43 protein-coding genes and 1 other RNA gene (1 of these 44 running past the window's edge) are annotated in these 57,671 nt (G+C 71.2%); 29 read left to right on the top strand and 15 right to left on the bottom strand.

The genetic code is table 11. The annotated features are described in order from the left end of the window. On the top strand, window positions 1–758 hold the 3' portion of the coding sequence (gene prfB / locus ABT053_RS28700) for a peptide chain release factor 2 (protein ID WP_350973005.1). The gene continues 361 nt to the left of window position 1, outside the view; only the last 758 of its 1,119 coding nucleotides appear in the window; the start codon falls outside the window, past its left edge; it ends in the stop codon at window positions 756–758. 232 nt (window positions 759–990) lie between these two features. Here prfB and ABT053_RS28695 read toward each other — a convergent pair whose 3' ends face one another. After that, window positions 991–1,182 (bottom strand): hypothetical protein, encoded by a 192-nt coding sequence (locus ABT053_RS28695; protein ID WP_350973002.1) that lies wholly within the window; start codon window positions 1,180–1,182, stop codon window positions 991–993. Between the two features lie 236 nt (window positions 1,183–1,418). Here ABT053_RS28695 and ftsE point away from each other — a divergent pair, with 236 nt between their 5' ends. From ftsE to ssrA, 5 genes are all read left to right on the top strand, one after another. After that, window positions 1,419–2,108, top strand: coding sequence for a cell division ATP-binding protein FtsE (ftsE, locus tag ABT053_RS28690; RefSeq protein ID WP_012888192.1), 690 nt, complete (start codon window positions 1,419–1,421; stop codon window positions 2,106–2,108). A gap of 31 nt (window positions 2,109–2,139) precedes the next feature. Then, window positions 2,140–3,048: a permease-like cell division protein FtsX gene (gene ftsX / locus ABT053_RS28685; protein ID WP_350972999.1), complete on the top strand. Its 909-nt coding sequence runs from the start codon at window positions 2,140–2,142 to the stop codon at window positions 3,046–3,048. A gap of 121 nt (window positions 3,049–3,169) precedes the next feature. Continuing rightward, window positions 3,170–3,637: an SsrA-binding protein SmpB gene (gene smpB / locus ABT053_RS28680; protein ID WP_344745240.1), complete on the top strand. Its 468-nt coding sequence runs from the start codon at window positions 3,170–3,172 to the stop codon at window positions 3,635–3,637. A 2-nt stretch (window positions 3,638–3,639) separates the two neighbouring features. Continuing rightward, window positions 3,640–5,526: a penicillin-binding transpeptidase domain-containing protein gene (locus tag ABT053_RS28675; protein ID WP_350972997.1), complete on the top strand. Its 1,887-nt coding sequence runs from the start codon at window positions 3,640–3,642 to the stop codon at window positions 5,524–5,526. A gap of 372 nt (window positions 5,527–5,898) precedes the next feature. Then, window positions 5,899–6,283, top strand: a transfer-messenger RNA (tmRNA) gene (gene ssrA / locus ABT053_RS28670). A 432-nt stretch (window positions 6,284–6,715) separates the two neighbouring features. On the opposite strand, the gene ABT053_RS28665 is transcribed toward ssrA, so the two are convergent. Then, the gene (locus ABT053_RS28665) at window positions 6,716–7,081 is read right to left on the bottom strand and encodes a hypothetical protein (protein WP_350972995.1); all 366 of its coding nucleotides are present in this window, start codon (window positions 7,079–7,081) and stop codon (window positions 6,716–6,718) included. 312 nt (window positions 7,082–7,393) lie between these two features. Here ABT053_RS28665 and ABT053_RS28660 point away from each other — a divergent pair, with 312 nt between their 5' ends. Next, window positions 7,394–8,308: a hypothetical protein gene (locus ABT053_RS28660; RefSeq protein WP_350972993.1), complete on the top strand. Its 915-nt coding sequence runs from the start codon at window positions 7,394–7,396 to the stop codon at window positions 8,306–8,308. Window positions 8,309–8,383: 75 nt separating this feature from the next. Next, entirely contained in the window at window positions 8,384–8,752 is a 369-nt protein-coding gene (locus tag ABT053_RS28655) for a roadblock/LC7 domain-containing protein (protein ID WP_344745246.1), read from the top strand. A gap of 297 nt (window positions 8,753–9,049) precedes the next feature. Here ABT053_RS28655 and glpK read toward each other — a convergent pair whose 3' ends face one another. Continuing rightward, the gene (gene glpK, locus ABT053_RS28650) at window positions 9,050–10,567 is read right to left on the bottom strand and encodes a glycerol kinase GlpK (protein ID WP_350972991.1); all 1,518 of its coding nucleotides are present in this window, start codon (window positions 10,565–10,567) and stop codon (window positions 9,050–9,052) included. 81 nt (window positions 10,568–10,648) lie between these two features. Then, the gene (locus tag ABT053_RS28645; protein ID WP_350972990.1) at window positions 10,649–11,476 is read right to left on the bottom strand and encodes an MIP/aquaporin family protein; all 828 of its coding nucleotides are present in this window, start codon (window positions 11,474–11,476) and stop codon (window positions 10,649–10,651) included. 337 nt (window positions 11,477–11,813) lie between these two features. Here ABT053_RS28645 and ABT053_RS28640 point away from each other — a divergent pair, with 337 nt between their 5' ends. Next, window positions 11,814–12,893, top strand: coding sequence for a polysaccharide deacetylase family protein (locus tag ABT053_RS28640; RefSeq protein WP_350972988.1), 1,080 nt, complete (start codon window positions 11,814–11,816; stop codon window positions 12,891–12,893). 165 nt (window positions 12,894–13,058) lie between these two features. Here ABT053_RS28640 and ABT053_RS28635 read toward each other — a convergent pair whose 3' ends face one another. Both ABT053_RS28635 and ABT053_RS28630 read right to left on the bottom strand, forming a co-directional pair. Further along, window positions 13,059–14,195, bottom strand: a complete 1,137-nt coding sequence (locus ABT053_RS28635) for a S1C family serine protease (protein ID WP_350972986.1) — start codon at window positions 14,193–14,195, stop codon at window positions 13,059–13,061. A 19-nt stretch (window positions 14,196–14,214) separates the two neighbouring features. Then, a complete protein-coding gene (locus tag ABT053_RS28630) occupies window positions 14,215–15,807 on the bottom strand; it encodes an AMP-binding protein (RefSeq protein ID WP_350972985.1) in 1,593 nt (530 codons plus the stop codon). Between the two features lie 134 nt (window positions 15,808–15,941). Here ABT053_RS28630 and ABT053_RS28625 point away from each other — a divergent pair, with 134 nt between their 5' ends. The 8 genes from ABT053_RS28625 to pgfA (ABT053_RS28590) all read left to right on the top strand — a co-directional run bounded on the left by ABT053_RS28625 (window position 15,942) and on the right by pgfA (ABT053_RS28590) (window position 29,656). Further along, complete coding sequence (locus ABT053_RS28625; RefSeq protein WP_350972983.1) at window positions 15,942–17,189, top strand: transporter permease; 1,248 nt, start codon at window positions 15,942–15,944, stop codon at window positions 17,187–17,189. A gap of 198 nt (window positions 17,190–17,387) precedes the next feature. Further along, complete coding sequence (locus tag ABT053_RS28620) at window positions 17,388–19,625, top strand: acyl-CoA dehydrogenase family protein (RefSeq protein ID WP_350972982.1); 2,238 nt, start codon at window positions 17,388–17,390, stop codon at window positions 19,623–19,625. Between the two features lie 237 nt (window positions 19,626–19,862). Then, window positions 19,863–20,633, top strand: coding sequence for an FkbM family methyltransferase (locus ABT053_RS28615; protein WP_350972981.1), 771 nt, complete (start codon window positions 19,863–19,865; stop codon window positions 20,631–20,633). Between the two features lie 124 nt (window positions 20,634–20,757). Beyond that, window positions 20,758–22,302 (top strand): MmpA family trehalose lipid delivery protein, encoded by a 1,545-nt coding sequence (locus tag ABT053_RS28610; protein ID WP_350972979.1) that lies wholly within the window; start codon window positions 20,758–20,760, stop codon window positions 22,300–22,302. Between the two features lie 139 nt (window positions 22,303–22,441). Continuing rightward, window positions 22,442–22,573: a hypothetical protein gene (locus ABT053_RS28605; RefSeq protein WP_344745256.1), complete on the top strand. Its 132-nt coding sequence runs from the start codon at window positions 22,442–22,444 to the stop codon at window positions 22,571–22,573. Window positions 22,574–22,775: 202 nt separating this feature from the next. Continuing rightward, a complete protein-coding gene (locus ABT053_RS28600) occupies window positions 22,776–24,071 on the top strand; it encodes a glycosyltransferase family 4 protein (protein WP_350972977.1) in 1,296 nt (431 codons plus the stop codon). Next, window positions 24,072–28,592 carry an alpha-(1->3)-arabinofuranosyltransferase domain-containing protein gene (locus ABT053_RS28595; RefSeq protein ID WP_350972974.1) on the top strand — a complete coding sequence of 1,507 codons (4,521 nt, stop codon included), beginning with the start codon at window positions 24,072–24,074 and terminating at the stop codon, window positions 28,590–28,592. It abuts the gene before it with no gap. After that, a complete protein-coding gene (pgfA, locus tag ABT053_RS28590; RefSeq protein ID WP_350972973.1) occupies window positions 28,589–29,656 on the top strand; it encodes a cell envelope lipid trafficking protein PgfA in 1,068 nt (355 codons plus the stop codon). Before ABT053_RS28595 ends, pgfA (ABT053_RS28590) begins: the two co-directional genes overlap by 4 nt. On the opposite strand, the gene ABT053_RS28585 is transcribed toward pgfA (ABT053_RS28590), so the two are convergent. Next, on the bottom strand, window positions 29,598–30,815 hold the full coding sequence (locus ABT053_RS28585; protein WP_350972971.1) for an acyltransferase family protein: 1,218 nt from the start codon (window positions 30,813–30,815) through the stop codon (window positions 29,598–29,600). The genes pgfA (ABT053_RS28590) and ABT053_RS28585 overlap by 59 nt on opposite strands. A 162-nt stretch (window positions 30,816–30,977) precedes the next feature. On the opposite strand from ABT053_RS28585, the gene pgfA (ABT053_RS28580) reads away from it, so the two are divergent. The 4 genes from pgfA (ABT053_RS28580) to ABT053_RS28565 all read left to right on the top strand — a co-directional run bounded on the left by pgfA (ABT053_RS28580) (window position 30,978) and on the right by ABT053_RS28565 (window position 38,726). Beyond that, the gene (gene pgfA, locus ABT053_RS28580) at window positions 30,978–31,892 is read left to right on the top strand and encodes a cell envelope lipid trafficking protein PgfA (RefSeq protein WP_350972970.1); all 915 of its coding nucleotides are present in this window, start codon (window positions 30,978–30,980) and stop codon (window positions 31,890–31,892) included. A 236-nt stretch (window positions 31,893–32,128) separates the two neighbouring features. Further along, window positions 32,129–33,244, top strand: a complete 1,116-nt coding sequence (locus ABT053_RS28575) for an NAD(P)H-dependent flavin oxidoreductase (RefSeq protein WP_350972969.1) — start codon at window positions 32,129–32,131, stop codon at window positions 33,242–33,244. Between the two features lie 138 nt (window positions 33,245–33,382). Then, window positions 33,383–35,116, top strand: a complete 1,734-nt coding sequence (locus ABT053_RS28570; RefSeq protein ID WP_350972967.1) for a hypothetical protein — start codon at window positions 33,383–33,385, stop codon at window positions 35,114–35,116. Window positions 35,117–35,402: 286 nt separating this feature from the next. Further along, the gene (locus ABT053_RS28565) at window positions 35,403–38,726 is read left to right on the top strand and encodes a 3-keto-alpha-glucoside-1,2-lyase-like domain-containing protein (protein ID WP_350972965.1); all 3,324 of its coding nucleotides are present in this window, start codon (window positions 35,403–35,405) and stop codon (window positions 38,724–38,726) included. 174 nt (window positions 38,727–38,900) lie between these two features. Here ABT053_RS28565 and ABT053_RS28560 read toward each other — a convergent pair whose 3' ends face one another. The 3 genes from ABT053_RS28560 to ABT053_RS28550 form a co-directional block, all read right to left on the bottom strand. Beyond that, window positions 38,901–40,112 carry a cysteine desulfurase-like protein gene (locus tag ABT053_RS28560; RefSeq protein ID WP_350972963.1) on the bottom strand — a complete coding sequence of 404 codons (1,212 nt, stop codon included), beginning with the start codon at window positions 40,110–40,112 and terminating at the stop codon, window positions 38,901–38,903. 518 nt (window positions 40,113–40,630) lie between these two features. Further along, complete coding sequence (locus ABT053_RS28555; protein WP_350972962.1) at window positions 40,631–42,568, bottom strand: ATP-binding protein; 1,938 nt, start codon at window positions 42,566–42,568, stop codon at window positions 40,631–40,633. A 92-nt stretch (window positions 42,569–42,660) separates the two neighbouring features. Then, the gene (locus ABT053_RS28550; RefSeq protein ID WP_350972961.1) at window positions 42,661–43,476 is read right to left on the bottom strand and encodes a crotonase/enoyl-CoA hydratase family protein; all 816 of its coding nucleotides are present in this window, start codon (window positions 43,474–43,476) and stop codon (window positions 42,661–42,663) included. 356 nt (window positions 43,477–43,832) lie between these two features. Here ABT053_RS28550 and ABT053_RS28545 point away from each other — a divergent pair, with 356 nt between their 5' ends. The 6 genes from ABT053_RS28545 to ABT053_RS28520 all read left to right on the top strand — a co-directional run bounded on the left by ABT053_RS28545 (window position 43,833) and on the right by ABT053_RS28520 (window position 51,075). Further along, window positions 43,833–45,446: an acyl-CoA synthetase gene (locus tag ABT053_RS28545; protein ID WP_350972958.1), complete on the top strand. Its 1,614-nt coding sequence runs from the start codon at window positions 43,833–43,835 to the stop codon at window positions 45,444–45,446. After that, entirely contained in the window at window positions 45,436–46,353 is a 918-nt protein-coding gene (locus tag ABT053_RS28540; protein WP_350972956.1) for a Zn-ribbon domain-containing OB-fold protein, read from the top strand. The genes ABT053_RS28545 and ABT053_RS28540 overlap by 11 nt, the downstream gene beginning before the upstream one ends. Continuing rightward, window positions 46,354–47,385 (top strand): thiolase family protein, encoded by a 1,032-nt coding sequence (locus ABT053_RS28535; RefSeq protein WP_350972954.1) that lies wholly within the window; start codon window positions 46,354–46,356, stop codon window positions 47,383–47,385. 43 nt (window positions 47,386–47,428) lie between these two features. Next, complete coding sequence (locus ABT053_RS28530) at window positions 47,429–48,580, top strand: thiolase family protein (RefSeq protein WP_350973186.1); 1,152 nt, start codon at window positions 47,429–47,431, stop codon at window positions 48,578–48,580. Window positions 48,581–48,599: 19 nt separating this feature from the next. Continuing rightward, window positions 48,600–50,186, top strand: a complete 1,587-nt coding sequence (locus tag ABT053_RS28525; protein WP_350972952.1) for an acyl-CoA synthetase — start codon at window positions 48,600–48,602, stop codon at window positions 50,184–50,186. A 145-nt stretch (window positions 50,187–50,331) separates the two neighbouring features. Beyond that, entirely contained in the window at window positions 50,332–51,075 is a 744-nt protein-coding gene (locus ABT053_RS28520; protein ID WP_350972951.1) for a hypothetical protein, read from the top strand. Window positions 51,076–51,161: 86 nt separating this feature from the next. Here ABT053_RS28520 and ABT053_RS28515 read toward each other — a convergent pair whose 3' ends face one another. From ABT053_RS28515 to ABT053_RS28505, 3 genes are all read right to left on the bottom strand, one after another. Continuing rightward, window positions 51,162–51,560: a hypothetical protein gene (locus tag ABT053_RS28515; protein ID WP_350972949.1), complete on the bottom strand. Its 399-nt coding sequence runs from the start codon at window positions 51,558–51,560 to the stop codon at window positions 51,162–51,164. 67 nt (window positions 51,561–51,627) lie between these two features. Continuing rightward, a complete protein-coding gene (locus ABT053_RS28510; RefSeq protein WP_350972947.1) occupies window positions 51,628–51,960 on the bottom strand; it encodes a hypothetical protein in 333 nt (110 codons plus the stop codon). A gap of 16 nt (window positions 51,961–51,976) precedes the next feature. Further along, the gene (locus ABT053_RS28505; protein WP_350972946.1) at window positions 51,977–52,411 is read right to left on the bottom strand and encodes a hypothetical protein; all 435 of its coding nucleotides are present in this window, start codon (window positions 52,409–52,411) and stop codon (window positions 51,977–51,979) included. Between the two features lie 172 nt (window positions 52,412–52,583). Between ABT053_RS28505 and ABT053_RS28500 the strand changes: the two genes are divergently transcribed. Next, window positions 52,584–53,885 carry a helix-turn-helix domain-containing protein gene (locus ABT053_RS28500; RefSeq protein ID WP_350972945.1) on the top strand — a complete coding sequence of 434 codons (1,302 nt, stop codon included), beginning with the start codon at window positions 52,584–52,586 and terminating at the stop codon, window positions 53,883–53,885. 686 nt (window positions 53,886–54,571) lie between these two features. Here ABT053_RS28500 and ABT053_RS28490 read toward each other — a convergent pair. Beyond that, window positions 54,572–55,366, bottom strand: coding sequence for a sensor histidine kinase (locus tag ABT053_RS28490; protein ID WP_350972941.1), 795 nt, complete (start codon window positions 55,364–55,366; stop codon window positions 54,572–54,574). A 362-nt stretch (window positions 55,367–55,728) separates the two neighbouring features. On the opposite strand from ABT053_RS28490, the gene ABT053_RS28485 reads away from it, so the two are divergent. After that, the gene (locus ABT053_RS28485) at window positions 55,729–57,195 is read left to right on the top strand and encodes an aldehyde dehydrogenase (NADP(+)) (protein WP_350972940.1); all 1,467 of its coding nucleotides are present in this window, start codon (window positions 55,729–55,731) and stop codon (window positions 57,193–57,195) included. 101 nt (window positions 57,196–57,296) lie between these two features. Here ABT053_RS28485 and ABT053_RS28480 read toward each other — a convergent pair. After that, the coding region (locus ABT053_RS28480) for a hypothetical protein (RefSeq protein ID WP_350972939.1) at window positions 57,297–57,671 on the bottom strand (375 nt) is incomplete at its 5' end.

Below are 57,671 nucleotides of genomic sequence, written 5' to 3'. Positions count from 1 at the left end.
AGTACGACGCCCGCGAGGCGGTCGTCACGATCCAGTCACAGGCGGGCGGCGTGGACGCCGCCGACTGGGCCCAGATGCTCCAGCGGATGTATCTGCGGTGGGCCGAGCGCAAGGGCTACCCGACCGACGTCTACGAGACCTCCTACGCGGAGGAGGCCGGGATCAAGTCGACGACCTTCACGGTCAAGGCCCCCTACGCCTACGGCACGCTGCGCGGCGAGCACGGCACCCACCGCCTGGTCCGCATCAGCCCGTTCGACAACCAGGGGCGCCGCCAGACCTCCTTCGCGGGCGTCGACGTGGTGCCGGTCGTGGAGACGACCGACCACATCGACATCAACGAGGACGACCTGCGCGTCGACGTCTACCGCTCCTCGGGCCCCGGCGGCCAGGGCGTCAACACGACCGACTCCGCGGTCCGCCTCACCCACCTGCCCACCGGCATCGTGGTCTCCTGCCAGAACGAGCGCTCGCAGCTGCAGAACAAGGCGACCGCGATGGCGGTCCTGCAGGCCAAGCTGCTGGAGCGCAAGCGCCAGGAGGAGAAGGCGGCGCTGAACGAGATCCGGGGCGAGTCGACCACGTCGTGGGGCACCCAGATCCGTAACTACGTGCTCCACCCGTACCAGATCGTCAAGGACCTGCGGACGGGCGCCGAGGAGGGCAACCCGAGCGGGGTGCTCGACGGCGACCTGGACAGCTTCATCGAGGCCGAGATCCGCTGGACCCGCCGCCAGGAGTCGGGCGCCGACGACTAGGACGACTGGAGGGTCCTCACCCGGCCTCGGGCATACGCGGCGGAGAGCAGGGAGCCGGACGCCGCGAGTCGGACACTGGGACCCGCGCGTCGGGAGTCGGGTGTCGGTGAGGAGACCGTCCTCTCCCGTCCCGGGCTCCGCCGGGGATTTCGTTCACGGGCGCCCCTGAGCGCCCGTGAAGCCGTTCCCGTCCGGCGAGGCCGGAGAGTCCGGGGAGACCCCGGGAGAGCGGTCAGGTGCCGCTGAGGTGCTTCAGGGCCAGGGTGAGGAAGAAGAGCACGATCAGCAACAGTGACACGAGCGCCGGGGTCATGCCTCCGAAGCCGTTCTGGTGCATCCGCTCGCGGTACGCGCGGCAGCGGGGGCAGCGGCCTTCGGCCACGGGGTGAGCGCACCCCGCGCAGACCAGGTCCTCACAGCTCATGACGTCCTCCCTCTTCGAGGTCAGAACCACTTTATGCGGTCGTTACCAGGCACCGAATCGTTTTGTTTCCGTTATGGACGTTCCATGCCAGTCTTCCCCCTAGACTGGGCTCCGGCCAACCGGAACGTCGATCGAGAGCAAAAGACCGGCGCCCCCCGGCCGGCGAGAGACGGAAGTGGCCCTCTGCCACTCCTGTGACCGTCCTAACCCCTAGACTGGCATGCCGTGATGCGCCCGTGATCCATTTTGATAATGTCACCAAGGTCTACGCGAACCAGAACCGGCCCGCGCTGGACCACGTCAGCGTCGATGTCGACAAGGGCGAGTTCGTGTTCCTCGTCGGCCCCTCGGGGTCCGGGAAGTCGACCTTTCTCCGGCTGGTCCTGAAGGAGGAGCGCCCCAACTCGGGCGCGATCCACGTGGCCGGCAAGGACCTCGCCCGACTGTCCAACTTCAAGATCCCGCACCTGCGCCGCCGGATCGGATGTGTCTTCCAGGACTTCCGGCTGCTCCCGAACAAGAACGTGTACGAAAACGTCGCGTTCGCTCTGGAGGTCATCGGCAAGCCCCGGCGTTTCATCCGTAAGGTGGTCCCGGAGGTCGTCGAGCTGGTCGGCCTCGAGGGCAAGGCACACCGGATGCCCGACGAGTTGTCCGGTGGCGAGCAGCAGCGGGTCGCGATGGCCCGCGCGTTCGTCAACCGGCCGATGATCCTGCTGGCCGACGAGCCGACCGGAAACATCGACCCCGCGACGAGCATCGGCATCATGAAGGTGCTCGACCGGATCAACCGGACCGGCACCACGGTCGTCATGGCCACGCACGACGCGGCCATCGTCGACTCCATGCGCAAGCGGGTGGTGGAACTGGAGGACGGAAAGATCGTCCGTGACCAGTCGCGAGGCGTGTACGGCCAGGCGTACTGACACCAGGACCGGATAGAGCGACAGGAAGAGCATGCGGGCAAACTTCATCTTCTCCGAGGTCTGGATCGGCCTCCGCCGCAACCTCACGATGACCATCGCGGTCATCGTGACCGTGGCGATCGGCATGGCGTTGCTGGGCGTCGGTCTCATGATCAACTCCCAGATCAACAGCATGAAGGACTTCTGGGCGGACAAGGTCGAGGTCTCGGTCTTCCTGTGCAAGAAGAACGATCCCTTCCCGCAGTGCAAGGGCAGCGGCGGCGTGAACGCCCAGGAGCAGGCCGAGCTGAAGTCGACCATCGAGGGCATGTCCCAGGTCGAGTCGGTCGCCGTGGAGAACGCGGCCGAGGCCTACAAGAACTTCCGGGACCAGAACGCCAACAACACCGTGCTGCTCTCGGCCATCCAGGTCGAGGACATGCCCGAGTCGCTGCGGGTCAAGCTCAAGGACCCCGAGGCGTACGGGCCGGTGATCGAGGCGGTCAAGGGCGCCCCGGGGGTCTCCAACGTGGTCAACCAGAAGGAGCTCCTGGAGAAGTTCTTCGGGCTGCTGGAGAAGCTCCGCTGGGCGGCCCTGGTGGTGGCGATCATCCTGGTCTTCGCGGCCACGCTGCTGATCGGCAACACGGTCAGGCTCTCGGCGTACAACCGCAGGCGGGAGACCGGCATCATGCGGCTGGTGGGCGCCTCCAACCTCTACATCCAGCTCCCGTTCGTGATGGAGGGCGTCATCGCCGGCCTGATCGGCGGTGTGCTGGCCGCGATGCTGCTGATCGTCAGCAAGGTCTTCCTCTTCGACGGGGTGCAGCTCTACCTCTCTCCCAACAGCCAGCTGTCGTGGGAGACGGTCGCCTCGGTGATCAGTGTCACCATGGTCTTCGGCGTGCTCATCTGTGTGCTGGCCTCCTTCGTCACCCTGCGCCGCTACCTGCGGGTGTGACGATCCGGTGCCCCCGTCCGCCGTGACCGTCCCGCGAGCGTGGCGCGTCCGCGCGCCGATCCGGACCTCGCCCGCGCTCGCGGGCGCGGTCCGCGGCTCCGGGCACCGGTAGGCTCCAGACATGCCACGTGAGACCGGGCGTAAGGTCATCGCCCAGAACAAGCGTGCCTGGCACGACTACCACATCGAGGACACCTACGAGGCTGGTCTCGTGCTCCAGGGCACGGAGGTCAAGTCGCTGCGGCTCGGCCGCGCCTCCCTCCTCGACGGGTACGCCGTCATCAAGGACGGCGAGGCCTGGCTGATCAACGTCCACATCCCCGAATACACCATGGGGACCTGGACCAACCACGCCGCGCGCCGCACCCGCAAGCTCCTGCTGCACCGCAAGGAGATCGAGAAGCTGGTCTCCAAGACCAAGGAGGGCGGCCTGACCCTGGTGCCGCTCGCCATCTACTTCAAGGACGGCAGGGCCAAGATAGAGATCGGCCTCGCCAAGGGAAAGAAAGACTGGGACAAGCGGCAGACGCTGGCCGAGAACCAGGCCAAGCGGGAGATGGCGCGCGCGCTCAGGCACAGGAACAGGTGATCGTGAGGGGCAGGGCCCGGCGAACCGCCGCCGCCGCGCTCGCGCTGGCGGCGACGGCTCCCATGCTGACCGCCTGCTTCGAGGAGCCCTCGGCCCACGAGGCGGTGCGCGACTTCCTGATCGGCTGGCAGACGGGCGACTACGCCGCCGCGGCCAGGCGCACGGACGGCGACCAGAAGGTGGTCAGCCGGGCGCTGGAGGACGCCAAGCTCCAGCTCGACGCGGCCTCGTTCCGCTTCAACGTCACGAGCATGCGGCGCGCGGCGGACGAGGTCGAGGCCGACTTCGACGCCGAGGTCGACCTGGGGGAGAACAACCCCCTGTGGGAGTACGAGGGCAAGCTGCCGCTCCACCTGGTCGACGGCAGGTGGAGGGTGCGCTGGTCGCCCAGCGTCCTGCACCCCCAGCTGCGCGAGGGCGAGCGGTTCGCGGTGAAGGTCACCCCCGAGGGCCGCCAGCCGATCCTCGACCGCAACGGTGACCCGCTCCAGGAGAAGGCCGTCCTGCACGTGGCCAGCGTGGTGCCGTCCAACCTGAAGAGCGGCGAGGCGGACGAGCTCTGCGAGAAGCTCTCCAAGATCACCGGTTTCCCGCAGGACCGCCTGCTGAGCCGGATCCGCTCCGCGCCGCCCAACCTCCAGGTGCCGCTGGTCACCTTCGGCCGTACGAAGTTCGGGCAGCTGCGCGGCCAGCTGGAGGCGATCCCCGGCATCACCCTGTCCGCGCAGGAGCAGGCGGTGGCCCCCGCCTCGCCCACCCAGATCGTCGGCACCGTCACCGCCGTCACCCCGGAGAGCGAGCAGCAGCTCGGCGGCCCGCAGCGGGCCGGCGACACGGTCGGCAGGGCCGGTCTGCAGAAGGCGTACCAGGAGCACCTGACCGGCTCGACCGACACCCGCGTGATCACCGTCGACCTCAAGACGCTCAAGGTGACCGAGCTCAAGAAGTGGCGGCCCGACCGCGCCACCTCGCCGGTCCGGACCACGCTCGACCGCTCCCACCAGAAGGCGGCCGACAGCGCGCTGCTGGGCGGCAACCCCGGCATGCTGGTCGCGGTCCAGGCCTCGACCGGCGACATCCTGGCGGTGTCGAGCACCGAGCAGTACAACCAGGAGAGGCACGCCCTCGCCGGGAGGTTCCCGGCGGGGACCGCGTTCTCGATCATGACCGTCGAGGGCATGCTCAGGGCGAAGATCGACCCCAAGCAGAAGGTGGCCTGCCCGGCCGACAGGTCCGTCGGGGGGGCCGCGTTCCACCAGGAGGGCGTGCCCGCCGGAAGCTCGCCGACCCTCCAGGCCAGCTTCGCCACCGGCTGCGTGACCGCGCTCGCCGCGCTGGCCCGCAGGATCAACGGCTCGGAGCTGGCGGCCGACGCCGCGAAGTTCGGCATCGGGGTGCCCTGGACCCTCCCGCTGAGGTCGTTCGGCGGCTCCATGAAGGAGCTGAAGAACGACGCGGCCACGGCCAGGGCCATCACCGGCCAGAACGTCCTGGTCAGCCCGCTGTCCATGGCGCTGGTCGCGGGGGCCGTCGCCTCCGGCACCTGGCGCCCGCCGGTCCTGGTCACCGAGCCCCGGACGGCCGACCCCACGACCGACGCCAAGCCCGCCAAGGCGCCCGATCCGGTCAGGCTGGACGACAGGACGGTCGAGACCCTCCGCGCCTTCATGCGCAGCGGGGTGACCACGGGCTCCGCGCGGGCCGCCGCGGCCCTCGGCGACCCGGTCCACGGGATCACCGCCTCCGCCTCGCAGAACCGCAAGCCGCTCGCCTGGTTCGTCGGGTGGCAGGGGGACGTGGCGGTCGCCGTGCTGACGCAGAGTTCCGACGCCACGGCGGGCGCGGCCGTCGCCGGGCGGTTCTTCCAGGGGCTCCACGCCGGAATGTGACTCTCTGAAATATTCTTTTCACCCTGAGCAACCATAGGGTGTTTTGTTTGCGTCCTTCTAAGTGACCGGGCTCGCTCGGGGGGTTGCGGACCCGGTCGCTGTGATGAGATCAGGGCTTCATCTCGGGGGAGGCCCTGCCGTCAGGACCGGCTCGACCCTGCCGGTCGACCCCGGGGACGCTCGCGGTTCGCGGGTGTCCCCGGGGTTTCGGCGTCCGGGGCCCCGGCCTCCCGGGCTTCCCCGGCTCCGGCCCGTACGCCGTCCGGTGCGGCCGGGCGGGGCGCGCCGGTGGGAATTCGATTCGCGTCAGCCGTGTTGCAAGAGGTATCTTCGGATAGCTCGGCCCCTCGGGGTCGCGTTGAAAACTCAACAGGGGGTGACTGGTTTCGACTTTGGCTTTGCAAGTCAGGTGAAGCGGGTCGAGGACTGCGGACATAACCTCGTTAACACTGTGACCGCGACCAACAAGTGCCAATAAGACGCACTCCGAAGTCAGCCAGGGCAACCTGGCACTCGCCGCCTAAGCAGCGAGTGACTTCTGCCGGCCCGGGAGCGCCTCCGGCCCGGATCCGGCATCGCTAGGAGGCTCAACCGATCGACCCGGCCACGGGGAAGATCGGGAAATCTTACAGTGGCTGAGCCCGTCGGCGACTTGCCTGCGTGATTGCCGGGGCTGAGAAAAGCACAGCAGGCTCCACCCGGAGAAGCCCTGTCTTGGAGTTGAAGGACGCGGGTTCGATTCCCGCCACCTCCACCCCCGTCCCGCGCCGAACCGCGCGGGACAGATCGCCGAAGGGCGGTCGGGCCGGCCTCGCGCCGCCCCGGCCGCCCTTTGTCGTTCCGTACGACCCTCTTACGGGGCTTCGACACGCGCTTCTCGGCAGGACGGGGATCGCGGGTGAATCCACCGCGGACCTGCGCTTCCAGCGCGTGGAGCCGCTCGGCGATCTCGGTCACATCGTCCGGCTCTCCCGTGGTGACGGCGATCACGGGGGCCGCGTTCGCGTCGGCGCCGCTCGGCGTCTCGCCGTCGCGCGGCCGCCGGTGGGTCTCGCCGGGAAGGCGGAGGCGAAGATCCGTACCCATGAGTGGTGTCGAAAAGTGGCGTCACTCCCGAGGTCCCCGCTCTCGGGTGAGCCCGCCCTCCGGCCGTGAGGCCGCCCCGTGGTTCTCGCGTGCCCGAGGGCGTCTAGATGGTGAGCTCGCTCTCGATGCGCCTGAGGTGGTGCCGGGCGAGGGCCAGGTTGGAGCGGTCGCGGTCGAGCACCAGATAGAGGAACGTGTGGCCGCCGCTGTCCGACAGGAGTCGGATGATGTGATACTGCCTGGCCAGCGTGATGAGGATGTCCTCGACGGCGTCGTTGATGTTCAGCGCGGACAGGGTCCGGACCTTGGCCCTGACGACCTCGGTGTTGCCCGCGGCGGCCACCTCCAGATCGAGGTCGCGGCTCCCCCCGATCGTGCCGAGGCACATGCCGCTTTCGTAGTCGACCAGCGCCGCGCCGACCGCGCCGTCGATCGTCAGGGTTTCCTTGAGGGCGGTTTCGATGTTCATGAGCTTCTTTCCCCAGGGGGTCGCATACGGTCCGGCGCCTCGCCGAGTGGATCAAGGCGAACTTATCGGACGCACGGGTGAGTCCGTTTGTGGCTGCAGATACGTAAAGTACACTTATCTACTACCGTTAGTGAAGTGCAATATGGTGTAGTAGCGGATGATCGGCTCATCCGGGGACATATTTCCCGCTCTGGTCCGTGGTCGGGGTGCGAGCAGAACTAGAGGTGACCTTGTGCCGTCGTCGGCCGTGACCCAGCCGATGCCGTCCCGGGGAGCGGTGGACCGCTCCCCCTCCCGGAACGGGATGACGGCGTGACCGCCGGGGAGCCGGGGGCCCTGGGCGAGATCGGCAGATCCCTGCTCCGGCTCTCCCGCGAGGGTTTCTCCGGCGTGCTCCGCGTCGAAGGAGGCCCGGGAGGGGCGCTGTGGGTCAGGGACGGCCTCGTGGTGGCCGCCACGACCCCGGCCGCCCCCGGTCCGGAGTCGCTGCTGCTGCGGTCGGGCCGGGTGTCGGAGAAGGACTGGACCGACGCGTACGCGACCGGCGCCCCCGCGGACCGGCTCGCCGCGGAGCTCTCCGGGCGCGGGGTCATCGGCGAGGCGGCCCTGGAGGCGGTGTGCCTGGGCGCGCTCTTCGACGCGGTGTTCGCCATGGTCCTCTCCGGCGTCGAGTCGTGCGCCGCCGAGCCGGTGGGGCCCGGCGATCGCCTGCCGCTGCTGCCGGTCCTGCCGGGCATCGGGCACGAGCGGCTGGCGCGGGAGACCGCGCGCCGCATGGAGCACGCGGAACGCTGGCGGCGGCTCGGCCTGTCCATGCGCGTCAGGCCGGTGCCCCCGGTGGTTCCCGCTCCCACGCTGCTCGGCGCCGACCGCATCCGCCGCGCCGTCCTGGAGCGGGCGACCGGCCGCCGGACGCCGCGCGACATCGCCTTCGTCCTGGGCAAGGGCCTGTTCGCGGTGATGAGCGAGATCGCCAGGATGATCGACGAGAAGGTGCTCGACCTCGGGGAGGGCGCCTCCCCGGCGGGCGGGGTCCCCGTTCCCGCGCCCGGCGAGGAGGACGCGGACGGCGACGCGGGCGCCCGGCTGCCGCGCCGCCGCCCGGGGACCAGCAAGATCAACGAGGTGCTCGCCCTCACCGGGGGAGGACAGGTCCCCGCGCGGCCCCTCCTCGCCCTGCGGTCCCTGCCGCGGGAGGCGGAAGAGGCCGGTCCCGCCGGTGAATGACGGCCCAGGCGGCACCGTGCCGCGCTTTCGCCTCCCCGGGGCCGAGACCCCGGGGGCCCACGCTGGAGGTATGCGATGACCAAGCAAGCGGTGCTCGCCGAGCTGAAGATCCTGCGCGATCAGGTGACCGGCGTGCTGGAGACGGCCGTCGCGTCCGTGGACGGGCTCCTCGTCGCCGCCGACAGCGAGGGGGCGAGGCCCGAGGTGCTGGCGGCCCTGGCCGCCGCCACACTGGGCCTGGGCAAGCGTACAGGCTACGAGGTGGGCATGGGGGAGCTCCGCGAGGTGGTGACCCGCTGCCGCAGCGGGTACATCGTCGTCTACGCCGTCCGCCAGGAGGCGCTGCTCGTCGTGCTCGCGGACGAGGGACTGGACGTCTCCCGGCTGCACGTGGAGTCCCGGCCCACGGTCGAGCGGCTGGGCGCGCTGCTCGCCGGCGCCTGACCGTTTCCGCCGGTGGCCGGCGTGCGCGGCCGCCGTCCGGTGCCTGACCGTTCCACCGGTGGTCGGCTCGTGCGGTCGCCGTCCGGTGCTTGCCCGTTCCGCCGGTGGCCGGCGTGCGCGGTCGCCGTCCGGTGCCTGACCGCTCCTGCCGGTCGCCGTCCGGTCCTCGGTCGTTTCCGCCGTTTACACCGTTTCCGCCGGTGGCCGGCGCGCCCCGCGTGACCCGGGGATCCGCGGGTCACGTGAGGCGCGTCCGGTGGTGACACGGGCTCTCGGGGCACGTCGCCCCGGCCGCCCTCAGGACACGTCGACCCAGTCGAGGGTGCGTTCGACCGCCTTCTTCCAGCCCGCGTAGCCGGTGGACCGCTGCTCGTCCGACCACCGGGGCTCCCAGCGGCGCCCCTCCTGCCAGTTCTGCTTGAGCTCGTCGGTCGACTTCCAGAAGCCGACGGCGAGCCCCGCCGCGTACGCGGCACCCAGGGCGGTCGTCTCGGCCACGACGGGCCGGGAGACGGGCACGCCGAGGATGTCGGCCTGGATCTGCATGCACAGGTCGTTGGCGGTGACGCCGCCGTCGACGCGCAGCACGTCGAGGGCGACGCCGGAGTCCTGCCGCATCGCCTCGACCACGTCGCGGCTCTGGTAGCAGATGGACTCCAGGGTGGCCCGCGCGAGGTGGGCGTTGTTGTTGAAGCGCGACAGGCCGACGATGGCGCCCCGGGCGTCGGACCGCCAGTACGGGGCGAAGAGGCCGGAGAAGGCGGGGACGAAGTAGACGCCGCCGTTGTCCTCGACCTGCCGGGCGAGCGCCTCGCTCTGCGCCGCCCCCGAGATGATGCCGAGCTGGTCGCGCAGCCACTGCACCGCGGACCCGGTCACCGCGATGGAGCCCTCCAGCGCGTACACCGGCGGCTCCTCGCCGAAGCGGTAGCAGACGGTGGTGAGCAGGCCGTTCTGGGAGCGGACCAGCTCGGTGCCGGTGTTGAGCAGCAGGAAGTTGCCGGTGCCGTAGGTGTTCTTGGCCTCGCCGACGCCGAAGCAGACCTGGCCGACGGTGGCGGCCTGCTGGTCGCCGAGGTCGCCGGAGAGCGCGACCTCCCCGTTCAGCGGGCCGGTCGCCCGGGTGACGCCGTACAGGCCGGGGTGGGAGGAGGGGGCGATGGCCGGGAGCATCCGACGGGGGACGCCGAAGAACGACAGCAGCTCGTCGTCCCAGTCGAGGGTCTCCAGGTCCATCAGCATCGTGCGGCTGGCGTTGGTCGGGTCGGTGACGTGCACGCCGCCGTCGGTGCCGCCGGTCAGGTTCCACAGCAGCCACGTGTCGGTGTTGCCGAAGATCGCGTCTCCCGCCTCGGCCGCCTCGCGCACCCCGTCGACGTTCTCCAGGATCCACTGGATCTTGCCGCCGGAGAAGTACGTCGCCGGGGGCAGGCCCGCCTTGCGGCGGATGACGTCGCCCCTGCCGTCGCGGTCCAGGGCGGAGGCGATCCGGTCGGTGCGGGTGTCCTGCCAGACGATCGCGTTGTGGTACGGGCGCCCGGTCTTCCGGTTCCAGACCACCGCGGTCTCGCGCTGGTTGGTGACGCCGAGCGCGGCCAGGTCGGAGGCGGCGAGGCCCGCCCTGTTCATCGCGGTCTCGATCACCGCCCGCGTGCGCTCCCAGATCTCCGTCGGGTTGTGCTCGACCCATCCGGCCCGGGGCAGGATCTGCTCGTGTTCGAGCTGGTGGCGGCCTATCTCGTTGCCGCCGTGATCGAAGATCATGAATCGGGTGCTCGTCGTTCCCTGGTCGATCGCTCCGACGAAGTCAGGCATGGATGGTGCCTCCTCTGTGAGACTCTCCGGGAGATCTGCCGCTCTCCCCGTGACGGTTCCCGATCGTGGTCACGATCCCGCTCAGGCGGGGGCGGCCCCCTCGTCGGGCACCCGCCCCACCTCGGGCGCGGCTTCCTCCGGGGGAAGGAACCTGGCGATCAGGAGCTGGTACAGGAACGCCCCGATCAGGCCCCCGATCACGGGTGCCACGATCGGCACCCAGAAGTAGAGCTGGCCGTACTGATCCTGCCAGGCGGTCTCGTACCCGGTGAGGTACGAGGCGAGTCGCGGCCCGAAGTCGCGGGCGGGGTTGATGGCGTACCCGGCGTTGGTGCCCCAGGCCATCCCGATGGCCACCACGATCAGGCCGACCACGAAGGGGGCGAGGTTGGCCATGGGCGCCGAGTTGCGCGCGTCGGAGACGGCGAGGACGAGCAGGAGCAGGATCGCGGTGCCGATCACCTGGTCGCGGAAGGCGCCCCAGGTGCCGATGGGCAGGCTCCCGTTGCCGGGCAGGGTCGAGAAGACGCCCTGGGTCTTGATCGTGAGCCCGGGGTCGGCCTTCTGCAGCACCTCGCCGTAGTTGAAGCGGACGATGAGCGCCGCCACGAACGCGCCCGCGGTCTGCGCCAGGGAGTACGGCAGGACCTTGCGCCAGGAGAACCCCTTGAAGGCGGCGAGCGCGATGGTGACGGCGGGGTTGAGGTGGGCGCCGCTGGTGCGGGCCGCGACGTAGACGCCGAGGGTCACGCCGAGCCCCCACGCCCACGCGATGCTGTCGTGGTCGCCGATCCCGGCCGCCACGACCTGGGCCACCACCGCCACCCCGAACAGGATCAGGATCATGGTGCCCGCGAACTCCGCCGCCAGCTCGCCGACAAGCCCCCGGCCCTTCAGGCGCTCCGCCATCTTTCCCCCTCACGATGCCGCTCGGATGCCCGGACGGTAAGCGCGAATTTCATGGCAGTCAACGGTAATGTGACGGAATTATTGAATTTTGGTCAACAATCTAAGTCATCGGTAACGAGACCGAAATGCCGGGCAACGTCCGCACTTGCGGCGTCTCCGCTTGGTGAGAACCCCGTCACCGTCCGGCGTCCCCGGGTGCCGGGAGCCCCGTCGTCCCCGGGGGCCGCGCGCCGCCGCCGAGAGCCGCTCCGGCGGGAACCTTTGCCGGGTGTGGAGGTCAACCCGCAGGTCAGAGGGGGATGAGAAGCGTATCGTCAGTGCGCTTTGGAGGAATTCGATGGGCCGTCTCAGAATGGGCAGGGCCGGTGTGGTCGTCGCCACGGGAGTCGCGACGGGAGCCGTGCTGGCCGGATGCGGATCGACGGGACCGGACGCGGGCGACGAGCAGCGGGCCAGGGTGGCGGCCTCGGCCAAGGCGTCGGCCGCCGCCGCCTCGCAGGCCAACCTCCTGAAGGCCAAGGCGCAGGCCGCGGCGAAGGTCAAGGCCAACGAGCTCGGGCAGGTGCCCGTGCTCATGTACCACCGGGTGGTCGACAAGCCCTCCACCCAGGACGACCGCACCCCCAAGCAGTTCCGTACCGAGCTGGAGCGGCTGGCCAAGGAGAACTATGTCGCGATCACCGCGGCCGAGTTCGTCACCGGGCGCATCGACATCCCGGCGGGCAAGCACCCCGTCGTCCTCACCTTCGACGACTCCTCGCCCTCGCAGTTCGAGCTGGACGGGATGGGGCTGCCCAGGCCGAACACCGCCGTCGCGATCCTCCAGGACGTCGCCAAGACCCACCCGGGCTTCCGCGGCGTCGGGACGTTCTACGTCACGCGCGACATGTTCGGCAAGGCGACGCCGGAGGAGGGGGCGCAGATGCTCCTCTGGCTCACCGACAAGGGATTCGACATCGGCAACCACACCCGCGACCACCTCAGCCTGCGCGGCAAGCCGAAGAAGGCGGTCAACTCCGAGGTGGCGGCGGGCCACCGGCTCATCACCGGCCTGATCAAGGTGCCCCCGGTCACGCTCGCCCTGCCGTACGGCAACCAGCCCGACGGCAAGGAGTGGGGGCTCAAGGGCTCCTCGGGGGACGTCTCCTACGACTACGGCGGCGTGTTCCTCGCCGGTTACACTCCGGCGCTGTCCCCGTTCAACAAGAAGTTCGACCCGCTCGGCATCCCGCGCATCCGCTCGATGGACAAGAAGGGCGACTGCGCCAAGTTCTGCTCGGTGGCCTGGCTCGACTGGCTGAAGGCGAACGCCGACGAGCGCTACACCTCCGACGGCGACGTGAGGACGGTCGCCTTCCCCAAGTTCAAGGCGCCCTTCGTCGCCAAGTCCTTCACCGACCGCGTCCTGCCCTACTGACCCGGGCGTCGATCCGGCACCGACCAGGCACCGGATCCCGCACCGACCCGGCGCTGCCTGACCCGGCGCTGCCCGATCCGGTACCGACCCGGCACCGATCCCGCACCGACCCTGCGCCGCCCGGCCCGGCACCAGCCTGACCGGGCGGCGTCCGGAGTGCCGGGGTCAGCCGCCGGGGAGCTCCTCGAGAGGGACGACCACGGTGGGCGTCGAGCCGTCGGCGCGCAGGAGCTCGACCTTCGCGTCCTGGCCGGGCCTGAGCTGGGCGAGGACCGACGACAGCTCCTGGGTCGACGGGGTGGGCATGCCGTCGACCGAGACGATCAGGTCCCCGGCCGTGAGCCCCGCCCGCTCCGCGCCGCTGTTCCGCTGCACACGCACGACGCTGACGCCCGCGGGCTGCCCGTTCATGTCGATCACGGTCCGTACGACGACGCCGAGCGCGGCCCTGCGGGTGTTGGTCACCCTGCCGTCCTTGATGATCTGCGCGGCGACGTCCTTGACGGTGTTGGCCGGGATCGCGAAGCCGATGCCCGGGGCCTGGGCGTTGCCGAGCTCGGGGTTGACGGCGGTCAGGGTCGGCACGCCGACGACCTCTCCCCGGAGGTTGACCAGGGCGCCGCCGCTGTTGCCCGGGTTGATGGGCGCGGAGGTCTGGATGGCCCCGCTGATCGTCGCGCCCGGCGAGCCCTCGCCCCCGGGTTCGGTGACCGTGCGGCCCAGCGCAGAGATGATCCCCTCGGTGACGCTGCCCGACAGGCCCAGCGGGTTTCCCATGGCCATCACGATCTCGCCGACCCGCAGCCTGGCGGAGTCGCCGAAGACGGCGGGTTTCAGCCCGGCCGGGTCGTCTACCTTGATCACCGCCAGGTCGCCCAGCTCGAACGAGTCGACCAGGCGCGCCGTACGCGGGGTGCCGCCGTTGGCGAGCGTGACCTTGAAGCTCTTCGCGGCCCCGACCACGTGGGCGTTGGTGATGATGTGCCCCGCGGTGTCGTACACGATCCCGGAGCCGAGGCCGTCCCCCGTGGTGATCTGCACGATGGACGGCAGCACGCTGGCGATGGTCCGCTCGTACGCGTCCTCAAGGGCGTCCGGGACGGGGGCGGGGGCGGTGGGGGAGCCCCTCGGGGAGGCTCCGGCGGAGGAGGCCCCGGCGGAAGGGCCGGCCGATGCGCCGGGCGTGGGGGCGCCCGGCGAGCCCGCCGTCCCGGCCGTTTGCAGTTGCAGGCCCTGACCGCAGCCCGCGAGCGTCATGACGGCGGCCGCCAGCAGCGCGGCGCCTGTCGTTGATCCCCCCATGCAAGGGTATTTGCCCAGCTCAGGCAGGAAGATACGTATTGCGAAGGTTGCTGCGGCTGAGCTTGCCCGTGGGGGTGCGCGGCAGCGGGTCGCGGTATTCGATCACCCGGGGGTGCTTGAGGCGGGCCAGCCGGGTGTCGCAGTGGGCCAGCAGCTCGCGGGTGAGCCCCGCGCCGGGGACGGCGCCCGGCGCGGGCTGGACCAGCGCGACGACGCGCTGGCCCCACTCCGGGTCGGGGACGCCGATCACCGCGACGTCCGCCACCGAGGGGTGCTCCTGGAGCACGGCCTCGATCTCGGCCGGGTAGATGTTGACCCCGCCGGAGATGATCAGGTCTGTGCGCCGGTCACAGAGGAACAGGTAGCCGTCCTCGTCCAGATACCCGATGTCGCCGGGCGTGTAGAGGGCGCCGCGCATCGTGGAGGCGGTCTTGGACGGGTCGCCGTGGTACTGGAAGTGGTTGATGCCGCCGATGTAGACCATGCCGGGCTCGCCGGGCGGGAGCTCCGCGCCGTCGTCGCCGAGGATCGTGAACGCGATGCCGTCGATCGCCCGGCCGACGGTGCCCGGCCGCTCCAGCCACTCCGCCGAGGAGACCATCGTGGCCACGGCGGCCTCGGTCGAGCCGTAGTACTCCCACAGCACGGGGCCGAGCCACTCGATCATCGCCTGCTTGGTCGCGGGCGGGCAGGGCGCGGCGCCGTGGTAGAGGTGCGTCAACGACGACAGATCGTGCTTCGCCCTGACGGAGGCGGGCAGGGCGAGCAGCCGGTGGAACATGGTCGGCACCATGAACGCGTTGGTCACCCGGTGCCGCTCGACCAGCTCCAGCGTCTCCGCGGCGTCGAACCGCTCGGTCACCACGAGGGTGTGCCCGAACTGCAGGGCCATCATCGCCTGCCCGTACGGCGCCGAGTGGTAGAGCTGCGAGAGCAGCAGGTGCACCCCGTCGGGCGGCAGCCCGAAGTGCCGCCAGCCCTTGCGCATCAGGATCGGGTAGAGGTCCTCGGGGCTCAGCTCGATCAGCCGCCGCCGCACGCCCTTGGGCCTGCCGGTGGTCCCCGAGGTGTAGAGCATCATCGACCCGGCCCTGCGCCCCTCGGGCGGGGTGGTCGGCTGCCCCTCGGCGAGGTCGCCGGTCTCCGTGAAACCGCCCGGCACCGCGTGCCCGTACCGCCCGGAGCTCACCACCACCCGCGCCGCGCAGTCGGTGACGATGTAGCCGACCTCCTCGGCCGTGTAGTGCCAGTTGACCGGGACGTGATAGGCGCCGATCTGGTACGTCGCCAGCATCATCGTGATCGCGTCGACCCCGTTGGGCAGGACCGTCACGACGGTGTCCCCGGGCCGGGTGCCGCGCGCCAGGAGGCCGTGCGAGACCCGGTTGACCCGCTCGTACAGCTCGCCGTAGGTCGTGCTCACCGTCACGGCCGCGCTCGCGTCCCCGGCCGCGCTCCCGATCGTGTCCCCGGCCGTGTCCCCGGCTGCGTTCCCGGCCGTGTCCCCGGCCGTGTCCCCGGCCGCGTTCCCGGCCGCGGTCGCGTCCGCGACGACGGCGACACGATCGGGATCGGCCACCGCGATCTCGTAGAAGCCCCTCGTAGCCCTCATGGCGCGACCATACAGAACGACATTCTGTTCATGGAAGGGGATGGACGGTTACCTGGGCTGATGCACACCTCGTGGCCGAAGCGTAATAAACGACGATGCGTCGAATCTTTCCGGGGTGACATAACCTGACGCGTATGGCGGACGTCGGCGGCAACTCCTCCGGGCGCTCTCACGAGAGATACATCCCCTCATATGACGCGCCCACGGCTCCCATACCCGCCATTCCCGCCGAGGACGGTTCGATCATCAGCCCCCGGGTGCCCCGGAGGTTCCCCATCGGCGACGGCGAGGAGACCGCACTGGTCTCCAGGCCCCCTGGATCGTTCCCCCGCCCCGTCGCCGCGCCCGGCGACCGGCGGGACGAGCCGGAGGCCGACGCCGGCCAGGTGCGCGAGTCGGGCGGGCTCGGGACGATCCCGGTCAGGCAGGTAGGCGGATCCGCGGGACCCTGGCGTCCCGACAGGACCGGAATGCCCGGCCGGCCGGGCGCGGGGCCCCTGGCGGGCGCCGGTGACGGCCACGGTGACCGGCGGGGCGGCGGGCCGAACGTGGCGGCGGGCTGGCCCGGCGCGGCGCAGCGGCCCGAGATGTTCGGGGAGCCCGGCGGCGCGCAGGGCGGCCCGGAGGCGAAGGACGGGGCGAAGAAGTCCGGCGGCCTGCTGATGCGGATCGGCGACATCCCGATCCGGGTCGCCTACAGCCTGGGGGCCGCCGCGGTCACCGGTGTCATCGTGGTCCTGATCTTCGTGCTCTTCTCGGGTGACGAGCCCGGCGATCCGGCCGGGGTCGGCCGGGCCGTGGTGCCCACCGCGAAGCCCTCGCCGACCGTCTCGCCGATCACGCTGCCCGCCCTGCCGGGCGCGACCGCCCTGCGGGTGCTGCCGGGCACCCCGAGCGTGGTGCTGGGCGCGGTGACCGACACCAGGTCCGCGCTGACCTACGTCAGCCTGGGCGCTCCGTGGGTGACCAAGGCCGTGCCGTCGTTCTCCGTCGGCCAGCAGGTCGGCGCGGCCCGGTTGCCGCGCACGGTCATCGCCTCGGGCCCGCTTCCCGGCGCCACCCCGGCCAAGGCCCTCAAGAGCGACGCCGACTACCGCAGGGCGGCGCTGAACGCGGTGCGGTGGACGATCCGCAACCACCACCCCGCCGGGGGCAAGGTCGTCTGGACCGGCTCGCAGCGGCCCGCCGGCGGCAGGGGATGGACGCTCGGCTACCGGGTGACCTACGAGGTCAAGGGCGAGAAGCGCGTCTCCCAGGCCGCGCTCGCGGTGATCGACGTCGGCCGTCGCAAGCCCTCCATGCTCTTCGTGACCGTGCCCGACACGCGCAAGCGGCTCTGGGCCGACATCGCTCCCCTGATGGCGAGCGTCCGCGCCCTCTGACGCGCTCCTGGCTCCCGAACGCTCCCGGCTCCCAAATGCTCCCGGCTCCCGAACGCTCCCGGCTCCCGAAGGCCTCCGGCTCCCGAAGGCCTCCGGGCCGTCCGCGAAGGCGGCCTGGCCGGTGATGCGGCTCGCGCGTTGTGATGGAAGCACCTTCTAGAATATGGTTCTGGCATTGAATCCTGTCTGGAGGCTGTCATGGCGATCGGGTTGAGCGAGGAGCACGAGGCGCTCCGGGAGTCGGTGACCAGGTGGGCGGAGCGCAACGTCCCGTCCGAGGTCGTGCGCGCCGCCGTCGCGGCCGAGGGGCAGGAGCGCCCCGCCTTCTGGACGGCGCTGGCCGGCCAGGGGCTGCTCGGCCTGCACGTCCCCGAGGAGCACGGCGGCAGCGGCTACGGCCTGCTGGAGACCGCCGTCGCCGTCGAGGCCCTCGGCGAGCGCGTCGCCCCCGGCCCGTACGTTCCCACGGTGCTCGCCAGCGCCGCGATCCTCGCCTCCGACGGCAAGACCCACGCCGAGCTCCTGCCCGGCCTCGCGGACGGCACGCTGACCGGCGCGGTCGCGCTGGGCGCCTCGATCACCGGCAGCCGGGGCGAGGACGGCACCCTGACGATCGGCGGCACCGCCGACCTGGTCCTGGGCGGCGCGTCGGCGGACATCCTGGTGCTCCCGGTGAGCACCGACCGCGGTGAGGAGTGGGTCGCGGTGGACGCCTCCGCCGCGACCGTCACCCCGGTCAGGGCGCTCGACCTCACCCGGGGGGTGGCCAGGGTCGAGCTGGACGCGGTCGCCGTACCGGCCGGGCGGGTCCTCGACGGGCTGCAGGGGCCCGGGGTCCTCAACCTGGCCGCGATCCTGCTCGGCGCGGAGGCCGCGGGCGTCGCGTCGTGGTGCGTGAGCGCCGCCGCCGGGTACGCCAAGGTCCGCGTGCAGTTCGGCCGCCCGATCGGGCAGTTCCAGGGCGTCAAGCACAAGGCCTCCCGGATGCTCGTCGCCCTGGAGCAGGCCCGCGCGACCGTCTGGGACGCCGCCCGCGCCACGGACGGCACGGCCACCGGCACGGAGGTCGCCGAGGGCGCGGCCGACGAGCTCGCGTACGCCGCCGCGATCGCGGGGGTGGTCGCCCCCGACGCGGCCGTGCTCTGCGCCAAGGACGCGATCCAGATCTTCGGCGGCATCGGCTACACCTACGAGCACGACGCCCACCTGTACTATCGCCGCGCGCTCACCCTGCGCGCCCTGCTCGGTTCCTCGGGGGAGTGGGCCGAGACGGTCGCGGAGCTCGCCCTGAACGGCGTGAGCCGGGAGCTGGAGATCGAGCTGCCCGAGGAGGCCGCCGAGCTGCGCGAGGGCATCCGGGCCGAGATCGCCGGATTCGCCGCGCTGGAGGGCAAGGAGCAGAAGCGGGCGCTGGCGAGCGCCGGATACGTCATGCCGCACCTGGCCAGGCCCTGGGGCCGCGACGCCAGGCCGCTGGAGCAGGTCCTCATCTTCCAGGAGCTCAGGGCCGCCAAGGTCAAGCTGCCCCAGATGATCATCGGTGCCTGGGTGGTGCCCTCGCTCGTCTCGTACGGCACCCCCGAGCAGCAGGAGCGCTTCCTGCCGCCCACGCTGAGCGGCGAGATGATCTGGTGCCAGCTCTTCTCCGAGCCCGGCGCGGGCTCCGACCTGGCGAACGTGCAGATGAAGGCAGAGAAGGTCGAGGGCGGCTGGCGGCTCAACGGCCAGAAGATCTGGACCTCCGTGGCGCACTTCGCCGAGTGGGGCATCTGCATCGCCCGCAACTCCTCCGAGGGGTCCAAGCACGAGGGCATCACCTACTTCCTGGTCGACATGAAGGGCGCGGGCGTCACGGTCAGGCCGCTCACCGAGATGACGGGGGAGAACCTGTTCAACGAGGTCTTCCTCGACGACGTGTTCGTCCCGGACGACCTGGTCGTCGGCGAGGTGGGCCAGGGCTGGAAGGTCGCCAGGAACACGCTGTCCAACGAGCGGGTCTCGCTCTCCTCGGGGTCCGGCGGCACCGGCTCGTCCGTCCCCGACCTGCTCGGCCTGGCCGGGCGCCTCGGCAGGGAGCTCACCCCCGCCGAGCGCCAGGAGCTGGCGCACGTCGTCTGCGAGGGCCACTCGATCGCCGCGCTCGGGCTGCGGGTGACCCTCAAGCAGCTGACCGGCCTGGAGCCCGGTGCCGACGCCTCGGTCCGCAAGCTCCTGTCCACCTCGCACGCCCAGCACGTCTCGGAGTGCGCGGTCTCGCTGCTCGGTTCCTCGGCCGTCATCGCCGCCGACATGAAGCTCGGCGACGCGGGCTACTGGAACCGCGCGGTGCTCTCCACCCGGGCCATGACGATCTACGGCGGCACCACCGAGGTGCAGCTCAACATCATCGCCGAGCGCATGCTCGGCCTGCCCCGCGACCCCGAGCCCGGCAAGTGACCCGGCCTCCGTCGTGAGGGGGCCGGTCACGCCCGCCGGCCGGGTGACCTGGCCTCCGTCGTGAGGCGTGTCCCCGCCCGCCCGTGATCTCGCGGGCGGGCGTCGCCGGTCAGGTGCCCCTTCTCGTCGCAGGGCCCGTCCTCTCCGTGCCGTCGTGAGGAGCCGGTCCCGCCCGCCGGTCAGGACCCGTTGCGTCCGGTACGTGGCTGGTTTTGCCCCTTCGGTTAGGCTTCGCGCATGTCGATGCGGTTCCGGCCAGGTGTGGTCGTCCGGAGCGCCGTGGCCGGTGCGATCCCGTTGCGCTGGTTCGGCGCCGTGATCCGCCGGGTCTACCCCCGGCTGGACGCCGAGCTGGCCCGCGCCGGGGAGTTCGCGCCGCGCGGCGGCACCGCCGTCGACGTGGGCGTCTGGTACGGGCCGTGGACCGCGAAGCTGCGGCGGCTCGGCTGCGACGTCGTCTCGATCGAGGCCAACCCCCGCCTGGCCGCCATGCTCGGGCGGACCTTCCCCGACGTCCGGGTGATCGCCGCGGGCGCCTCCGACCGCTCGGGTACGGCGCGGCTGTGGATCCCCGGCGGCGGGCGGGGAGCGGAGGCCACGGCCTCGCTCGTCCACGGGGAGGGCGACGGTGTCCCGGTGGACGTCCCGACCGTCACCATCGACGAGCTGGAGCTGAAGGACGTCCGGTTCATCAAGGTCGACGTGGAGGGCCACGAGCTCGCCGCCCTGCGCGGCGCCGAGCGGACCGTCCACCGGGACCGGCCCGTCCTGCTCGTCGAGCTGGAGACCCGGCACCAGGACATCGGGCTGGTCGTCGACCAGCTCGCCGAGTGGGGCTACACCGGCTCCGTGCTCACCGGCGGGACCTGGGTCCCGCTGGACGGCTTCGACCTCGCCGCCCACCAGGAGGCGGCGGTGGGCGAGGTGGAACGGAGCTTCATCTCCCGCCTCCTCAAGCCCGGCGGCGAGTACGTGAACATGGTGCTGTTCCGCCCCGCAGCCCGCTAGTGCGCGCCCTTCGCGCCTCCGCCCCGCGCCCGGTCGCGGAGCCCCGTCCCGCCCGCCCGCGGAGGTCCGGGATCCCTCCCGCCCGCCGGGCCGGGGGGCGGCCGGTGTGAGCCGCCTCGACCGCGTGAGACGGTGGGCCGCGCGTCCGGCCCCCGCCCTGGTGGGACTGGTCCTCGGGGTGCTCGCGCTCTGGCCCGCGCTCGGTCCCGGTTTCGTGCTCCGCTACGACATGGTGTTCGTGCCCGACCCGCCGATCCCGGCGATCTCGCCGACCGGCGGCGGCTTCCCCCGCGCGGTGCCGAGCGACCTCGCGGTGGCCCTGCTCTCGTCGGTCCTTCCCGCCCAGATCGCGCAGAAGGCGATCCTGCTGGGGATCTTCGTGCTCGCCGCGACGGGCGCGGCGGCCCTGGTGCCGGGGGAGCGCCGGGTCGCCCGGCTCGCCGCCGCGGCGTTCTACGCCTGGAACGTCTACCTCGCCCAGCGGCTGCTGCTCGGCCAGTGGGCGCTGCTGCTCGGGTACGCGGGCCTGCCGTGGGCGGTGCGCGCGGTCACCCGCGCGGGGATCTGGAGGATCACCCTCGCCCTGCTCCCCGCGGCGGTCGGCGGCTTCCAGGCGATGCTCGTCTCGGCGATGGCCGTGCTGCCCGTGGCGGGCCGCCGGGCCCCGCGTGCCCTGCTGGTCGTCGCCGTGCTGAGCCTGCCGTGGCTGGTCCCGGCGCTGGGCAGCGCCGCCGTCACCGACCCCGCCGGGGTGCGGGCCTTCGCGCCCCGCGCGGACGGGCCGCTGGGCACCCTCGGCAGCCTGCTCACCCTCGGCGGCGTGTGGAACTCGGGAGCAGCCGTACCGGGACAGGAGACCTGGTGGTCGGCCCTGGTCCGGCTCGCGGTGGCCGTGGCGGCGGTGGCGGGGTACGCCCTGCTCGGCCGGGACCACGGTGGCGGGGGGAACGATGGCGACGGAGGAAGCGGCGGGCGGCCCGCGTACTGGGGTGGGCTGGCGGTGGCGTCGGCGGCGGGGCTCGCGGTGGGGTGCGCCGGGGCCTTCCTGCCGGGGGTGGTGGAGGCGATGGTCGGGCTGTGGCCCGGCTTCGGGCCGCTCCGCGACGGGCAGCTCTACCTCGCCCCCTTCGTCCTGCTGCAGGCGGTCGGCCTGGCCGCGGTGACCGCGCGCCTGGCCCCGGCGGTCCGTCCCGGCATGCTGGTGCTGCCCCTGCTGGTGCTGCCCACCTTCGCGCTGGGGGCGTTCGGCCGGCTGGACGCGGCCGACTACCCCCCGGACTGGTCCAGGGTGCAGAGGATCGTGGACGCGGATCCCGCGCCGGGGGCGCTGCTGACGCTGCCGTGGGGGGCCTACCGGGCGTTCGGCTGGAACGGGGGCCGGGTGGTGCTCGACCCGGCGGTCAAGCTCTTCCGGCGGAGGGTCGTCTGGAACGACGGCCTGCCGGTCGGGCTGGGAGACGGCCGCACGCTCACCCTCGCCGCCGAGGACCCGCTGGCGCGCAGGGTCGGCGCGGTCCTCGCGAGGTCCGGCCCGCTGACCGGGCCGCTCGCCGCGGAGGGGGTGAGCCACGTGCTGGTCCAGAGATCGAACGAGAACCTGTTCCGCGCCAGGCTCCCCGGCGCGAGGCTGATCTTCGCTGGTCAGGACCTGCTTCTCTTCCGTCTCTGATTCGCTGAGATGCAACTATGTTGTGATTTACCAGCTGGTAACATTATTTATCACATTTTTACCGATTGACTAGCGATGACCAGTATCAGGTTCTACTGTCGGGCAGACCGCACGACCACGCGTTGGAGGGAGAACTCGAGTGTTGCGAGTGATTGCCGCTCTGGCGGTAGGGGCGGTGCTGGCGGTCGGAGCGTCGGTGGCCGTCACGAACGTCGCGGCGCCCACCCCCGAGCCGCCCAACAGACCGCTCTACAACTACGGCACCAGGTGACGGCCCGGGGCCGCAGGCCGGCCCCGGCAACCACCTGAGCGCCGGTACCCCCGACGCGAGGGAGACCCCTTCCGGGTCACGTCGACGCGACAGGGCCTGGCCGCCGCATGCGCGAATTCCCCCCGGCGCCGCTCTCGCGTGCCGTAAGGCGGCGATTCCCGGCGCCCGTCGTACAAGGGCACGCCACACGGAGTTACAGGAGATGCAGGAGATAGGAGTGGTCGTGGCCGGACAGGGCGCCAGGGCGACCCCCCGGGCCTCGGGCCCGCCGCCCGCCGCGGGCCTGGTGGCCGCGACGGGGCGGCAGCGGCCGTCCCTGCACGGGGTGCGCGTCGCCGTCCTGAACTTCCGCGAGCCTCAGCAGTCCGTGGCGGGCGGCGCCGAGGAGTACGCCTGGCAGGTCAGCCGCTACCTGGTCGGGCAGGGGGCCTCGGTCACCTTCGTCACCTCCAGGGAGGCCGGGCAGTCCGCGGCCGAGGAGCGCGACGGCATCGCGCTGCGGCGGATGGGCAACCCGTTCCTCGTCTACCTGCTGGTCCCGCTCTGGCTGCTGTGGCGGCGCCGGGACTTCGACGCCGTCATCGACTGCATGAACGGCATCCCCTTCTTCGCCCCCCTGGTCGTGAGGCGGCGCACGGCGGTCGTCTCCCTGGTGCACCACGTGCACGACCGCCAGTTCCACGCCTTCTTCCCGCGCTGGCTGGCCAGGATCGGCTGCTTCGTCGAGGGGCCGGTCGCCCGGCTCGTCTACCGGCGCCGCGCGACCGTCACAGTCTCGGAGTCCTCCAGGAACGAGCTGCGCGAGCGGCTCGGCTGGCTCGCGCCGATCCAGGTCATCCCGAACGGCAGCCCGGTGGCGCGCCCGGTCGCGAGCGTCGGGGGCACGGCGGGAGATCCCGCCGTGGTCTACCTCGGCAGGCTCGTGGGCCACAAGCGCGTCGAGCGGGTGGTGGACCTCGCCGGTGACCTCGAAGCGGCCTGGCCCGGCGTCCACGTGCACGTCATCGGGCGCGGCGGCGAGCGGGAGCGGCTCGCCGCCCACGCCGCCCGCCGGGGCCTGGAGGACCGGGTCCACCTGCACGGCTTCCTGCCCGAGGCCGCCAAGAACGCGATCCTGGGGGCGGCGCGGGTCAACGTCACCGCCTCGGAGTTCGAGGGCTGGGGACTGACCGTGATCGAGGCCGCCGCGCTCGGCGTCCCGACGGTCGCCTTCGACGTCGCGGGCCTGCGCGACTCGGTACGCGACGGCGTCACCGGCTGGCTGGTCAGGGAGGGCGAGGCGCTCGCCGACGTGGTGGACCGCGCGCTGCGGGAACTGTCGGACCCGGCCAGGCGCGAGGAGATCCAGCAGGCGTGCAGGCTCTGGGCCGCCGAGTTCACCTGGGGAAGAACGGGCGCTACGATGACCGGACTAATCACCACGGAACTATCTAAAAACGGTCGTCACCTCCATGTATCCGATCCCTGTCTCGCCACGGGTGAGACCGACCCGCCGTAAGTGTCCGTGATCCCTGAGGCGTGGATCACCCGCCTGGCCGCGCCTCCCGCCACCTTCGGAGCCTCCGACACCGGGATCCGCCGCAGGCTCAGGCTGATCGCCGGGTGCCTCTTCCTCGCGGCCGTCGCCTTCAACATGGCGCCGGGCATGCTCATCGCCGAGACGAAGCTGGACATGCCGATCAACCCGATCGGCTTCCTCTCCCAGGCGCTGAACATGTGGGACCAGGACTATCTGGGACACCTGCAGAACCAGGCGTACGGCTACATCTTCCCGATGGGCCCCTTCTACACCCTGCTGATCAACGCGGGCATGCCCCCGTGGGTGGTGCAGCGGCTCTGGGTGACGCTGATCCTGTGCGTGGCCTTCGTCGGCGTCGCCCAGGTGGCGAGGGCGCTGCGGATCGGCGGGCAGCTCGCCGGGGTGCTGGCCGGTCTCGCCTACGCGCTCGCCCCGCACGCGCAGGCGCTCATGGGGTTCAACTCCGTGGAGTTCGCCCCCAGCGCGGTCCTGCCCTGGGTGCTGCTCTTCCTCGTCAGGGGGGCGCGCGGCGAGACGAGCCCGCGCAGGGCCGCGTGCCTGTCGGCGCTGGCGTTCCTGTGCGCGGGCGGCATCAACGCCGCCGCCGAGCTGGCCGTGCTCGTCGTACCGATGATCTACCTGCTGACCCGGGCGCGCGGGCCGCGCAAGCGGCGGCTGATCGCCTGGTGGCTCGCCGCGATCGCCGCGGTGTCGTTCTGGTGGCTCGCCCCCCTGGTGATGCTCGGCAGGTACGTCTTCTCGTTCATGCCCTTCACCGAGAACGCGTGGACGACCACGGTCGTGGGCTCGCTGACCAACGTGCTGCGCGGGATGAACAGCTGGGTGGCCTTCCTGCCGGTGGACGGCCGCCCCTTCCTGCCCGCCGCCTACGAGCACGCCACGACGCCCTGGCTCGTCCTGGTCACCGCGCTCGTCGCCGGGCTGGGGCTGGCCGGGCTCACCCTCGCGCGCACGCCCGAGCGGGCCTTCCTGCTGCTGACCACGCTCGCGGGCGTCGCCATCCTCGTCGCGGGACACGCCGGGCCGCTCGCCGAACCCCTCAGGGCGCTGCTGGACGGCCCGCTCGCGCCGTTCCGCAACCTGCACAAGTTCAACGCGCTCGTACGGCTGCCGGTGGTGCTCGGCCTCGCCGCGCTCGTCTCGTACGTGGGGGCGCGCAGGGCCCTCGTCCGCCTCCCCGTCGCGGTGGCGGGGGCCGGGCTGGTCGGGCTCACCCTCGTCCCCGTCGCCTCGGCGGGCATCGCGCCGAGCGGCGCGTTCGCCGACGTCCCCGAGCACTGGCGGCAGGCGGCCTCCTGGCTGGACGACCGGGCCGACCAGGGCACCGTGCTGGTCCTGCCGGGAGCCCGGCGCGGCGAGTACACCTGGGGACGGCCGCTCGACGAGCCGTTCCAGCCGCTGCTGAAGAAGGCCCGCTGGGTGAGCAACACGATCGTGCCGTGGGGCACGGCCGGATCCAACCGGCTCGTCAAGGCGATCGACGACCGCTTCGCCAACGGGCAGGGGTCGGAGGGGCTCACCCGGACCCTGCGCAGGATGGGCGTGCGCTACCTGCTGATCCGCAACGACCTCGACAGGGTCGCCTTCGGCGACGCGTGGCCCGCCCGCGTGCACGAGGCGCTGGACCGTTCTCCCGGCCTGGAACGGGTGCGCGGCTTCGGGCCCACGGTCGGCTTCGAGGACTCCTCGACCGGCGCGGGCTGGCTCGACCAGCCGTACACGTCCCTGGAGATCTACGAGGTCACCGGGGCGCGTCCCGTGGTCGGCACGGTCGCCGCGGAACGGCCGCTGCGGGTCTCCGGCGGCCCCGAGGCGCTGCTCACCATGGCCGAGGAGGGCGTCCTCGGCGACGACCGGCCGGTGATCCTCGGCGACGACCCCGGCGCGGACGCGATCCCCGCCGCCGACACCGTGCTCACCGACACCATGCGGCGGCGCGAGCTGGTGGTGAGCGACCTGCGCAGGCCGTACGGCGAGACGATGACGCCGGACGAGCCCTACGAGGGCCTGGGGCCCGCCTACGACCTCACCGACCCCGCGTGGGCCGACCCCAAGACGGTCGCCGTCTTCACCGGGATCAAGGGCGTCACCGCCTCCTCCTCGCAGTCCAGGCTCGGCGTGACCCCCGGGACCCGCGACGGCGGGCAGCAGCCGTACGCCGCGGTGGACTTCGACCTGCGCACCGGGTGGCGTTCCACCGGCTGGGAGCCGCCCACCGAGCAGTGGCTGGAGGTCCAGTTCACCGAGCCGATCACGGTGCCCTCGATGCAGGCCGTCTTCGAACGCTCCGAGAACGCGGTGACGGTCTCCGAGGTCATGGTCGAGACCGACACCGGCAGGGTGCGCACCCGGCTCGGCCTCGGCGCGCTGTGGGAGAAGCTGAACGTCCCGCCGGGCAAGACGTCCCGGCTCCGGATCCGGGTCACCGGGGTCCTGCGCGACCCCAACCCCCGGGTCGGCATCACCGAGCTGGCCATCCCCGGGGTCCGCCCCGGGCGCACCCTCGTGGTTCCGGCCGCGTCCTCGGCGGACCCCGGGTCGCCTGGGCAGACGGTCGTGACCAGCCGGACGGACACCGCCCCCGGCTGCATGCTCGGCTCCTACGCCTGGACCTGCTCGGACAGGCTGCGCTTCGTGGGCGAGGACGGTTACGCCTTCGACAGGTCGGTTCCCGTCGCCACCGGGAGGCGGGTGCTGGAGGGCAGGGCCGTGCTCACCGACCAGCGGGTGGCGGAGACCCTGCTGATGCCCACCGGGAGCTTCCCGCGCGCCACCGCCTCCTCCACCGCGGGCGACATCCCGGCCACCGGCGCCTACGCGGCCTTCGACGACGACCGCAGGACCATCTGGTACGCCGGGGACAAGGACCTGGCCCCCTCGCTCTCCGCCGAGCTGGGCAGGGAGGTGACCCTGTCCCGGCTGCGCGTGGACTTCCCCGACACCAGGCTGGGCGCCCCGCCGGTCCGGGTCACCGTCGAGACCGACGGCGGCGTCCGGTACGCCTGGGCCTCGAAGGACGGGTGGATCCGCTTCGCGCCGATGAGGGCGAGCCGGGTGAAGCTCACCTTCGCCGCCCTCGGCTCCTGGCGGATGGAGGTGCTCGGGGTGGCCGTCCCGGGTGTCGCGCCGCTGCCCGCCCTGGACGCGCAGCCGGTGAGGATGCCCTGCGGGTTCGGCCCGACGCTCACCGTCAACGGGGTCGAGACGCCCACCGAGATCCACAGCGGGACGCTGGGCGACCTGTTCAACGGCCGCCCGGTCGGCTACCGGGCCTGCGAGGCGGTGTGGTCCCGGGGCGGCACGCTGCGGGTGCGCGCCGCCGCGCTCCAGGGCTTCCGGGTGGACTCGATGGTCCTGCGCGCCACCGGGACCGCCAAAGGCGGCGGGGCCGGGAGTACCGGAACCGCCAAGAGCGCCGGGAGCGCCGAGAGCACCGGAACCGCCGGGAGTGCCGAGAGCACCGGGAGCACCGGGAGCACCGGGAGCACCGGGAGCGCTGGAACCGCCGGAACCGCCGGAACCGCCGGGAGCGCCGGGAGCGCCGGGAGCGTCGGGAGCGTCGGGAGCGTCGGGAGCGTCGGGAGCGCGGCGGAGGTGACCCTGCGGCCCGCGGCCGTCGAGAGGTGGGACGCCGGGGAGCGCCGGGTCAGGGTCTCCACGACGGAGCCCTCCTACCTGGCGCTCGGCGAGAACTTCAACCGGGGCTGGCAGGCGTCGTTCGGCGGGCGCGTGCTGGAACCGGCCCGGCTGGACGGCTGGCGGCAGGCGTGGCTGCTCCCCCCCGGGAGCGGGACCGTCGTGATGACGTACGCCCCCGACGGCCTCTACCGGGCGTCGCTGATCGCGGGCTGGGCGCTGGTCGCGCTGGTCGTCGTGCTCGCCCTGGCCCGCCGCCGCCCGGCCGGGAGGCATCCCGCGTCGCCGCCCGCGGCGGTGCGGGCGGCCTGGCTGTGGCCGCTCGCCCCCGCGCTGGGCCTCCTGGCCGAGGGCTGGGCCGGGGCCGCGCTGACCGGCCTGGTGGCGGCGCTCGCCCTGTGGCTGCGGGGCGTCGCCGGGGCCGGGCACAGCGCGGGCGGCCCGCCCCACCGGATCGGCCGGGTGCTGCTCACGCCGTTCCCGGTCGCGGCGGCGCTCGGCGCGGCCGGTCTCGCGCTCGGCTACGGCGGGGACGCCGGGGCGGCGGTGGCGCAGTACCTCTGCCTGGTCGCGCTCGGCCTGCTGCTCGCCGCGGCGCGCGTGCCGCCGCCACCCCGCTCGTGGCTGCCGGTACGGGCACGGGCCCAGGACGGTCCCCTCCAACAGGACGGCCCCCTCGGACAAGACCGTCCCCTCCAACAGGACGGTCCCCTCCAGCAGGACGGCTCCCTCCAGCTGGACGGTCCCCTGCAACAGGACGGTCTCCTGCAACAGGACGGCTCCCTGCAACAGGACCCTCCTCTCCAGCAGGACCGTCCTCTCCGACCCGGGGAGGGACGATGAACGGCCAGAGGTCGCGCGGCGTGCTGCTCCTGGTCGCCGGAGCCTTCCTGATCACGCTGGCCGCGCTGGTGCGCCTCTACGTCTACCCCAGCGGCCTGCTCCTGCCCGCCGAGCAGGACCGGATCACCAAGCTGACCACCGAGTCCGGCTCCTACTTCGACACCGCCACCCTGCGCACGCACCGGGGCGTCCCGCTGGAGACGGTCGTGGCCAGGTACGGGGACACGGTCAGGTCCACGCCCGACGTCGCCGTGTGGACCGAGTTCGTCTCCCTCGCCACCCGCGACGGACAGCGCGTCGACTATCACGAGCGCCGCGCCGCCTTCGACCGCCGTACGGGGCTGGCGGTCAACTGCTGCGAGAACTACGTCGACGAGAACGCGAACCCCGCCCCGCGCGGGCTGGTGTTCCGCTGGCCCTTCGGCACCCGGCCGGTCGCCTACCAGGTCTACGACCCGCTCGTCCGGCGCCCGGTGACCGCCCGCTTCGAGGGGATCGAGACCCTGTACGGCGTCCGGGTCAACCGCTACGCGCAGCGCCTGGTCAACGAGCGGCTCGTCCAGCAGGCCATGCAGCTGCCCGGGTCGGTTCTCGGCCTGGGCGGCGGGAAGCCGTTCCCCGTGAACGCCTACGTCGAGGGGACCCGCACCTTCTGGGTGGAACCGGAGAGCGGCATGGTGATCGGGGTCAGGGAGAACCTGGTCAAGACCCTGCGCACCCCCGACGGCCGGGGGCGGCTGGTCGCGCTCGCCGCCGACATGCGTACCAGCGAGGGGGACGAGCGGTGGAACGCCGGGGAGGCGGAGCAGTTCGGCCGCTGGACGACGCTCGTCAACCGGGTGGTCCCGCTGTCGTGCGCCGTGCTCGGCGCGCTGCTGCTGGTGGCGGGCCTGCGCGTGCAGACCCGCGTCCCCGCCCCCGCGAGCCCCGAGGACTCCGAAAGCCCCGAGGGCCCCGAGGACGCAGACGGCGCCGACGCCCCCGGCGAGGGGGAGGGAGACGGGGTCAGCGGCGGCGGAGCCGGTGGAGCCGCAGCGCCGGAGCCTCGACCAGCCGGTGGCTGAGGTCGGCGAGCAGCACGGTGAACGCGGTGCACACCACCAGCGTCGTCAGCAGGCCGCCGGTGAAGCTCTCCTGGCCGGTCAGCTCGTACCAGCCCACGATCACCACGAACTGCCACAGGAAGACGCCGTAGGAGATGCGGCCGAGATAGCGCATCACCCGGTTGCCGAGCAGCGCGCGCAGCGGCGAGGGTTCGGGGGTCTGCAGGGCCACGGGGGCGAGCAGGGCCAGCACGAAGACCGTGTAGAGGATCATCTCGAAGACGTCCGTCCACAGGTCCTGGATCTCGAAGAGGCGGCCTCCCGCGACGGGGCTGGCCGCGACGGCGTACACGAGGGCGGCGATGATCCAGCAGGTCACCCACGACTCGCGCAGCCCCCTGGTCAGCCGCCGCACCGGGGCGTCCGGGTCGGTCTCGGCGTGCGCCCAGAGCGAGACGACGGCGAGCGCCATGCCCGTCGCGAAGTAGAGCATCGACCGGGGGAGCCAGAGCCCGAGTTCGGGCCGGTGCGCGGGGAGGTGGCTGAAGATCGCCCAGAGGGGGGAGACGAGGGCGAGCGCGCAGATGCCGGTGAGCAGCAGCCGGGCCCTCGCCACCGGGTCCGCGCCGCGCCGTGCCAGGGCGCGCAGCGCGACGGCGATCAGCGGGAGGGCGAGGTAGAAGGTCATCTCGACCGAGAGGCTCCACATCTGCCCGAGCCCCGGCGGGCTCGCCCCGGCCCACCACGGGTCGGGGACGTAGTTCTGCACCAGCAGCAGGAAGGGCAGCCAGCTGACCGGGTCGGCCGCCCGCGGCCACGACCACAGCGACAGCGCGACGGCGACCACGAGCCAGTACGCGGGCAGGATGCGCAGCGCCCGCTTCCACAGGTAGTCGCCGACGCGAGGGGGAGCCACGCCTCCCGTGCCCGCCGTGCTCCCCGCACCCGCCGTGCCCTCCATGGCCTCCCTGGCCCAGGGACGGTAGAGCAGGAAGCCGGAGAGCAGGAAGAAGATGGGCACCGCGATGTCGCCCCGGGAGAGCAGGGCGGGGAGGAACCCCTCCCGGAGCGATGCGCCCGTCGTGCTCGCCACGTGGTATACCAGAACGCCGAAGGAGGCGACCGCGCGGACGCCGTCCATGGCGTCGAGATGCCCGCCGACCGCCGGGAGATCCCGCACGTCCCCGCCGGTCAACTCCCGGTGAACCGGCATAGAACCTGTTTCGGTCACTTTTTGGCATCCCTGGTGACGTAGGTGATTCCCGGCACTAACATATCGCGAAATGGAACTTGTTATAGGGCGATCGGGACACCTATATAGCGCACGGCCCCTGGAGGAGCGATGCGTCGCGTCATCGGTTTGGTGTTGATCGGAATCGGGGCATTCCTCATTGTTCTCGCACCGCTCGTGCGGTTCCAGGTGGCGGCCAGCCTGATCGCCGCCCCCGCCAACCAGTACGGCATCAGCAAGCTGGAGGCCGTCGACGCCCAGTACTTCAGTCCCGGGGACCTGAAGGTGATGACGGGTGACCTCGACATCACCGTCACCACCAGGGGCGACGTCGCCGCGGCCGAGGGCGACCGGGTCGTCTGGGAGGAGGCGATGGCGGTCAACGACGTCACCAACCAGAACCCCCTCATCAACTTCACCGAGCGCCGCAGCGCCTTCAACAAGTACACCGGCGAGGGCGTCAACTGCTGCGACGTCAACATCGACAAGGACCCCGTGCGGCTCCAGGGCCAGATCTACAAGTGGCCCTTCGACGTCGAGAAGAAGACGTACAGCGTGTTCAACGCGACCACCGGCAAGGCGTTCGACGCCAGGTTCGTCGGTGAGGAGCAGGTCGGAGGGCTCACGGTCTATCGGTTCGAGCAGTCCGTCCCGGCGACCAAGATCGACACCATCACCGCCCCGGCCTCCGTCCTCGGCATGGACGACTCCGGCGACGTGCAGGTGGACCGGGTCTACGACGGCGTCAACACCTACTGGATTGAGCCGGCCACCGGCTCGCCGGTGCGGCAGGAGCAGCAGCGCCACGACGTGCTCAAGACCCAGGACGGGGTCGAGCGCTCGCTCGCGTTCGTCGCCACCGCGAAGATGACCCAGCAGACCCAGGACGACCTGGTCAAGAACGCGGTCGACGGCAGGAACACCATCACGCTGCTCAGGACCACGATCCCGGTCGTGCTCCTGGTGGGCGGCCTGATCCTGGCCGTCGTCGGCTTCGTCCTCGTGAGGCGCCGCAGGGACATCTGAGGAACATCTGAGGGACGGCCGGGAGACGGCAGGGCCTCTGACGGAACCACGGAGGGAGGCCGCGGGCACACGCCCGCGGCCTCCCTCTTTCCGTGTTCTCCGGAGAGGAACTACTGGAACGCGTTCCACCTTTTCTTCGCTTCATTACTCGCGAGTAGCTTGAGGTTGTGACGAGAAGAAATGTTCTGGAATAGAACGCGTTGCAGTTTGTTCCTGACCAGTCGTACAGTCGTGGTATGCGGACACGTGTTACCGACATGCTCGGTATAGAGTTGCCGATCTTCGCGTTCAGTCACTGCCGTGACGTCGTCGCCGAGGTAAGCCGCGCCGGGGGGATGGGCGTGCTCGGCGCCCTCTACTTCACCCCCGAGGAGCTCGAGATGGAGCTCAAGTGGATCGACGACCACGTCGACGGCAGGCCGTACGGCGTCGACGTGGTCATGCCCGCCTCGTACGCGGGCTCCGACCTCGGCGTCGACTCCCCCGAGGACCTCGTGGGACGGCTCCAGGGGATGATCCCCCAGGGGCACCGGGACTTCGTCGACGGCCTGCTCGCCTCCCACGGCGTGCCGCCGCTCTCGGCCGACGCGGACGCGGGCAGGGTGCTGCTCGGCTGGACCGACGCCACCGCCCGCCCGCAGGTGGAGGTGGCCCTGCGGCACCCGATCGCGCTGCTCGCCAACGCGCTGGGCCCGCCCCCCGCCGACGTGGTCGAGCAGGCCCACGCCAAGGGGGTGAAGGTCGCCGCGCTCGCCTCCACCCCCCGGCACGCGATCAAGCAGGTCGAGGTCGGCGTGGACATCGTCGTGGCCCAGGGCACCGAGGCGGGCGGGCACACCGGGGAGATCTCCACGATGGTCCTCATCCCGCAGGTCGTGGACGCCGTCGACGTCCCCGTGCTCGCCGCGGGCGGCATCGGCGACGGCCGACAGATGGCGGCCGGGCTCGCGCTCGGCGCCGAGGGCGTGTGGACGGGGTCGATCTGGCTCGCGGTGGAGGAGGCCGACACCTCCGAGGTGGTCAAGCGGCGCATCCTGGCGGCCACCTCGCGCGACACCGTGCGCTCGCGGTCCTGGACCGGCAAGCCCGCGCGGCTGCTCAAGAACGAGTGGACCGACGCCTGGGAGTCCCGGGAGTCGCCCGGCACGCTCCCGATGCCGCTGCAGTTCATGCTGATCTCCGAGGCGCTCCGCCGGATCGGCCGCTCCGACGCGACCGAGCTGGCGACCTTCCCCGCCGGGCAGATCATCGGCACGATGAACCAGGTCAGGTCCACCAGGGACGTCGTCTTCGGCATGATCGAGCAGTACGTCGAGGCAATGGAACGATTGGGCCGCATTACCGACGAGTAGGTAGCTCATACCTGGACGAATGGACTAAGAACTCATCAGAGCCGATGAGTTTGGAGAATGATGGCGTCGCCCCAGGTCACCGACCGTGCCCCCGATCGTCCGGCGAGGGCTTCCGTGCCCTTCTCCGGGAGCCGGAAGGTGTTCGGCGTCGCGCTCGTCCTCGTCGCGGCCCAGCTGGTCTGGCGGGCCGTGGTCCTGCACCGGGGCGGCTTCTTCGGCGACGACCTCAACATGGTGGGCCGGGCCGCGGCCGAGCCGTTCGGGCTCGACTACCTCTTCGGGGTCTACTCCGCGCACGTGATGCCGGTCGGGATGATCGCCAACAAGGTCGTCACCTCGCTCGGCGCGTACGACTGGACGGTGACCGCGGCGGCGCTGCTGCTCCTCCAGCTCGCCGCCTCGCTCGCCGTGTACCGCATGCTGCGCGTGCTGTTCGGGGCCCGCTGGGCGATCCTGGTGCCCCTGTCCCTCTACCTGTCCACGCCGCTCGCCCTGCCCGCCTTCTACTGGTGGGCGGCGGCGGTCCAGGCCCTGCCGCTGCAGGTCGCCATCGCGATGGCGGTCGCCTCCCACGTGACGTTCCTGCGGTCGGGGCGGGGCGTGGACGCGGTCGTGACGGGGCTGTGGTTCCTGTTCGGGCTCGGCTCCTTCCACCTCAAGGCCGTCTTCGCCATCCCCCTGCTGCTCGTCCTGGTCACGGTCCTGTACTTCCCGGTCCGCGAGCGCCTGCGCTCCCTGGCGGTCGTGTCCGGCGCGTACGCGGCCATGGCGGGCGCCTACTCGATCCTGTTCGTCCTGCAGCTCGACCGCCTGCACGGCCAGACCATCGGGGCGCCCGCGTCGGAGGTGGCGGGCCGGGCGATGGCGCGGATGCTGGGCGTCACCCTCCCCGTGCTCGCGGCCGGGGGCCCCGGACCCTGGTGGTACAAGTTCTACGCGGTCCCGCCGCAGCTGATGATCGGGGCGGCCTGGCTGCTCGTCGCGGTGGTCGTCGCCGTCACCCTGTTCTTCCGGCGCGGGGCGTGGAAGGCGTGGCTGATCCTCGCCGTCTACCCGCCCCTCCTCATGGTGCCGATCCTGGCCGGGCGCTCCCTGGACCGCGCCCTGGGGGAGGAGGCCCGCTACCTCGCGGACGTGACCCCGGTGATCGCCCTCTGCCTGGCGCTCGCGATGCTCCCGCTGCTGGGCGAGGCGCGCCCGTACCGCAGGCGGATCCCGGCCCGCGCCGCCGTCAGGACCGCCTGCGCGCTGCTGGCGGCCGGGATCGCGGCCTGCTCCGTCTACTCCGCGCACAGATACGTGACGGGGACGGAGCCGGGGCGGGCCGAGATCCGCACCTACCTCGCCTCGGTGCGGGCCACGCTGGCCGCCGCCCCGCCGGGCGGTGACGTCTACCCCCAGCAGACCCCCTACGACCAGTTCGGCTTCGGGTACGGGGACGAGGGCCTCAGCAACCTCACCCTCAGCCCGCTGGCCCCGCCCGGCCTGGCCGCCCTCATGCGCAACCCCCGCCCGGCCGCCGCCCCGCTCGTGCTCGACCGCACCGGGCGCCGACTCGTCCCGGCCCGCCTCACCGGCCCCTACGTCGCCGCCCCCGGAGGCTGCTTCCCCCAGCGGGGCGGCCTGATCTCGGTCCCCCTCTCGCACAAGGGCGGCATGGTCGTCCTCGGCCTGGACTACCGCTCCACCGCCAGGACGGCGGCCTACGTGCGCGTCGGGGAACAGGAGACCGAGGTCGTCTTCGAGCAGGGGAACGGCAGGATCCACATCCCCTTCACGGCCCCCGGCGCCTCCGTACGGCTGGAGATCCTGTCGGCCGAGACCCAGGTCTGCGTCATCGGCGGCCTCTTCGGCGGCCCGGTCCCGCGCTAGACGAGTGGGCCCGGAGCCTGGCCGGTGGTCGCGGGCGGTGCCGCGGCTTCGCACCCTTCTGTCGTGACGAGAGAGACTTTCGTCGATTAGCGGCAAAAAGGTATGGGCAAGCGGAAGATCTTGCCTTAGATTACGGCGCAGAGCAGCGTTAGCCCCTTCGTGTCACAGCGAGCAAGACCCGGCATCCGCCATTCGACCGGCCATACCGGCGGTGCCGCACCCCCCACGCCGCGCCGGGCGCGGCACCCTCACCGAGATGGGACTGGCTATGCGGAAATTACCCCTGTTGTCCGTCTTACTGCTCACCGCGCTCTCATGGCTCGCCGTACCCGCCCAGGCCCGCGCGGCGGTGCCGCCGCAGCAGCCGGGCGTCACCCTGCGCACCTACGACGTCCAGGTCGAGCTGTCCAAGCTCTGCACGCTCAAGCCCGGCCAGACGCCCAACGTCGACAAGCTGATGCCCACGATCGACTGGACCTCCGACGCCGACTTCGGCCTGGTCGACAAGTTCGTCACCGAGGCCGTCGGCAACATCTCCATCGCCACCGCGGGGGCGTACGAGTTCCGGCTCACCAGCGACGACGGATCCCGGCTGCGCATCGACGACACCGTCGTGATCACCAACGACGGGCGGCACGCGGAGATCGCCGTGGAGGGCACGATCACCCTGACCACCGGCTACCACGCGTTGCGCGTCGACCACTTCGAGCACCTGTACGGCCAGCGGCTCAAGCTGGAGTGGAAGCCGCCCGGCGCCCCGGGGTTCACCCTCGTGCCGACCTCGGTGCTGAGCACGGACGCGGACGTGGTGCGGGTCACCGCCCCCGGGCGCAAGGAGTGCGAGAGCGGCGCCGACTCCCCGGGCGACGGGCTGCCGCTGGAGTCGGTACACCCCGACTTCACGCTCACCGACCTGCGACCGGCCGGGTTCCAGCCGCAGGTGACCGCGATGGACTGGCTGCCCGACGACCGGCTGGCGATCACCACGTGGGGCGGCTCGGAGACCAGGGCCGGTGAGGTCTACCTGCTCGGCAACGTCACGGGCGCGACCTCACCCGCGCGGGTGACCACCAAGAAGATCGCCAGCGGGCTTCAGGAGCCCATGGGCATCAAGTACGTGGACGGCAAGCTCTACGTGTCGGAGAAGTCCCGGCTGGTGGAGCTGAACGACACCAATGGCGACGAGGTCGCCGACAACCTCAGGACCGTGGCGACCTGGCCGTTCGGCGGCAACTTCCACGAGTTCGCGTTCGGGATGCTCTACCGCGACGGCCACTTCTACATCAACCTCTCCGTCGCCATCAACTACGGCGGCGCCACCACCGACCCGCAGCCCGCGCCGGACAGGGGCACGACCATCAAGGTCAGCAAGGCCACCGGCGCGATCGAGTACGTCGCCGGAGGCCTGCGCACGCCCAACGGGCTCGGCTGGGGCCCGAACGACGACCTGTTCGTCATGGACAACCAGGGCGGCTGGCTGCCCGCCTCGAAACTCGTACACGTCAAGCAGGACCGGTTCTTCAACCACCACACCAACCCCGACGGCCGGTTCGACGACGAGCCGGTGAGCGCGCCCGTGCTCTGGCTGCCGCACAACGAGATCGCCAACTCCCCCAGCACGCCGCTGCTCGTGAAGCAGGGCAGGTTCGCGGGGCAGATGCTGTTCGGCGACGTCACCTACGGCGGGATCCAGCGCGGCTACCTGGAGAAGGTCAACGGCGAGTACCAGGGCGCGGTCTTCCGCCTCACCCAGGGCCTGGAGGCGGGGGTCAACCGGATCAGCCTGGGACCCGACGGCGCCGTCTACGCCGGAGGACTCGGCGCCGGAGGCAACTGGGGCCAGACGGGCAAGCTCACCTACGGGCTGCAGAAGCTGACCCCCAGCGGCGACAAGGCCTTCGACATCCTGAGGATGCGCGCGATCGAGGGCGGCTTCGAGCTGGAGTACACCCAGCCGCTGTCGGCCGCGACCGCCGCGTCGCTCGCGGCCAGGTACCAGGCCACCCAGTGGCGCTACGTCGCGGCCTCCACCTACGGCGGCCCCAAGGTGGACGAGGAGCCGCTGCCCGTCACCTCCGCGGACCTGAGCCCCGACGGGAAGAAGGTCACGCTGAAGCTCGCGGGCCTCAAGCCGGGGCGCGTGGTGCACCTGCGGTCGCCGCGCCCGTTCAGCTCGGCGTCGGGGCAGCCGCTGTGGAGCACCGAGGCCTGGTACACCCTCAACACCCTGGTCAACGGCCCGGAGACCGACACCGTGTACGAGGCGGAGAGCGCCTCGCACAGCGGCGGCGCGAAGCTGAACACCGACCACCCGAGCTACTCGGGAAGCGGCTTCGTCGACGGTTACCAGGCCGTGGGAGCGGCCACGCGGTTCGCCGTGCGCGTGCCCAGGGAGGGCACGTACCACGTGGGCCTGCGCTACTCCAACGGCCCGAACCCCGCGCCCGGCACCAAATCCCTGAGCGTGTACGTCAACGGGACCAAGGTCAGGCAGGTGCCGCTGCCCACCACGGAGACGTGGGACCTGTGGGCCACCCGGGTCGAACCGCTCACGCTGAAGGAGGGCGCCAACACCATCGCCTACAGGTTCGACGGCGGCGACAAGGGCAACGTCAACCTGGACTTCATCACCGTGGCCGCGCAACGGGTGTTCGAGGCGGAGAACGCCACGCTGGGCGGTGGCGCGAAGGCGAACCAGAACCACCGGGGCTACACCTACAAGGGCTTCGTCGACGGCTACTGGAACGAGGGCGCGAGCACGTCGTTCTCCGTGTGGTCGGACTCGGCCGGCCCGCACAACGTGGGGCTCCGCTACGCGTCCGACACCGGCAGGTCGGTGAGCGTGTACGTCAACGGCGAGAAGGTCAGGCGGGTGCGGCTGGCCGCCACCGGCGGCTGGGACGCCTGGGCCGTCCAGACGGAGGCGCTCACCCTGAACCGGGGCACGAACACGATCGCCTACAGGTACGACTCCGGCGACACGGGCAACGTCAACCTCGACCACCTCACCGTGTCGAAGGCGCAGCGGATCACCCTGTTCGACGGGTCCGGCCTGGCGGCGTGGGAGAAGCGGGGCGGCGGGGCGGCGACCTGGCCGGTCGCGAACGGCGCCGTGGAGTCCTACGGCGGCGACATCCGCACCCGGCAGACGTTCGGCGACTTCAAGCTCCACGCCGAGTGGTACGAGCCGGACTACCCGCCGAACGTGACCGGGCAGCAGCGCGGCAACAGCGGCATCTTCCTCCAGGAACGCTACGAGGTCCAGGTCCTGGAGTCCTACGGCGACACCACACCGGCCGCCAACGAGGCGGGCGCGATCTACAACAAGCGCGCGCCCGACCGCAACATGGCCACCGCCTCGGGGACGTGGCAGACCTACGAGATCACCTTCCGCGCGGCCCGCTACACCGACGCGGGGGTGAAGACCGACAACGCGCGGGTCACGGTCGTCTGGAACGGCGTGGTGGTGCACGACGACGTGGCCGTCGACGGCGGCACGGGCGACCACATCCCGGAGAGCGCGGCGTCGGGCGGGATCCGCCTCCAGGACCACGGCGACGCCGGTGAGAACCCCCGCTTCCGCAACATCTGGATCGAACCCGTCTCCTGACCCCGTCCGGCCGGCAGGCCGTCCCGCGCCCTCCGCGCGCGGACGGCCTGCCGGCCATGAGCGTGCCGTCGCCGGTGGAGGGTGAGTCCGCACACCCCGTGATCCCGACGTCGGACAGGCACTGGAACCCGGAACCGGGTCAGCCCGTGGCGGTGCCGTTCCCGCCGCCTCGGGCTACAGCGCCTCCCCGGCCAGCTCCCGGACGCCCTTGAGGAGCCTGTCCACGTCGGACTCGTCGGTGTACGGCGCGATCCCGGCCCGGATCGCCCCGGCGTCGCCCAGACCCAGGCGGCGGGAGCACTCCAGCGCGTAGAAGGAGCTCGCGGGCGCGTTGACGCCGCGTTCGGCCAGGAAGCGGTAGGCGTCGGCCGGCCTGACGTGGTCGACGGAGAACAGCGTCGTGGGGGTACGGCTGCGCGACGCCGCGCCGTACGAGGTCACCCCGGGGATCTCGGCCAGACCGGCGTCGAGCCGGTCGAGCATCACCCTCTCGTGCTCCTCCAGCGCGGCCATCGAGCCGGTCAGGCGCTCGCGCCGGGTCCCCTCGCCCGGCACGAGCCCGGCGAGGAAGTCGACCGCCGCCGTCGTACCGGCGAGCAGCTCGTACGGCAGCGTGCCCAGCTCGAAGCGCTCGGGCACCGCGTCGCTGGAGGGGAGCAGCTTGTCGGGGCGGACGGTCTCCAGCAGGCCGGGGTCGGCGGCGAGCACACCCAGGTGCGGCCCGAGGAACTTGTACGGCGAGCAGGCATAGAAGTCGGCGCCCAGCCGCCCGGCGTCGACCAGGCTGTGCGGCGTCAGGTGCACGCCGTCGACGTAGAGCAGCGCCCCCGCCTCGTGCACCCGCTCGGCGATCGCCGGGACGTCCGGGCGGGTGCCCAGCAGGTTCGACGCGGCCGTGACGGCCACCAGCCTGGTGCGCCCGGTGAGCAGGCCGGCGACGGCCTCGACGTCCAGCTCGCCGCTCTCCGGGTCGAAGTCGGCCCAGCGCACCGTGACCCCGCGCGCCTCGGCGGCCTGCGTCCAGGGCCGGATGTTCGCGTCGTGGTCCAGCGTGGTGACCACGACCTCGTCACCGGGGCCCCACTCCTTGGCGAGCGCGCGGGCCATGTCGTAGGTGAGCTGCGTCATGCTCCGGCCGAACACGACGCCGCCCGGCGTGACGCCGAGCAGGTCGGCCATCGCCCGGCGCGCCCCGGTCACGATCCCGTCGGCCCGCCGCTCGGCGGCGGTCTCGGCCCCCCGGTTGGAGACCGCGGCCCGCAACGCCCCGGCCACCGCCTCCGCCACCACCCCGGGCACCTGCGACCCCCCGGGCCCGTCGAAGTGCGCCGCGCCCTCGTTCAACGCGGGAAAATGCGCCCGTACGGCCGTTACGTCGTATGCCATGAAACCTCCAGGATCGCTGTCGACCATAGGTGTTCCGTCCCACGGTGCTGCACGACTGACGAAGACAGGTCAGCAGCGGGTTGAGCTGTGGCGGATTGGATCTGCCGCACCCGCTCAGCGGTCGGCCTGCTGCTCGCGGCCACGATCGGGACATCTGCGGTGTGGCCTGATGCGTCTTCTACGTCAGCCCAGCTCACAGGTGGAAAAGTTTCGCTAAATTCCTGCCACGGTGGCAGGAGCCTCCACGGGCCACGTTACGCGCCACAGACCCGTGTTCGGGAAATTAGTGGTTTCCGCTGTCGGCGGAGACGAACTGTTTCCCGAACACCCTGCCTGGCGTGAGAGTGAATCAAGCCGACTCCACAGAATCCGGAGCACAGTAGCCGGGTGCTAGCTGGGTGGGCTTCAGGCGCACTACCGAAGCATCTGCTCCACGGGTGGGCCGCTTGCGGCCCACCCGTGGAGCAGAGCCGACCATCAGCGTCACCATTGCTTCGGAACTTCTCGTCTGGAGTTCGTTACACCGGCTCGGCTGCCTGGGGCATCACTGAGCCGTGGACTCGCCTGAGATATTCCAGCGCGTGTTCCGTGGCCGGATCATGGTTCAGCCGGTCGCGGTAGAAGTGGAGACGATCCTCGCAGTCGTCGATGATCTCGCTCCATGTCCTCGCCCAGACACGGATGCCGCCCTCCCACTCGGCGATACAACCCGGCGGGCGGTTCGGGGCTGTCGCATCCCGCCGGACGATATCGTCCATCTGTGTGGAGACGACCCAGAAGTCCCAGGAGACACGGGCATCCCGGAACTGAGGGTCGTCGGCGACCGCTTGAGCGTAACTCTTGATCTGACCGACCTCTGTCTGGCCGATCTTCACCTTGGGAGCTTTGAGCTCGACGACAAGGTGTTCTCGCCCGGAGCTTCCCCGGTGCGCCTTGCCCAACATGAGGTCGACGATCCCCTGTCGGCCGTCCTCCCTGCGTACCGGATCAAGCTCTTCGGCTTCCGTCTCCCGGCCCAGCGCTTTCAGATGACGGATGAGCACCGTGTCCAGGCTCTGGTCGCTGACCATCAGTGCGTACGCGTCCCCGAACACCCATGTCTCGCGCTCAAGGATCTTGTGAAGCTCGCTTCGTTCCTTGACCGTCCTGCTCATTCCCGGTTCGAAGACGAGTTTCTTTAGCGCGGCGATGAAGTCCAGCCGATCGGCCACCTGTCCCGTCGCCTTGATCACTTCGGAGAGACTCGTCCGCTGGAGGAGGCGCTTGAGCTCTTCCTGCTCCGACTGGGGCAGCCGGAACAGCTCGTCCAGCACCGGGTAGAGCCCGCTGGGGTCGTGGGAGATGATCTCTTTGAGGAGCCGGAGAGTGGTTTTCCGGCTCTGCTGAGAGCCAGGCAGGCGGCGGGTGATCGTGGTCGCCACCTCGTCGAACATCTGACGTTCGACCGCCTGCGCGGGCTCTGTGAGCTCCCCGCGGTAGGGATAGACGCCTTCTTGCTTCCATTCCTGGATCTGCCGGGCTCTGCGCTGCCGATCGCGGTCCCGGAAATGCGTGCGCAGCTTCTCCCTGGCGGCCTCAAGCAGGCTGGAGATCTCGTCCAGCTCCGCCAGGTGCAGGTCGTTTCTGCGCTCGACGAAGCCGTCCCACAACAGGTACGCCGTGAAGTGGTAGCCCGGGGCCTGGATTCCCGGCGAGACCTCGTCCAGGACCACGCCGTTGGCGTCGCAGAGGGCGAGCACCCGGCCGACATCCTTGCGCCACTCGATGACGCGAAGCAGTGGATCCGGCTGTTCGGGGGCGCTCTGCCAGGAGACAGGATACTGCTCCATATCGGCCCAGACGGTCGCCGGATCGAGCCGCTTCCCCTGATAGACGATGTTCACATCGGGGTTCGCAGCGAGAAAGGGGGCGAAGATCGAGGCCAGTTGCTGCGCGGTGTCGTCTTGGACCAACCGGCTGACGTAGCCCGCGGGCACCGATGCCTCAACCCGTGTCCCAACCGGATCATCCACGTAGTCCGGCTCGGAGATGTCGAAGTCCGCGGGCCGGTCGATGGTGCCGCTGATGATCGTACGTTCCGTCCGGCCGTCCATCGCGTTCGCGACGGTGACCCACCGCACCTGCTCACCCAGTGCGAACGCCCGGAGTCTTCCCTGTCCGCTGTGGCCGTGCAGTCCACGCTTCAGCTCGGGCGAGACTTTGGCCTTGGTCTTCCATGAACCGCCCAGCCCGCTGAAGTCCTTCTCACAGGAGGCGTTCGGCATTCCGTGGCCGTCGTCGCTGACGCTGACGTACTCGATGCCACCCAGTTCGTTGGTTTCGATGTCCACCGTGATGTTGCAGGCCTCGGCGTCCAGCGCGTTCCAGATCATCTCCGAGACCGCGCCCACCGGGTCCTTCAAGCGGGCGAGGCGAAGGAGGTGATCTGGTTTGGCCTCGATGTGAATCGTGCGCACATGGCCACTATCCCAGGCCACGTGCGAGATCGTGCGGAAGATCGCCGGATGAGAACGTCGTCGTCCGCCTCGTAGGTCGATGGTGCTCCGGGTCATTCGCCCCGGTAGGTGGCCGGGCGCTTTTCGCGGAAGGCTCGGGAGCCCTCCTTGGCGTCCTCGGAGCCGATGACCGGCCAGCCGATGGTGTCGGAGACCTTCAGGGCCTCGGCCTCGGGCAGGCCCAGGGTCTCGCGGTAGGCGCGGAGGATGGCCTGGACGGCGAGGGGGCCGCACTCGGCGACCTGGGCGGCGATCTCCAGGGCTACGGTCAGCGCCTCGCCGTCGGGGACGACCCGGTTGACCAGGCCCATGGCCAGCGCCTCCCGGGCGGTGACGGCGCGGCCGGTGAGCAGGATGTCCATGGCGAAGGCGTACGGGATCTGGCGGGGCAGGCGGATCGCGGAGCCGCCCATGGGGAAGAGGGCGCGGCGGGCCTCGAACAGGCCGAGGGTGGCGGACTCGGCGACCACCCGCAGGTCGGTGCCGACGAGCAGCTCGGTACCCCCGGCCACGGCGTACCCCTCGACCGCGCAGACGATCGGCTTCGTCGGCAGGGCGCCGGAGTCGCGGAGCAGGCCCTTCCAGTGGAAGTCGGGGATGGCCGCGGCCCGCTCCCTGACCCGGGCGTCCTGCGACGGGCTGCCCATCGCCTTCAGGTCGGCGCCTGCGCAGAACGTCCCGTGCGCGCCGGTCAGCACGGCGACGCGGACCCCGGGCTCCTCCGAGACGTACGCCCAGGCGTCGGCCAGGCCGACGAGCATGTCGGTGGAGAGCGCGTTCCTCGCCTCGGGCCGGTCCATGGTGACGACCACGACGTGACCGTCGCGCTCGACCCGGCAGTGCGGGGTGCTGATCGGCAGGAGTTCCACGGGACGACCTCCGTTGATTCGCCAGGTGCCTGACGGGAAATTCTGGACTCGTAGCGTTCCCCGGGGCGGGGGTCCCGGTTGTTCCCGCGCGGCCGGGCCGCCCGGGGTGGACCGGGGTTCCGGCGCCGCCGGGCGGGGCGTCTCCCGGGGTGCCGATCCTGCGATGGATCTCGTGTCGAACGGGCGGGACCGATGCTGGGTCAAGCGCTTGCTAGGCGTACCGCGCGGGGTTAGTCTGCCCATGCGTACAAGAACAGATTCTTGTTCTAAATACCCCGTTCCGCCAGGGCTTGTCGCGATAAAGAGAACGTGATTCACTCCGGCGTGCCGGGGCCTTTCCACCGAGAGGATTTCCGATGGGTACGCTCGGTTTCTGGAGGTTGGCGCAGGCGGACCCCGGATGGGTGGCCGCCGTCGACCCGGACGGCACCGAACACCGCGCCGGCGACCTGCTCGCCCGTGCCAACCGCCTCGTCCACGCCCTGAGGGGACTCGGCCTCAAGGCGGGCGACGGCGTCTGCGGGCTCGTGCCCAACGGCTCCGACGGGCTCACCCTCTATCTCGCCGCCCTGCAGGCCGGCTGGTACTACACGCCGATCAACTGGCACCTCACCGGCCCCGAGATCGGCTACATCGTCGCCGACAGCGAGGCGCGCGCCTTCTTCGTCCACGAGCGCTACGCCGAGGAGGGCCTGCGCGGCGCCGCCGAGTCGGGCATCGCCCCCGACCGCGTCTTCGCGTTCGGGCGGACCGAAGCGTTCGGACGGGCCGAAGGAGCGCGGGTCGAAGGGGTGCGGGTCGAAGGAGCGCGGGCCGAAGGGGTGCGGTCCGTCGCGGAGCTGACCGAAGGGCAGCCGGACACCGCCCCCGCCGGCCGTACGGCGGGCGCTACCATGCACTACACCTCCGGCACCACCGGCAGGCCCAAGGGCGTGCGCCGCCCGCTCAGCGGCCTGGACCCGGACGACGGGGCCGAGCTGATGACGTTCCTGCTCACCCTGTTCGGCATCACCCCGGGCGGGGGGAACGTCCACCTGGTCACCTCGCCGAACTACCACACCGCCGTCACCCAGTTCGGGGGGACGGCCCTGCAGATGGGGCACACCCTCGTCTACATGGACAGGTGGGACGCGGAGGAGATGCTCCGGCTCTGCGAGAAGTACCGGGTGACCAACTCGCACATGGTCCCCACCCACTTCAAGCGCCTGCTCGCGCTCCCCGCCGACGTGCGGTCCAAGTACGACCTCTCCTCGCTCAGGTGGATGATCCACGCCGCCGCCCCCTGCCCGGTCCCCGTCAAGTGGGCGATGCTGGAGTGGTGGGGCGACTGCGTCTACGAGTACTACGCGGCCACCGAGGGCGGCGGCACCATCGCCACCCCGGAGGGCTGGAGGAGCCACCCCGGCACCGTCGGCACCGCCTGGCCGATCAGCGAACTGCTCGTCGTGGACGAGAACCTGGAGCCCGTCCCGACGGGGACCCCTGGCACCATCTACATGAAGATGATGGGCGTTCAGTTCGAGTACAAGGGCGACCCGGCGAAGACCGAGGCCAACCGGTTGCGCGACCACTTCACCGTCGGCGACATCGGCTACCTGGACGAGGAGGGCTACCTCTTCCTCTGCGACCGCAAGGCCGACATGATCATCTCCGGCGGGACCAACATCTACCCGGCCGAGATCGAGAACGAGCTCATGGTCCACCCCAAGATCGCCGATGTGGCCGTGTTCGGCATCCCCGACGACGAGTGGGGCGAGCAGATCAAGGCCGTCGTCGAGCCCGCGGCCGGGGTCGTCCCCTCGCCCGAGCTGGCCGCCGAGCTCATCGAGTCGCTGCGGGGCCGCCTGTCGAGGATGAAGTGGCCGAAGTCCGTCGACTTCATCGCGGAGATGCCCCGCGAGCCCAACGGCAAGCTCCTCAAACGCAAGCTGCGTGACCCGTACTGGAAGGGACACGAACGTGCCATCTAGCGAAGACACTCAGGCGCTGCGGGCGCGGCACGTGCTGGAGTTCCCCGGCGGGTACACGCGCACGACGGGACCGGTGATCGGGCGCTTCCTCACCGAGCTGCGGGACGGGCGGCTCGTCGGGGTCCGCACCGCGGGCGGGCGCACGCTGGTGCCGCCGCTGGAGTACGACCCGGAGACCGGCGACGCGGTGACCGGCGAGTTCGTCGAGGTCGGCCCCGCGGGCACCGTGGAGAGCTGGGCGTGGGTGACCACCCCGAGGAGGAACCACCCGCTGGACCGGCCGTTCGCCTGGGCGCTGATCCGGCTGGACGGCGCCGACACCGCGCTGGTGCACGCGGTCGACGTGGGGAACGCGGCGGACGCCAGGGCGATGCGCCCCGGGCTGCGGGTGCGCCCCCGCTGGCGGGCCGGGCGCACCGGGCACATCACCGACATCGAGAGCTTCGTCCCCGAGGTGACCAGGATCGTCTCCGAGGTCAGCGTCGAGTACACCGTGACGCCCGGCCGGGCGCTGACCCGCTTCCTGGAGGGGGTCGCCGAGGGGGTTCTCATCGGCTGCCGGTGCGGCACCTGCCACAAGGTCTACGTGCCCTACCGGCTGTCCTGTCCCGAGTGCGGGGTGTCGATCACCGAGGAGACGGTCGTCCCGGACACCGGCACGATCACCACCTTCGCCATCAACAACCTGCCCGACCCCCGGGCCCCCGAGGTGCCGTTCGTCTCGGCGTACATCCAGCTCGACGGCACCGACATCCCGATGATCGCCCTGGTCGGCGGGATCCCGGCCCACGAGGTGCGCCAGGGCATGCGGGTGCGGGCCGTGTGGGTGCCCGAGGAGGAGCGGACGATGTCCATGTCGAACATCAAGTGGTTCGCCCCCACCGGCGAGCCGGACGCGGAGCTCTAGATGCGGGAGATAGCGGTCGTCGCGTTCGCGCAGACCCGGCACAGCGCCGTCGACGAGGGACAGGGCGAGGCCGAGCTCATCCTGCCCCCGCTGGAGGAGGTGCGGGCCGCGACCGGGCTGCGGAGGTTCGGCTTCACCTGCTCGGGGTCGTGCGACTACCTGGCGGGCGCGCCTTTCTCGTTCGTCTCCGCGCTCGACGCGCTCGGCGCCTGGCCGCCGATCTCGGAGAGCCACGTCGAGATGGACGCGGCCTGGGCGCTGTACGAGGCCTGGGTCAGGCTCCAGCACGGCGACGTCGACTCCGCCCTGGTCTACGGCTTCGGCAAGTCGTCCCAGGGGGACCTGCGGGAGATCATGACGCTCCAGCTGGACCCGTACTACCTCGCCCCCCTCGGACTGGACCAGGTCTCCTTCGCCGCGCTGCAGGCGTCGGCCACCGGGGCGGACCGGGCCGAGCTGGACGAGATCGTGCGGCGCAGCCGCGCCGACGGCAGGGCGAACCCGTACGCCCTCGACCTGCCGGATCCCAGCCCGGATCCCACCGCGGAGGACGCGGAGGTCGCGCCGCTGCGGCCGTACGACATCGCCCCGATCACCGACGGCGCCGCCGCGCTGGTTCTGGCGGCCGGTGACCTGGCCAGGGAGCTGTGCGAGCGGCCCGCGTGGATAACGGGGATCGCGCACCGCATAGAGCCGCACTACCTGGGCATGAGGGACCTCGCCCGGTCGGCCTCCGCCGCCGACGCCGCACGAGCGGCGGGGGCCGGCAAGGGTGACGTGGACGTGGCCGAGCTGCACGTCCAGTTCAGCCACGAGGAGCTCATCCTGCGCGAGGCGCTGGAGCTCCCGGAGGGCACGCGCGTCAACCCGAGCGGCGGCCCCCTCGCCGCGAACCCGGTCATGGCCACCGGCCTCATCAGGATCGGCGAGGCGGCCGGGCGAATCATGGACGGCACTGCGGGCCGCGCCCTCGGGCACGCCGCGAGCGGCCCCTGCCTCCAGCACAACCTCGTCACCGTGATGGAGGCGTGAGATGGGCAACCCCCGCGGAGCGAGCGAGGAGCGGTGAGTGACCATGGGTAACCCCTGCGCTGTCATCGGGGTCGGCCAGACCCACTACACGACCAAGCGGCGCGACGTCTCCCTCGCCGGGCTGGTCCGCGAGGCGGCCCTGCGCGCGCTGGAGGACGCGGGCCTGACCTGGAAGGACATCGACGCGGTCGTCATCGGCAAGGCGCCCGACCTGTTCGAGGGCGTGATGATGCCCGAGGCGTACCTCGCCGACGCGCTGGGCGCCGCGGGCAAGCCGATGATGCGGGTGCACACCGCCGGTTCGGTCGGCGGGTCCACCGCGCTCGTCGGGGCCTCGCTGATCCAGGGCGGCGTGCACGACCGGGTGCTGGTGGTGGCCTTCGAGAAGCAGTCGGAGTCCAACGCGACCTGGGCGCTCTCCACCCACCTGCCGTTCAGCGCCTCGCTGGTCGTCGGCGCGGGCGGCTACTTCGCCCCGCACATCCGCGAGTACATCCGCCGCTCCGGAGCCCCGGAGCACATCGGCCACCTGGTGGCCGTCAAGGACCGGCGCAACGCCCTGAGGAACCCGTACGCCCACCTGAGGATCCCCGGCATCGACCTGAGAATGGTCGAGTCGACCCCGATGCTCTGGGAGCCGATCCGCTACCTCGACACCTGCCCGTCCTCCGACGGCGCCTGCGCGATGGTCCTCGCCGCGGAGGACAAGCTCACCGGAAGCACCCCCGCCTGGGTGCTCGGCGCGGCGACGCGCTCCGAGCCGATCTTCCGCGCGGGCCGCGACACCGTGAACCCGCAGGGCGGCAAGGACTGCGCGGCCGACGTCTACCGGCAGGCCGGGATCACCGACCCGCGCCGGGAGATCGACGTGGCGGAGGTGTACGTGCCCTTCTCCTGGTACGAGCCGATGTGGCTGGAGAACCTCGGCTTCGCCGCCGAGGGGGAGGGCTGGAAGCTCACCGAGTCCGGGGCCACCGCCCTGGACGGCGACACCCCGTGGAACGCCTCGGGCGGCGTGCTGTCGAGCAACCCGATCGGCGCCTCCGGGCTGATCAGGTTCGCCGAGGCGGCGCTCCAGGTGCGGGGGATGGCGGGGGAGCACCAGGTGGACGGCGCCAGGCGGGCCCTCGGGCACGCGTACGGGGGAGGCGCGCAGTTCTTCGCGATGTGGATGGTCGGCAGCGACAAACCCTGATCCCCCAGGAGGGGTGCGAATGGAGTTCAACCACGCGGATCTGTTCGAAGGGCTCGCCGACGCGGTCGGGGACCGCACGGCCGTCGTCTGCGGTGAACGCCGCGCGACCTACGCCGAGCTGGACGCGCACGCCAACCGGCTCGCCCACTTCCTCCAGGGCAGGGGCGTGCGCCCCGGGCAGCACGTCGGGATCCACCTGTGCAACGGCATCGAGTACGTGGCGGGGCTGCTGGCCACCCTCAAGATCCGGGCGGTGCCGGTCAACGTGAACTACCGCTACGTCGAGGCGGAGCTGCTCTACCTCTACCGCGACTCCGACATCGTGGCCCTGCTGTTCGACGTGGAGTTCGACGCCCGGGTGGCGGCCACGGCCCCCGACGCCCCCGCCCTGGAACACCTGATCGCGGTGGGAGGGCCGTCCGTGGTCGAGGGCGCGGTGCCGTACGAGGAGGCGCTGGCCGGGCAGCCGGAGACGCGCGGGTTCCCCGAGCGGTCGGGCGACGACCTCTACATCATCTACACCGGCGGCACGACCGGCATGCCCAAGGGCGTGATGTGGCGCACCGAGGACCTGTTCTTCGCCTTCGGCGGCGGCAACCCCTACGGCGAGCCGCGCGCCACCCCGGGCGAGGTGATCGAGGCGGCCGTCGCCGCGGGCGAGATGACGATGATGGCCGCGGCCCCGCTGATGCACGGCGCCGCCCAGATGGGCACGTTCATCACCTGGTGCATGGGCGGCACGATCGCGTACGTCCGCAAGTTCGACGCGGCCGAGGTGCTGCGGACGATCGAGCGGGAGAGGGTGCTGACGCTCAACATCACCGGGGACGCGATGGCCCGCCCGCTGGTCGAGGAGATCGCCACCGGCGCCTACGACCTGTCCTCGCTGTTCGTGCTGAGCTCCACCGGCGCGATCCTCAGCGGTTCGGTGCGCGCGCGGCTGGAGGAGCTGCTGCCCGGGAAGATGATCGTCGACAGCTTCGGCTCCACCGAATCCGGCTTCACCGCCTCGGCGGTCCCCGGTTCCTCGCCCGAGTCTGGGCTGCGCTACCAGGCGAACCCCCAGGCGACCATGGCCGTGCTCAACGAGGTTCTCGAACCGGTCAAGCCCGGCTCGGACGAGCTGGGCACCGTGGCGAGGAGCGGACGCATCGCCTCCGGCTACTACAAGGACGAGGCCAAGACGGCCCGCACCTTCGTGACGGACAAGGACGGGGTCCGCTGGCTGCTCACCGGCGACATCGCGAAGGTCGAGGAGGACGGCACCATCGCGATCTTCGGCCGGGGTTCCGCCTGCATCAACACCGGCGGGGAGAAGGTCTTCCCCGAGGAGGTCGAGGCGGTGCTCAAGGGCCACCCGGCGGTCTTCGACGCGGTCGTGACGGGCATCCCGGACGAGCGGTGGGGCAACCGGGTGGCGGCGGTGATCGAGCCGCGCCCCGGCACTTCGCCGACGGCCGAGGAGCTCGACGCCCACTGCCGGGACAAGATCTCCGGCTACAAGGTGCCCAGGACCTTCGCCTTCGTCGACGAGATGGTCCGCTCCCCGGCGGGCAAGGCCGACTACCGCTGGGCGAGGAGGACCGCCGAGGCCGCCCGTTCCTGACGGCCCCTCGGTGTCACCCGGCGGCCGATCCGGCCCGCCGGGTTGGGCGTACGGGCCCGGTTCGGAGAGCTCCAGGGGGCCGGGGAGGCCGCGCGGCCCGGTGGGGCGTGAACCGGCCGGGGGCCCGATCCGTTTCAGTGGTGTGATGCGCTTCCTGCTCGCCGCCGTGCTCCTCCTCCTGACCGGCTGCTCCGCGACCACCGGGACCAGCGCCGCCGTCGAGACTCCCGAGCCCACCGGGCCCGCCGCGCCCGCCGAGACGCGGCCGGGTGACGTCGTCGTCCGGTTCGTCACCTGCGGCGGGATGACGTGCGAGGGCGGTGACAGCATGAGCGTCACCGCCGACGGGCGGGCCGCCTCGCTGCGCGACGGGGAAGTGGTCGTCGTCCCGCTCCCGGAGGCCGAGCTGCGCGACCTGCGGGCCGGGCTCGTCACGTCCCTGACCGGCCGGGAGGGCACGCTCGACCGTACGGGAGGGGCCACCGACCAGCCCTTCGCCGTCGTCACCGTGGTGGACTCCGGCGGGAGGACCCACGAGACCCGGCTGGAGGGGACGCCGACGGCGGAGGACGCACCGATCGTCGCCGCGACCGAGCGCCTCTCGAAGCTGACCGCCAAGATCCGCTCCACCGGCACCCCCGACGTCACCGCGCCGATCACGGTGACGATGTACGAGGACCCGAGCACCCGGCCCATCCGGCAGGCGACCTGGCCCGAGGGGATCACCACGCCGATCGAGGCCGCGACCGGCGGCAACTTCGGCACCCGGACCTACCGGGGGGACGAGGCGAAGACACTGCGCGCCGCCCTGGGCAAGGCGGGGGACAACGTGACGGTGACCCCCGGAGGCAAGACCCTGATCGCCCGCTGGGAGGCGGTGCTTCCCTGATCTCGCCTCCGCGACGTGACGGGGTGTGTTCACGGGGCGGGCCGGTGCCGAATACCGAAGCAGGCATCGTCGGCCTTCGCGTCCGTCTATCGCGCCTGCCCGGTCAGCACCCGCTGCCACATCTCCCGCGCCTCGCGGAGCGTCCACCGCCCGGTGAAGGCATGCTCCGGTGGCCTGCGCTGGATCACCCTGTGGATCATGTAGAGGCCACCGCACGACACCAACTCGTAGAAGACCGTCCGGCAGGAGCACGTGTGCTCCACGACGCGGTAACGCCCCTGCGGTAACGAATCCCAGCCGAGTGCCCGGTACTCCGAGGTGACGCGTACCGGGTGCGCGCTGACGCCAGGGCAGGGCCAGGCGCTACGGGCGTCCTCCGGATCGCCGCTCGGGGTGTCGGGCAGCTCGTACTCTCCTCCGAGGTGCGGAGGGCCGGGCGACGACTCCCGGCCCCCGCGCCTCACCCCGCTGCGGCCCCTGGTCACGCACCACCGCCTGCGGGGAGTGTGAGCGCGACGGCACGGGAGGCTGGTCGCCGTGCCGTCACGCTGTTCATGGAGCCGTAATCGGCTCGGTGTAGTGCTCGCCGAGTCGCCGGGCGATCTGGCGGGCGACCTGTGGCAGGTCGTCGGCCGGGGCGTGCTCGGCGGGCTCCTCCAGGTGGTGGGTGCCCCAGCAGAAGAACATGCCTTCGCGGTCGGCCCAGACGGTCAGCGTGCCGGAGCCGATCACCAGGCGGGGCTGTCCCTCGTCGTAGGCGATGGCGGGATAGACGCGATGGTTGTGCAGCTCGGTTCGCAGGTGCTGGAGTGCGGTGATGGCACCGGGCCGCCAGGTGGCCGCGCTGAGCCGGTCGCCTGCCGGTGTGCCGTGGGGCGGGATCACGTCTGCTTCCTTCCGGTCAGCGTGGGACGACATCGTCGGCATCGTCGGGCAAGAGAGCGTCGGCCAGGAGCGGCAGCTCGCTTCCCAGCACGCCGGTGGCGGGTCGGGCGCGCAGGATCGCGTAGTGCCCGGCGAGCTGCTCGGCGGCGAGGGGCAGCGTCGGCGCGGAGCTGAGCAGCGGGCTGCCCGCTCTGTTGAGCTCGGGGCTGGTCCACCAGAACTCCTCGCCGTCGGTGTAGGCCAGGAGCCCGAGGAAGACGGACACGATGGCGTTGCCGGAGCGCAGCTCGTGGACGTCGGCCTCGATGCCGTGGACGTCGCACAGGACGGCGGCCAGGTCCCCGGCGCGTCGCAGGGCGGGCGAGGCTTCGGTGACGGGTGGCGCGGCGGCGAAGCGGTCGCGGCCACTCGTTGTGGTCCGGTCGAGAACCGGCGCATCAGGGTTGTTCATCGGGTCAGGAGGACCTTCCTGAGCAAGGGGCCCGTCCTGGCGCGCGATGCCACGGGCGGGCTTCGTTTTTTCGTGGCGACTCCATGAGAACGCTGCGTGACCGCTCCACGACAGGGGACACTTCGGATGGGGCGGATATCCCCTGCATCCCCTGTGTTCTTGAGGTGCGCGCATGAATGATCTTCCTGTGTGGGCCGTACGGTTGCGCGAAGAGCGGCGGTCGCGGAAATGGTCCCCCAAAGAAGTCGCCCGCCAGCTGATCGATGCGACAAATGGCCGTATTCGGGCACACATGCCGACTCACGAATCTTTGGCCCGCATGGTCCGCACATGGGAGGCCGGTAAGCATCGGCCGAGCGAGCCTTACCCGCAGCTGCTCGCGCAGGTCTTCGAGGTCACCGAGGGGGAGTTGTTCGCAGATTCGCCGGACGCCGCCGACTCGGGAGAAGTGTCCGAGGGTAGTCTCATTCGGAAGGCGTCAGATGGAGACGACGACATGGAACGCCGACGACTTTTGCAGCTTGCCGCCGCCAGTGCCGGGATCGGGATTCTCGGCGCTTCCGGCGAGCCGGTTCGCCAGCTTCTCGACCTGTCCCTCGATCACGATTTCCGCAGCGGCGAAGAATGGGAGATGGCTTGCGACGATCACCTGTACGCGCTCCGGACCCGGCCCCCAGCGCAGGTGGTGGCCGATCTCGTCATCGACCTGCTTCTCCTGCGGCGGCAGCTGGAAGCCTCCCCTCCCGCTGAGGTGACCGGGCTGCAGCGGGTCCTGGCCGCGCTCTCCGCCGTCCACGGCAACGCGCTGACCCGGCTGGGCGACCACGGGGCCGCTGTCCGCTGGTGGCACACGGCCCGTCACGCGGCCGACGCCTCCGGGGATCGGGAGGTGCGCCTGCTGGTCCGGTGTGAGGAGGCAGGCGCGGGCCTTTACGGACAGCGCACGCCCGAAACGGTTCTCCGCCTTGCCCGGAACGCCGAGCGGATCGCCGGTGGACCCTCCGTCGACCTGATGACCACACAGGCGAAGGCCCTCTCCATGCTCGGCAAACACGAAGAGGCACGCGAGACGCTGAACGCCCTCGTCGACCTGGCGGCGAAGGGCGCCACCGGAGACTCGATCGGCTTCTGGAAAGATAACCAGATCCACTTCGCCGAGAGCTGGGTTCACGCCAGCGCGGGTGACGAGGACAAGGCGGCCACAGCTCGGGAGAATGTGCTCAGGCTGACCGGCGACTACCAGTACGGAGCCAACATCATGCTCCATGAGGCGCTCTGCACGGTCGTCAGGGGAGGCGTCGACGAAGGCGTGCGACGCGCGGCAACGGTGATCGATGCCCTTCCGACCGCCTATCGCAGCCGCTACATCATCGAGACCGGGCGAATGCTGTTGCGTGCCGTACCCCTCGACCAGCGGAACCGCCCGGCCATCGGCGAGTTTCGCGAAGTGCTGGCCATCGAGGCCGCGACGTAGTTCCGGGTCGCTGAGTGCGACGCTCCGTCCACCAACCGGTGGACGGAGCATTGCTTCTTTTCGATGAACATCAACATCGATGTCGAAGCTTTCTGCCCTCCACGCCTCCATGGTGGGAAAATGGTGGGAAATCCGCCACACCGGGATAGGCGGGATGGGGTCTTCGTCTTTGACGAGGGTTGGTGGGCATGCGAGTGGGTCGAGGGTTATTGGATCTGGCTTCCCGACTACGTGAAGTGATCGGCCTGGACTCCACTGCTGTCTGCTTGTCGCCGAAGCAGACAGAGGCCTTCATCGGTGGACCCGTGGTGGCTAGACTTGCGGGGTGACCGCCCAAAAATTCACGCCGAGGGTCGAGCGAATCCTGGCTGTGGCATCTCGGATAGCATCCGAGCACGGGGTTGTCGATGCCGAGAGCGGCGATCCCGTTATCGGCGCCGAGCATATTTTCATCGCAATTCTGAGAGACCGGGACAGCATTCCTTTCCAGGCGCTTCAGGGCCGCTTGAGTGTATATGAATTGCTGGATCCGGTTTTGGACATAATGCGGCAGGAGTCTTATTCTTCGCCCGGAGATCCAGGCCGCAGGAAGTAACCGCGAACTCGCGGACGACCGTGTGAAGGGTCGGGTTCGGCGCCGGGCGGGGTCTCCCGGGACGGCCCCGGGGAGGTCGGCGGCCGTTTGGTCAGCCGCCGTGATGCCCGTTGCTCGACGCGTCGACCGAGGACACCGGCACGGCCGGGTCGGCCAGGGGGAGGCGGACGACGAAGCAGGCGCCGCCCAGTGACGAGTTCTCGACGTGGATCGTGCCGGCATGGGACGTGATGATGTCGCGGGCGATCGTCAGGCCCAGGCCGGTGCCGCCGAGGTCGCGTGAACGGGCCTCGTCCAGCCGGATGAACCGGTCGAAGACGCGCTGCCTGTCGGCTTCGGCGATGCCTCGCCCGTCGTCGGCGACGGTCAGGATGGCGTGACGAGAATCGTGGCTCAGCTCGACCTCCACGACGTGTTCGGCGTGGCGCTGGGCGTTGTCGAGCAACTCGGCGAGCATCCGGCCGATCTTCTCCGGAGCGGCCTCCACCAGGATCCCCGGCCGGCACCGCAGGCCGATCTTGTGCTGGTCCTTCCGCCGGTAGACCTGCATCTGAATGATCTTGGCCAGGTCGACCGTCTTGTATTCGGCGAGGCTCGTGCTCGCCTCCAGCTCCGTGAGAACGAACAGGTCGGCCACGATCGCCTGCAGCCGGTCGACGTTGCTCAACGCGTGCGAGAGGAGGTTTTCCAGGTCGGTCTTCTGGGGGTTGCGCGCGGCCTCTTCGAGGGAGACGCGCAGGCCCGCGATGGGAGTGCGCAGCTCGTGGGAGGCGTCGGCGGCGAACCGGCGCTGCCGGCGGATCTCCCGGCTCAGCCGGCACCTCATGCTGGTTATGGTGTCTTCGAGTTTGTCCAGTTCGTCGACGCATTCACGTAGATCGGTCATCTTCGGACTTCTCCTGCCCTTGACCTATTACGGGCGATCGAGACTTCGCGTTTGCCCACGCCCCTGCGTGGTGTCCGGGACGTGGTGACGCCCGGTCGACGCCTCACCCATCTGGATGATCATTTCGGCTCGGAGAGCTCCCCGCAGGCAGTGGGAACCTCCCTACCTGGTCATTCGAGCCTGCGGTGTCTCACGGTTGCCGTCGGTCGGCCCTGTGATTACCCCGGCCTCCGAGGCCGGACCGCCGAGGCGTGGCCGATGAGGGCGAGCGGATCCGCGCTGGGTGGCCACTGTGACGGAAAGCGCTTACCGTAGGAGAGTGGGTCTGGCGTGGCAGGCTCCGTTGAGGAAAGGCTTCCGTTTTGATCCACTCAATCGACCCCAGGACCGGCGAGTCCGTCGGAGACCCCTTCCCGCTGACCTCGGACGACGAGGTGGACGTGATCGTCGGGGCGGCGCACGCGGCCGGGGCCGCCTGGCGCTCCGCGGACCGGGCGACGGCGCTCGACGCGGTCGCGGCGGCGCTGGAGGCGAACGTCGAGGAGCTCTGGCGGGCGGCCGACGCGGAGACCGCGCTCGGGGAGACCCGGCTGCGCGGCGAGGTGGGGCGGGCCGCCGGCCAGTTCCGGCTCTTCGCCCAGGTGCTGCGGGACGGCGGGCACGTGGAGGCGGTGATCGACCACGCGACGGCCCAGCCGCCGGTTCCCGACCTGCGGCGGATGAACCACCCGCTGCCCGGCGTGGCCGGGGTCTTCGCGGCGAGCAACTTCCCGTTCGCCTTCTCGGTCGCGGGCGGTGACACGGCTTCGGCGCTCGCCGCCGGGTGCCCGGTGGTGGTCAAGGCCCACGACGGGCATCCGGCCACGTCGGAGCTGTCGTGGCAGATCATCCAGCGCGCCCTGCCCGACCCGGCGCTGCTCGGCCTGGTCCGCGGGCTCGACGCGGGGAAGCGGCTGGCCGGGCACCCGTCCGTGGCGGCCGTCGGGTTCACCGGCTCCATCCCCGGGGGCAAGGCCGTCCAGGCGCTCATCGCCGAGCGTCCCGACCCCATCCCGTTCTACGGCGAGCTGGGCAGCGTCAACCCCGTCGTCGTGCTGCCCTCGGCCGCCCGCGACGGCCTCGCCCAGGGGTTCGCCGCCTCGCTCACCCTCGGCACCGGCCAGTTCTGCACCAACCCGGGGCTGGTGTTCGTCCCCGACGACACCGAGCTCCTGGTGTCGGTCTCCGAGGCGGTCTCCGAGACCGTGGGCGGGCCGATGCTCACCGAGCGGATGCAGGGCGGCTACCTGCGCGGGCTGGCCAGGCTCGGCAAGCTCACCCCGCTCGCCGAGGGGCAGCCGGGCGAGGGGGCGTTCGCGGTGACCCCGCAGGTGTTCGTCACCGACCTGGCGACGTTCGCCGCGGACCTGCCCGATCTCGTGGAGGAGTGCTTCGGCCCGGCCGCCCTCGTGGTCGTCTACACCGACCCCGCGGACCTGCCCCCCGTACTGGAAAGGCTGGACGGCTCGCTGACCGCGACGATCCACGCGACCGACCCCGCCGAGGCGCGCGGGAGCGCCGAGGTGCTGCTCAGGAAGGCCGGACGGCTGATCTGGAACGGCTGGCCGACCGGGGTGGCGGTCCGCTGGGCCATGCACCACGGCGGTCCCTGGCCCGCCAGCACGGCCGCCGCCCACACCTCGGTCGGTGCCGCCGCGATCCGCAGGTGGCTGGTGCCGACCGCCTACCAGGACTGGCCGGCCGCGCTCCTGCCGCCCGAGCTGCGCGACGACAACCCGCTGGGCATCCCGCGCCGGGTCGACGGGGTCCTCGTGGAGGGACGCGCCTGACGTTTTCCGTCGTCTGACGTTCCCACCGGTCTCCGGGACACCTCGGAGACCGGCTCGGCGGTGTTCCTCTCCGCGCGGCCTGCGCTTTTTCCCGGAGGGGGTCAGATCCGGACCTGTTCCGCCGAGCCCCGGGGCAGCCAGTGGAACCGGTCGCCGATCTGTCTCGGTGCTCGCAGCAGGTCGTGTTCGATGCCGTCGCGGCCCTGGCGGAAGTGCTGCCATCCTTCGTAGTGGACGGGCAGGATGGTGTGCGGGGAGATGGTCTCGCACAGCCGCAGGGCCTGGTGTGCGGTCATGGAGTAGCGCAGCGGGCCGGTGAGGGGGAAGGCGACGGCGCCCAGGTGGAGCAGGAGGGTGCCGGGCTGGATCCGGGTGGCGGCCCGGCGCAGGGCGCGGTGGTGGACGGTGTCGCCGGTGATCCACAGGGGGCCGTGTTCCTGGCCGGGCCAGGTGAGGGAGAAGCCGATGACCTGGCC

The sequence above is a fragment of the Streptosporangium sp. NPDC002524 genome, from assembly GCF_040295985.1.
Lineage (GTDB): Bacteria > Actinomycetota > Actinomycetes > Streptosporangiales > Streptosporangiaceae > Streptosporangium.
The sequence above is the reverse complement of the archived record's forward strand: the minus strand, read 5'-3'. Positions and strand labels throughout refer to the sequence as shown.

Excerpts from the sequence above, each read along its gene's own strand:
- ABT053_RS28525 (WP_350972952.1), top strand. The coding sequence starts at position 48,600 with ATGGAGTTCAACCACGCGGATCTGTTCGAAGGGCTCGCCGACGCGGTC.
- ABT053_RS28695 (WP_350973002.1), bottom strand. The coding sequence starts at position 1,182 with ATGAGCTGTGAGGACCTGGTCTGCGCGGGGTGCGCTCACCCCGTGGCC.
- ABT053_RS28620 (WP_350972982.1), top strand. The coding sequence starts at position 17,388 with ATGGCGATCGGGTTGAGCGAGGAGCACGAGGCGCTCCGGGAGTCGGTG.
- ABT053_RS28535 (WP_350972954.1), top strand. The coding sequence starts at position 46,354 with ATGCGGGAGATAGCGGTCGTCGCGTTCGCGCAGACCCGGCACAGCGCC.
- smpB (WP_344745240.1), top strand. The coding sequence starts at position 3,170 with ATGCCACGTGAGACCGGGCGTAAGGTCATCGCCCAGAACAAGCGTGCC.
- pgfA (WP_350972970.1), top strand. The coding sequence starts at position 30,978 with ATGCGTCGCGTCATCGGTTTGGTGTTGATCGGAATCGGGGCATTCCTC.
- ABT053_RS28645 (WP_350972990.1), bottom strand. The coding sequence starts at position 11,476 with ATGGCGGAGCGCCTGAAGGGCCGGGGGCTTGTCGGCGAGCTGGCGGCG.
- ABT053_RS28600 (WP_350972977.1), top strand. The coding sequence starts at position 22,776 with ATGCAGGAGATAGGAGTGGTCGTGGCCGGACAGGGCGCCAGGGCGACC.
- ABT053_RS28630 (WP_350972985.1), bottom strand. The coding sequence starts at position 15,807 with ATGAGGGCTACGAGGGGCTTCTACGAGATCGCGGTGGCCGATCCCGAT.
- ABT053_RS28490 (WP_350972941.1), bottom strand. The coding sequence starts at position 55,366 with ATGACCGATCTACGTGAATGCGTCGACGAACTGGACAAACTCGAAGAC.
- ABT053_RS28530 (WP_350973186.1), top strand. The coding sequence starts at position 47,429 with ATGGGTAACCCCTGCGCTGTCATCGGGGTCGGCCAGACCCACTACACG.
- ABT053_RS28505 (WP_350972946.1), bottom strand. The coding sequence starts at position 52,411 with ATGAACAACCCTGATGCGCCGGTTCTCGACCGGACCACAACGAGTGGC.
- glpK (WP_350972991.1), bottom strand. The coding sequence starts at position 10,567 with ATGCCTGACTTCGTCGGAGCGATCGACCAGGGAACGACGAGCACCCGA.
- ABT053_RS28655 (WP_344745246.1), top strand. The coding sequence starts at position 8,384 with ATGACCAAGCAAGCGGTGCTCGCCGAGCTGAAGATCCTGCGCGATCAG.
- ftsX (WP_350972999.1), top strand. The coding sequence starts at position 2,140 with ATGCGGGCAAACTTCATCTTCTCCGAGGTCTGGATCGGCCTCCGCCGC.
- ABT053_RS28635 (WP_350972986.1), bottom strand. The coding sequence starts at position 14,195 with ATGGGGGGATCAACGACAGGCGCCGCGCTGCTGGCGGCCGCCGTCATG.
- ABT053_RS28575 (WP_350972969.1), top strand. The coding sequence starts at position 32,129 with ATGCGGACACGTGTTACCGACATGCTCGGTATAGAGTTGCCGATCTTC.
- ABT053_RS28545 (WP_350972958.1), top strand. The coding sequence starts at position 43,833 with ATGGGTACGCTCGGTTTCTGGAGGTTGGCGCAGGCGGACCCCGGATGG.
- ABT053_RS28500 (WP_350972945.1), top strand. The coding sequence starts at position 52,584 with ATGAATGATCTTCCTGTGTGGGCCGTACGGTTGCGCGAAGAGCGGCGG.
- ABT053_RS28625 (WP_350972983.1), top strand. The coding sequence starts at position 15,942 with ATGGCGGACGTCGGCGGCAACTCCTCCGGGCGCTCTCACGAGAGATAC.
- pgfA (WP_350972973.1), top strand. The coding sequence starts at position 28,589 with ATGAACGGCCAGAGGTCGCGCGGCGTGCTGCTCCTGGTCGCCGGAGCC.
- ABT053_RS28640 (WP_350972988.1), top strand. The coding sequence starts at position 11,814 with ATGGGCCGTCTCAGAATGGGCAGGGCCGGTGTGGTCGTCGCCACGGGA.
- ABT053_RS28520 (WP_350972951.1), top strand. The coding sequence starts at position 50,332 with ATGCGCTTCCTGCTCGCCGCCGTGCTCCTCCTCCTGACCGGCTGCTCC.
- ABT053_RS28560 (WP_350972963.1), bottom strand. The coding sequence starts at position 40,112 with ATGGCATACGACGTAACGGCCGTACGGGCGCATTTTCCCGCGTTGAAC.
- ABT053_RS28665 (WP_350972995.1), bottom strand. The coding sequence starts at position 7,081 with ATGAACATCGAAACCGCCCTCAAGGAAACCCTGACGATCGACGGCGCG.
- ABT053_RS28615 (WP_350972981.1), top strand. The coding sequence starts at position 19,863 with ATGTCGATGCGGTTCCGGCCAGGTGTGGTCGTCCGGAGCGCCGTGGCC.